This window comes from Bacillus cereus group sp. N12, assembly GCF_016483575.1.
Lineage (GTDB): Bacteria > Bacillota > Bacilli > Bacillales > Bacillaceae_G > Bacillus_A > Bacillus_A toyonensis.
The window spans coordinates 1-45,894 of the sequence record NZ_JAEHBO010000041.1 but is presented as its reverse complement, the minus strand read 5'-3'; the positions used below and the strand labels follow the sequence as shown (position 1 = coordinate 45,894).

Below are 45,894 nucleotides of genomic sequence, written 5' to 3'. Positions count from 1 at the left end.
ATATTTCTATATTATGAGAGGGATTATAATAGTGATGTGCAGTACATACAGTAGAATCAGTAATTTTACAGAGACGCTCCCTATATCACCTTTCAAATAATAAAAGTAGAATAATAGGGAAATATCCAATTGTAGAAATAGGGATATTTCTATATTATGAGAGGGATTATAATAGTGATGTGCAGTACATACAGTAGAATCAGTAATTTTACAGAGACGCCCCATATACCATCCTTTCAAATAATAAAAGTAGAATAATAGGGAAATATCCAATTATAGAAATAGGGATATTTCTATATTATAAAGAGGGTTATATCGGTGATATTAGGACTACTCCATTTTGATACCCCCATCCCTAAAGGGGAAAGATGACTTATGTCAGTGGAATTCGTGCTACCAAAAACAGGTCTATTTCTAGATGTCTAAAAAACAAAATAAGATTGTGATACCGTACGAATTTCGTATTTACCGTAGGAACCACGGGATTAGCCTACTAGGATAACCGAAGGATACTTTGGTGTTCGTAGGCCCCCCCACTTCAAACAACCCATACGGCTGTTAAGTGGAGGGTAGTTCAATTCAACAGAATTTAGGTCATATAAATATAAAAAGACCTTAGGATTATACCTAAAGGTCTTCTTTACTAGTTAGAAATCAAGCTCTTCGTTATCTTCTTCAGAAATCCCACCAAGTACTACCCTAGCGTTAATAATTTTGCCTTCTTGCAATATGGGCTCCTCTGTTTTTAAATCTTCCTGTTTTTGTGCGGGAACAAATCCATTAGTAAGTAAAATATCCAGTTTATTTTCAACTGTATCTAAAAGAGTTAATCTCTGTTCTACATTATCTAATTTCTGTAGTAGTTGCTCATAACGTTTTTCATTTTGTACCAGTTCAACAACAAATGCTGTTAATTGTCTACCATTAGCTTTTTCATTAAGGATCCTATATACATCTTCAGGCATATTATCAGCATGTAATGCCATTTTTCTATTTTTAGCCATTATCAGCACGTCCCTTTATTTTAAGCTAACTGTCCCTTCATTTCATCAATTACTTTTAATTCTAATGCAGCTAGATTAATTGTGCGTGAAGTTGGAGGAAATACTTCTTTTTCGCGATTTTGAATAATATCGTTCAAGAAGAAGTGATTATTTTTAGCAGCCATTTCAGACATATGATTCAATAAAGCGAGACGGATGTAAGGTTCTAAAACGGGTGCTTCGCCTCCAATGTAAATGAATTTCAATACTGTATTCGTACTAGATGGGATGAATACATCAAGAATTTTAGCTACTAAAATTCTTGCATATTCTTTCAGTGCCTCTACAATTTCATTTGTAAAATCATATTCTTCACCAGTATTTTCATTCGATAGTACATACTTCTGTACTTTATAATTATTAACTATAAATTTCTCTAATGTTCTTATATCCTTAAAGTATTGAATCAATTTTTCTTTTCTAAAGCGTTCTAGGTATCCTAAGAATGGCTCAATATCGATAACTTGGAAAGAATCTCTGTGCTTAGGTGTAGTAAGCCCTTTACCTAATCGCACAGCATCTGTAGACCCGCCACCAATGTCAGTTAAAACTACTTCATAGTCATCGAATCTCTCAGATTCATATCGCTTTTCAATACTAATTACATTTGTATTCTGATCTTTTGAAACCATTTTATATTTTAAAGAATGTCTAGCAACTTCTGATTCATTTCTACATTTTGCTGAATTGACTGTAATAGTTAGTTCTTTCTCCATTCCTGGTGTTAACACTTTAACTTTATGTTCGCCGATAAATCTTTCTTCCATTTTTTTATGGGCAATGCTAAATTTTTCTTCGCGTTTTAAAAGCCAAATTGGAAGCATCATACTCATGTGTTCAATTTCAACTGCATTATCTTCTTGTCCAGCGTTCAGAGCATGATAATATGCAATTGCTCCTAAAAAGCTTACGTATGGGATAGGACTCTTAATTTTATCGTGCATCTTATTTACATGTGAGTTTGCCAACTGGTTATCTTCAGCTAATTGCCCAACTAAATAGAAAGATTCCTCACCTTCGATTTCAGTGGAAATTAGTAATCTATCTAGTAAATCTTCTGGTCTAGAAATACGATCAACAAGTAAATCCTCAGCTTGTTTCTTTGAAATTTTAACTACATTCGTTGCAAGTTCAATATAATAACCATCAACCATGAAATTATTAAAACTATTTCCGAAATCAGCTACTTTTCTTCCAATTTTCATTTTTAATTCCCCCTCTATACATTAAATACGACTTAAGTGCTACTTTTGATTATGATTTAGCACATTTAATCAAAAATAAGAACACTTTAAATAATAAATACGACTTGAATCATACTTATTATTTAATTAACCTATACACTTAAAAAATTCAAAATAAACAAGGAAATACCTTCTTTCAAACGAATTAAACACATAACAGTTAGACACCGACATGTCGAACATAAATGATGATGAATAAAAGTAAAACAACAACATGACCGACATAAATGATGGTCAACAACAATGTAATGACAACACGACCGACATGGATGATAATCGATAACAATACAATGACAACATGACCGACATAGGTGATGGTCAACAACAGTGTAATGACAACATGTCGGACATTGATAACAACAAATGACGATGAGGGGAGGACGATGGAATGGATAGGGAAGAACCTTATAAGAAAACATATTCCCTTGCAGATATAGCAAGGATGCTTGGGAAGCCACGGACAACCCTTCAGGCCTGGCGGGATCAATTCAAACCATACTTACCAACCGTCGCTGGGACGAAGGGGCGAACGCTGAGATATGAACTGGAAGCATTAGAGCTTTTTAAATTAATTGCTAATATGAAAGATGCACAAGAACCACCAGAAATAATAGAACAGATGTTAAAGCAAAATGTAGATTATATTGTAGTAGAAGAGAATGATGCAGACGACGAAATAACGAAACCAATTATTCAGACAATGTATGAGGGTATGAAAGAGGTTTCTATATATTTTCAAGAACAAAAAGCTATGAACATGGAACTTTTAAAACGCATAGACAATTTAGAACAAACTAATCAAACACTAACGAACAAGATTGATGAACAGCAAAAGACTATTGATAGAAAAATAAACAATAGAGATCAGCAGTTATTAGAAGTGGTTCGTGAAATACAAGAAACTAAGAAGTTAGTCGCATCTACTCAACAAGAAAAATCATGGTTCTCTAAATTATTTAAAAAATAACTTAAATAATACGTGAAAAGTAGGGAAGCTTGTATGTTATTACAAGTTTCCCTACTTTTTATAAATTTGATATGTCCCCTTTAATAATCATAATATTGTGTATTCAAAATAAAGTCTGGTTATTTATAACAAAGATTAATAATTTGTAAAAAATTTTGATATAAAAAGATAAATAGTATTGCAAAGAATTCGAACTGAGGAGGAATATTTTTATCCCTCTCAAATATCTCAAACTATTGATATGGATGTATTAATGATAAAATAATTATTTACAGAATATTATATTTATTATTGAAACATCTCTTTTTTTTAGATTAATATTTTGTTTATCTGCTATTATTTTATTATGAGAATATTCCCTTTATTATATTATGGGGTGATGGGAGGATTATATGAACATACAACTAAAGGGGAATGAACAGTTGACGGAGTTATTAAATGAGTGGTATTTACAAATTCGTGCAAGAAATAGAGAGAATTCTATACGTCTAAAAAAAGAAATTGAGCAACAATTTCATAATCTTACAGGTGATCAAAATTTACTTTTTTATTATTCACTTTTAGATTTCCGTTTTAACTACTTACTTAACAACCTGAATATTTCGAAGAAAAGTTTTGATAAAATTGAAGCTTTTCAAACTCCACTCGATTCTGACGACTTTCTAGCATACTACTATCACTTTTTTAAAGCAATTCATTCAAAATCAGTTGGACTTTACAATTTGGCTGAAGAACACTATAACGAAGCGGAAAAGTTGTTGATTTATATTCCAGACGAATTAGAGAAGGCTGAGTTTTATTATAATTTAGCTGTTTTTCATTACCATATATATCAATCACTTTTAGCTAACAAGTACGTTACAATTGCTAAAGATATATTTTTAAAGAATACAGATTGTGAAATCAAAATTGCTTATTGTGATAATTTGTCAGGATTAGCATGCACACACTTAAAAGAATATAAATTAGCAGAAGAGTACTTTATTTCAGCTATAGATCAATTTAGTAAATTTGGTAACGACCGTGATGTCTTAATTGGTCGACAAAATATTGGTTTTATGTATGCTGAACAAAAACAATCTGTCTTAGCTATTAGGTATTTATCGGAAGTAAATGAAAAAATGGTTGATAATTATAAAGCGCTTATTGTAGAAGCCAAGCAACGAATGAATTTAAACGAAACAGATATCGCACTAGAACTAATTGAAAAAGGATTAGAAATTTCAAATAAGCTCGAACTCACTGAATATCAATATCGTTTTAACATTACAAAAGAATTATGTACTGATAATCCAACAGTGCATCTAGAGAAAGAAATATTAGCAGGAATGGATTACTTTAAAAGCGAAAACTTATGGGAGTATGTGCAAGAATATAGTGAATTATTAGCTGTTAAATTTCATGCTGAAAAGAAATTCGAAAAAGCAAGCATGTATTTCTATTTAAGTTATGAAGCAAAGGAACAGGTTTTTGAAAAGGAGGCATTGAAATAACATGAAAAAATTGAAAATCATCTTAATGAGTATTATGGCAGTAGGATTTCTTACACTTGGACTAAACTCTCAAAGTACTGATAATTCAACTTTAGAGAAATACTCAGTGTATCTAATGGCTGATGGAAATACTGGCTGAAAATTGATTATATAAAAAGGGGGGATAACCACGAAAATCCATGGTTATCCCCCCTTTTTATATTAACCGAAGAGATATGCTACAAATCCAATAGCAGCTATAATACTTCCAATATTAATAAACAAACTATTATCCCAAATAACAAATAAGCAAGATAATAAAAACTGATTGCTACAAATACTTTGATTACTAAGATCCCTAAAACTTGTAATATAAATGTTTTTAAAACATTCAATACACTTAAAATCATTCCTTTTTGTCTTTATGCATATTATGTCTTATGCTTTTTCTCATACAACTACTGTATTGTAGATTATACTTAGAGCATTTATATCCATATTTCTTTCTATAGGTTTACTTACTGTCTCTTCTTCAATCTTTTCTTCCGGTTTATTTTCTTCTTTTGCCACTCTATTGGATATTTCATTTTCTTTAGAGGATTTATGGTAATTTTTAAATTATAATGATTTACATTATTTTCAGAACTTCTAACATTTTTTTCTTCTTTATTTTGTGATGCTACAATAAGTTGTTTATAGAATTTCTCTAACATGCGTTAACAGTAACGAATCACGTTCATTATATCCGTTCTCTAAGATATCCTTTTCAACAAAAGCAAGACTATCTTTTGTAGCTTTGACAAAAGAGTGGTTTTCTTGTTCTAAAGATAAACACCATTTTCTCAGCGTACTGGTTCCTATCTCTAATCGTTCTTGCAACTGTTCTACCTCCTTAGTCTTTATATGGAACGCTTCCACATTAATTGTTAAAATTCCTATACTTTAAAGTCATTTTTTTATAAAAAGATTCCCCATGCCTCGTTATAAATTGCCATATAAAATATAAAGAAACTTAATTTCTACAAATATTGATAAGGATAAAATATTGAATTTACAATATAGCTATTGATATTGTAGTTGTTTAGGGAACCATTATGTCTATTTCAAGTTCTTGTTTATATATTAGACAAGATATGTAGGTTCTCCCTAAAAAGAGACAGAATTTCCTTTTTAAATTTAAGCTTGATTTAAGTTCATCTTAGTTATTAATTCTTGTTTTAAAAAATTAAATTCAATAAAAACATTAGAATTCATTTTTGAATTGTGACTCTTACTCTGACAAGCATTTCAAGATTTCTTCTTGGTAAAATTCAAAGTTAAACTGAGAGTAAATGATAGAATTTTCGGTTTATACAGAGTGTAAATTTTATAGATAAATAGATAAGAAAAATATTAAAATGTTAAGGTAATGAGAAGATTTTTAGAAGATGTTTATGTGAAAAAACGATAATTTAAGAAAGTATATATCAAGACATAGCAAATAGCCTTGCTTGTATATAATTTTTTGAGCAAGGCTATTTGCTATGTTTTTAAATTTACAAATTAGCGTTGATTTGTATTCAATTTTCGCAGGATCGGATCAAACTTTGGGTCATCAATCCAATTGTAAAAATTGAATTTTGTTTCATATTTTTCTTCACATTCAACGTTAGCGTTACGTTTGTTTCTTTGTTTAGTTTTTTCAGTATACATTTTCATAAAATGAGCAGGGTTGCTCGTTTCAGCATTATTATACTTGAACCATTTGATGCATTCTTCAAAATCCCATCGTTGATAGGTATCGATATTTCTTGGCATTCTTAAAGCAATTGTATAAGCATTCTTTTCTGTTAAATATGTGACAGGTTGGCTCATAATATATTGGTATGCTTTTTTCTGATCTTCACTTAAATATGCATCTATATCCTGAAATCTATCAGTAGTATTTTTTGTATAAGTATTCGTTATTGCTAGTTCTTCAAAATTTAAAATATCTATGCCATTAGATGAAATATTCTGATCTTCATGTTCGGATACAGCAGTGATCTTGAAGATTTTCTTCTTTAAAATTTTAGTGAAAGTAGAGCATACATCAATTGTTAGAGCCCACTTTACCTTGAAATATTCTATAATTTTCAAGTAATTGTTATGTATGGTTAAAATGTAAATCGAAGGGGCAATTTTACCATGTCTTCGTACTTTGATTTGTTGACATACTTCCAAATCTTGTAACCAATTAAACACATAGTTAATAATTGGTTTTGAAATACCTGATTTTTTTCTGATATGTTCTTGCTTTACTTGGGAATAGCCTTCTTGTACTAAATACGATAAAACAGTTTCTAATGCTTCATATTTTCGGTTGGTAAGATAATCTTTTGTAGTAACACCTTCATATTCTAGGACAATATTATCAATATAAGTAATAACTTTCCTGATTGCTTGATTAATAGCCCCAGGTGTTTTGGATAAGTGTTTGATTTGGGGACTTAACTCGGATTTTGCTCGACTGAGCAAAAAGTTTTGAAGTAACACAAAAAAACCTCCTATTTTTTCCACCACAAATATACAGAAAAATAGGAGGTTTTTATTCACATTATAATTTTCACATGCTATAATAAATATGTAGAAATTATAAAAGATAAACCCCCTACTTAAATCGGGTTTTTAATTAGTTCAGCGGCCAAACTGATATGCTAATTAAAAACGAGGTGTGGTAGGGTTTATTTTTTATTTAATATTTATAACTATAATAAGGTTATATCTCTTTATATGTTCTATTGTATAACTATTATTATGAGTTATCAATTGTTAATGTTAGAATTAGTGAATGTAAATAAAAAAAGCCTCTAGTTATTTGAACTAGAGGCTTTAATTTCGTATTGAATGTATTTTCTGAAATTGTCATACTCTTCTTGTAGCTTATTATATTTATAGCTAATAAATTCTGTATACTCATGAAGTTGCGTTTCTAATTGTTCTTTTTTGTTTACTGGTAATGTAAGTAGATCATTATAAAGATCACTTTTTATAAAAGGTACTTCTGAAATTTGTTTATCTTCTAATTCCTCTATATGGGTATCCTTATGTTTTTTGCTTTCTTCTAATACCAATATATTATCTTGAATATCCTGAGTGTTGCCAATCAGATAATCAGTACTTACTCCGAAAAGGTTTGCTATAACTATTAGAACGCTATATGGGGGTTCAGCACCTTTATTTTCCCAGTTGCTGACCGTAGTTTGAGCAAAACTTGTTCCGGTGATCTTTCCTATTTCTTCTCCCAATTGTTTCATGCTCCAATTAGCCTCTAATCTCAGTGTTTTCACACGTGCACCAAAAATACTCATTCTTATATTGTTCCTCCCTCTTAATTTCAAGATATGTTGTACATTTATTTGCAAGAAATACATCTGTTATAACTCCGAAGAAGGTTATTTAACTTTTAAAGTGATGAAAATAATAAAAAAACTCAAAATAACACTAAAAAATAGTTGATTTAACTTCAAAAGTGATATATCATATTTGTAAATATAACCGAAAGGAGGTTAGGTGATGACATTAACATGCGAGAGAAAGACTCGGAATTATTCTTTAGAGTCCCTATCTCAGGTTTTAAATATTAGTCCTCAAGTGCTTCACTCTATTGAGAAAGGCAAGGCAGGATTGAATGCAGAACGAGCGGAAAAAATTGCTCATTTTTTTGACAAACCTATAGAATATTTTTTTGTACCAACATATTACAGAGTTCGTAATTAACTCAAAAATAGTTATATTGTTTTAATAAAAATATAAATAACTATATACGATTAATTATAGTGAAAAAATCTAGTAATTCAAATACAATTTTGTTCCTTGAAAACTGCATGTATGAGGGAGTTGTTAGTCATGTTGAAACGATCGTATCAAACGTTACTCATTGCTATGAGTATGCTTCTAGTTGTTCTGAATTTTGTATTTCCACTGACGAAAGCGAGTGCTGAAGTCATTAATCGTGATAGATATGAAATGTAGTGAAAGGAGTCAATGTCGGTAAAACGAAGAATTTAGGGAAACTTGGGGAAGACGTTATGCAGCGCAAAAGTGCTTGGCTTGCTGAAGAACTGATGCAAGCTGTTTCGATCGCTCAAACTGTCATTAAACCAATAAAACATCATGATTATTGGATAGAATCCGCTACCAAATTATTAGCGGGCAGTATCTTGTATTTAGATCGAAAACATAAAAACTTGTATTACCTAGATGTGAAAAAAGTAATTGAGTTTACGGAAAAAATATATGAAAGTGAAGCAAATTTGGTAAAAGTAGTAGATTCGCTAAAGAATGAGCACCCAGCGTATCCAATATTTCATGAGCTAGGTTTATATTCAAAAGAAACCAGGGATACGATAATAATCAATTTGTTATACATTCTTGAAAAACATTAACGAGAGAAGCAAGGGGAACAAAAAAGAGTATTTTTGGTTTCAGTAATCGCCAGTAGAAACAAGTGAAATAGGAAGGAGAGCAATCATGTTAGGGATAGCTAAGAAGTACGCAAAGGTAATTAGAACGTTGAAAGAAATGGATGAAGGGGAAAAGGTTGCAGGTGTGATAAAGGCTCGTTTTGGGGCTTATAAAACGGTCATAGAAGGTGTAAAAGAAAACGCCAATGATTTTATTTTCATTTTTGATCCGAAAGGCATCTTTTATGAAGATACCCATCAAGAAAAACGAAAACAGGGGTATCACATCATCAAACATGATTTATTAACTGGTTATGAAACGCTACAAATGGATTTGAAACAAAACTCTGTTGTGTACATCAGTGTAGAAACGGAAGCAAGTACGTATCAAGATAGAGGAGAAGCATTATCAAAATTTCTTCAGTATCTAACACAATGCAAGAATATAAGACCGATTCACCTGGTATTTCATCAATATGATTTGTACCCAATCCCTCATATGGAGCAGTTTTTGAAAGAAAGCGCAACATACCACATTCAGCATTCAATCGTAGTTGAATCTCAATCCGCATTACAGCACATATACGGAAAAGAGGCAGCACAACGCATTATCACTTCGTACAACACAACAATCCTAGCATGATCTAAAGCACTCGTTCACTATTTCATCCTATCTAGATGGCTAGAAAACTAGACGAGGGAGAAGCGCTTTTCTCCCTTCTCTATCAAAAATAGGAGGCGTTCATATGGGAAAAGAAAAAAGACTCACATTTTATGATATTGCGGCATCACAAGCTCATAGTGTTAAAACTTTTGATGGAAAAACATACGAACTGAAAGGCACCATCGCAATTGAAAATAGCACAGGAAGCATTGAAAAAGTGGCTCAAATTTATTATCAAATGCGCTCGGTTAGAGATGAACATCAAAACTTAATTGCTAAAAGAAAAAATAAACATGCTGAATTAGTAGCTGTAAAACAAAAGTGTAAATAAAAAAAGCGATTTTGAAGTGTGCTGAGAACATAGCACAAAGTAAGTTGTTCTTTGACAATTTAGATATATATTGTGTATCTCTTCCTTTCAGTAATGATGTAGAAAGGTGAAATATACAATATATATGCGTGCCTCCCCTCAAAAGGTCACTAGAGGGGTTAGGTATATGATTATCGTTAGGTGAGTAAGAACGTAAAACTCATCTGTGACCACTGGGAAATGCATTGTATCAAAAATCTGTTTGCGCTAGTGATCGCGAGGAATATCCCATTTTGACATTCTGAAGAAGCGATGAACCACACAAACAGTAGATACATAAGGTTCTACGTTCATGCCAAAATACGTAGTGCGGTATTGGGCCTATAGAAGCTAGGTCGGGGTTAGTTTCTATACGCATGCCAATACAGGGTTCGTCATTCCAGCCATAAATGATATTTCCATTTTCTATCCCACTTTCCTTTAAATGTTATAAAATAAAGACAGATGTTGAAGTTAAAATGTGTCTCATCACACTTCAAAATCGCTTATAAAAATATGACATAGGGAGGAATATGCGTGAGTCGTAAAGGGTGGATCATTTCCGCAGTTGTTGGACTGTTAATTGCAATTGGTATTGGTTCAACATTTGTCTTTAGCTCGGGAAAAGGGGAAGTAATGGAACTTAGTCCGTTAGAAATGAAGAAGTTCATGAGTGAGGATGGCACAGGTTTTGTTATGTTGAACAATGATAAAAAAACAAGAGAAGATATACTCTTTAATGTTGGAAAATTAGCAAAACAAAACAACGTCCAGGTGAAAGAATTATTTGGAGGTAGAGAAGATGTACCAAGAACAAGTAATCAGCACGACTTTGGTTTGTCACAAAAACGTGATACCCTTGCCTACTATGAAAAAGGAGAGTTGAAGAAAGCGATTAAGTTTGAAAAAATTAAACCATCTGAATTTGAAAAAGAAGTAGGGTTCTTTATTCAAAATTGCAAAGAACAATATCAGAAGTAATCACATAATCATTGAAAGGTGGTGATATAGTGGCGATTACACAGAGAGAATTAAAAAAAGAAAAAGATATGGTAGCAAACCTATTAAGAGCCAATGGTCAGGATTATAACCATTGGCTTCATTTACATCATCAGAAATACATTGAAGAAAATCAAGATTTAGTAATGAAAGCTTTACAAGCTTATAAGGCAATAGCAACAGAAGTAAAAGAAGTGAAAGAAGACAGCAAGGCGAATGAATTAAGTCAGCTTAGTAACGTATAAGCATTTAAAAATGAAAAGGGAGTGAATGTATATGTCAATGTTGGAAACATTATCTCAAATGTTAGTGTTAGGTGATGCAATGGATGGTCTAATTAATACGGGTAATTCTTTTATTGCATGGATGCAAAGAGGGGCAATGGTTAGTACAGCGATTGTATTTTGCTGGGGCGCTTATCTATTAATTTGGGGCGGTGAACGAGGAAGACATAAATGTATTTGGTGGTTTCTTGGTGGGGCAGCCGGACTCGTTATTGTAATGGGATGCCAATACTTAGCAGAAAGCGTAAATAGCAATGTAAAATTTGGTCAAATCTTATTCCCGTTTCTCTGGATGAAATAGTGAAAAAATATAAATAAGGCAATGAGGAGGCTATGCAAAGGGTATGGCTTTTTTTGTTGCCTTTTTTCATGAAATTTAAAGTAAATGGAAGAAAGGAGAAGCCATGTTTGTCATTTTTAAGAGTAGCAATGGAACAGAAATTCAGTCGGGTAAGCAATATTCGTTTCATGAAGCTTATATCTTAACGAAGCGATTAGAACGAGTTTATAGAGAGGCAGGGAGGCAAGAACATATTGACTTCGATTTGTTAGATGGTCATTCCAATGAAATTTATAACGGTACGTTATCACTTGGTTCGAGATATGCAGATCATATTTTTGATCACATTTCTAAAAAAATGAATGTAATGCAATTAGATCCGGAACAAGAGGAACAAAAGAAGGAACTGTTAGAAACATTAGAAAGAGAAATCAATGATTCTCCTTTTCATGAAGAATATGAATATCGAGAAGAATCACCAGAAAGGAAGGAAGAACCCTCTTCTGGTCCATCGAATGAAATAGAGCCACAAGTAAAGCCTGGAAAGGAAAATAGAAAAGGATTTAAGATTATTGCGAGTGTTATAGGGAGCATGGTGTTAATTGGAGCGGGTGCCATATTTGCCTTTAAGTTATTCTCTTCCGATCCAGTTTCGAGTGCAAATGCTGGTTCTGAACAATATGTAGTAAAAGGATTACAACAGGCAGCCATTCAACAGTATGGAGAAGCCGTTAAATACTTCGATAAGGTCAATTACACAGAATTAGATAAAGATAGTCAGAAGGCAGTTTTATTTACTTATTTATTAAATGGAAAGGCAAATAAGGCATTACAATATGAGCCGAAATTTGCAGAAAGTGTGGTTGCTTATCTTATTGGGATAGACAACATGAATAAAATCAATGAAATTGATGTCAAAAATGATGTAATCGACTTTGAAAAAGCAGCACTTAATAAGAAATATGAGGAGATAATTAAGCTTAAAGGGAAAGTCAATATGGACGGTAGACGTGAAAAACTCATTGTTGAAGCTTTTGTAAATCTAAAAAAATATGAAGATTGTTATTCTTTTGCCAAAACGCAAGGAAATAAAAACGTAATGAAAGAGGTCAAAGAATTAGAGAAACGGGATATTCAACAATCTACGATAAGTGAAGAAGAAAAGAAAGCTAAGATTGAAAAAATTGATAAAGATATACAGAACATCTAAGGGGGAAAGAATAACATGCCTTTAAATTATGAGAATCTGTACAAAAAAATGGGAATTGTTTTTCTTGGTGGTTCATTGATATTAAGTACAACAGGGTGCAGTTGGTTTGGGAGTAAGGAATCATCAAAAAGTAAAACAGCTATTACAAAAAAGGTAGATAAGAATAAACCGGATGAAAAGAAAGAAGATCTGAACAAACATGATTTTGAAGCAATTACAGAGAATGCAATTCAAAGTAAGGATAATGAAGTTGCTTATGTACTAGAAGAGCTGGATAAATCAAAAATTAATTTTAAAGAAAAATCTATTGTAAGTAATCTTCAAAATGGGGATGAAACCACTTCTCGTGTTCTAGCACTCTTTGATAAGGAAACAACAGATAAAACACTTCAAGATACAACAAAAGATAATGTGATTGCAGCTATTACCGATAATAAGCCACAAGTCAGCGTGAATGGAGATCATTTTGCATTTGGCGATCAAAATATTGATTCTTCAGTAGCGAGTATAGGAGATATTCTTCCACCAGAGAAGAAACCAGATGCAATTGTGAACCCACCAATTATAACGGAGGGTGAGAATGGTAATACGGAAAATACAGGGACAGAAAAACCAAAGCCACCTATAGAGCCGGAAAAACCAACAAATCCAGAGAAACCAACAGAACCAGAGAAACCAACAGATCCAGAGAAACCAACAGATCCAGAGAAACCAACAGAACCAGAGAAGCCAACAAATCCAGAGAAACCAACAGAACCAGAGAAGCCGACAGAACCGGAGAAACCAACAGAACCAGAGAAGCCAACAGAACCAGAGAAACCAACAGAACCAGAGAAACCAACAGAACCAGAGAAGCCAACAGAACCAGAGAAACCAACAGATCCAGAGAAACCAACAGATCCAGAAAAACCAACAGATCCAGAAAAACCAACAAATCCAGAGAAACCAACGAATCAAGAAAAGCCAGTTCTGAAACAAAATGAAAAGATGGTAGCGAGTAAATAAAGAAAAAAATCAACTGATATTTTCAAAAAGGTACTCAAAAAAAGAGTACCTTTTTAATTTGAAAGGGGTCATATAGATGTTTGTTAATAGTGCAAATTTAGTACAAATTTCAAGTCTAGATAATAGTTTAATGGTGGTGGGTCGAGTAGGGACAGGGAAAACGAGGGAATTGAAGAAAATGGCTTTAAGTTTATCAAGAGTTTTAGTGTTAGATCCAATGAGAGAGTACGAAGACGAAGAATTTGAGAAGAAAACGGGTCATGTGACTCTACAACACTTAGAATGTGAATCGAATGAAGGGTATGGGAATTTTAAAATTACAGAAGATGTGATAAATAAAGCTAAACAATTTGAATATGTAATTGTAGATGAAACCAATTATTTACGTCAGGCAGATTTTATATACTTTCTTCAACAGATGAAGGATTCCGACATAAAAGTAATAGCAAGTTTTCAAAACATGCCATCAGATGCCCAAATTACTAAGAAATTTGGATATATCATATCTTTAGATGTAACGAATGATTTCAATAAGATAACAAAGTATGAAAAATATAATTATGATTCGGGATTTGGCTTAAAGAAGTAATACGTGTGGCTAGATTGAATAGAGGTGATGCTTTGATATGTATAGTGAAAAGATATCAATCAAATATAAATTAGCTGAAAAAGAAGTACTCATTCCATTGAGTGCTTTTTTGTTTGTTGGAATGTTATTGATCGCTAATTTTTTACTCAACTTATCCTTAGAGCTGATAGAAACAACTTTTAGTGATTTATTACATCCCAAACCGTTTCATATGGAGATAGGATTTCTTTTTCGGATGCCAATTGCAGAACATCCAATTTACTACTTGCTTGTTTTCCTTGTAGTGATTGGAACTATAGCGAGAACAGTGTACAAATTGAAATCTTCCTTTAAAAACCTAAATAATCATCAGAAAGGGTCTAGTCGTTTTACAACAGTTGAAGAGTTGAAAAAGCAATACCGAGCTGTACCAGATCGAGAAGAATCATTTAAAGGTGGCGGTGGTGTTGTTATCTCACGATTAGGTGACAAGGTATTTATTGATGATAGTCCGGTAAATAATTTAATTATCGGTACAACACGCTCTGGTAAAGGGGAAACCTTTGTATTTCCTACAATTGATGTCTATTCTAGAGCGGAACATAAACCATCCCTAATTTTTAATGATCCAAAAGGTGAGCTCTTCAGTGCATCGAAAGAAACACTGGAAGAGCGAGGGTATCACATTGAAGTTTTGAACTTGTTAAAGCCACTTGATTCCATGAGTTATAACTTATTGCAGCTTGTAAAAGATGCTTATAAAGATGGGGATTATTCAACGGCACAGGCATTATGTAAAACACTCTCACACACTTTGTTTTATAAACCAGGTGTTAAAGATCCTTTTTGGCAAGATTGTGCTATGAGCCTATGCAACGCTATGGTTTTAGCTATAACAGATAAATGTATTGCAGAAGGAACAGAAGAAAAAATAACGATGTATGCAGTAGCTAACATGTTATCAGAACTTGGTTCGAAAGAAATAATAATAGATCCAGAGGAACCACCTAAAAATGCATTAGATTTATACTTTGAAGGCTTACCAGCGGATAGCGTTGCGAAAATGCAATATGCAACTTCTAATTTCTCAAAAGGGCAAGCAAGAGGTGGGATTTTCACTCAAACAATGAACGGACTTTCTATTTTTACATTTGATGAAATCGCTAAAATGACAGCGAAAAATAGTGTGGATTTAAAACGTGTCGGTTTTGGAAAAACGATAAAAGGAAAAGTGACACCTAGAAAACGAGTGGAAATTGTATTTTCAGATGGCTCAAAGGAGTCTATCAAAGCAGATATTACAGGACGTTTTGCATTAGATTTTAAACAATCAATACAAGTTGGAGATACCATTCAATGTAATGAAAAGGAAAATCCTCAAACGAAAACATCTATTTCTATTACAAAAATAGATGGGAAAACGGGTCATACAGAATTTAAAGTAGTAGAAGAAAATGAAGATATGGAAGTAACAAAAGTGGATTATTTCGATAAACCAGTGGCTATTTTTATGATTACACCAGATTTTGATTCTTCGAATCATGTGATTGCTTCTATTTTTGTAAGGCAGCTTTATTTTATATTGGCTAAGGGTGCATCCCTTGCTCGTGGAGGGAAATGTCACCGTGAGGTGGTTTTTTGCCTGGATGAGTTTGGTAATATGCCAAGTATTGAAGGGATGGCGAATATTATCACGGTTTGTCTTGGTAGAAATGTTCGCTTTAATCTTATCATTCAAGCATATTCACAATTAAAAAATAAGTATGGTGAGGATGCAGATACGATTGATGGAAACTGTGGGAATACCATTTACATTCTAACTAACGATCAAGAAACCGCCGAAAAAGTGTCCAAAAAACTAGGGAATCAGACGATTAACCTACCTTCTCGAAGCGGAAAAGGTCTTTCTACTGATAAAAATAAAACGGAAGGTCTAGATCAACGCCCACTGTTAACAGCAAATGAACTTATGAATTTTAAAGAAGGAGAAAGTACCGTTATTCGTGTTATAAAACGTCAGGATAATAACAGAAAACGGATCAGACCTCGCCCAATTTATAATACGGGAGAAACAGCCTTAAAATACAGATGGGAGTACTTAGGCGTAGAATTCGATACAGATAAATCTATTTTAGATATAGATATTGATTCCCTACATGATGACGTAAATCCAAATTCACTCATTGTAGATTTTTTAGGAGAAAGAAAGGAAAAACCATCAGAGCCGGAACAGGAAGATTTGCCACCAGTAGAGACACCGCAGCCAGTAGAAGAGCCAACAATGATGGGAATTGATGAAGAGATTCCGGAAGAGGCGTTTCAGCAGGAAGATAGCCCGTTTGATTCTCTCTCCATTGAAAATTGGAAGGGAAAAACGGTTAATGAATTTTTTGAATCTGATTTAGCGGTTTTGAAACTGGTTGATAAGTTCTTTATAGCACAGTTAGGCAAATCAATAAATGAGGTTGAAAATCAAGAAATGGGCGAGTTTTACAGTGAATTTCAAATGTTAGCTCACAATGACCACATTGACAAAAGTGTTTATCAAGCAGTCGAAAGTAAGATTAATCAAATCTTGCGTGATTTAGAAGAAAAAGAAAAAGTAACAAGTTAGAAAGCACTCAAATAATTGAGTGCTTTTTTGATTACAAACATAAAGGAGGAAGAGGGAATGTGTGTACCGACAATCACGGATAAAATGCAATTGATTTTAGATAGTTACTCGCCATTGGTAACAGGAGAAAATGAGGTCATTCTTGGTCTAGAAGATGCGGTTCTTTTCCTTTCAGTAGATCGGGAACAAAAAGGGAAATTGATTATTCGTATCGACAGACTAAATGAGAGAGTGAATTGGACAGCAAAAGAAGTATTAGGACAATAGCAATTATGAGAGGAGGGTAAATAGTGAAAGATGAAGAAATTTTAAAGGTTTTAGAATCGTTCTCGGATTATCTTCAAGTAGGAGACATCGTGAATTATGTATTGCGTTGGCTAGGATGGTTCCTAATTGTAGGTTTATCTTTGGTTGTAGATGCTTTAGAAGGTGTGACAGATGCCATACTGGGGATTAAAGGGTTCTTTAATTCACCAGAACTACAAAATTTTGTTGATAGGTTATATCCATTGTTTGTCGTTCTTTTAGCCATATCGTTTTTATATATTGGCTACATGTTCATTTTGAACAAACAAATGAACCGTTCTCAAATTATCATCAATATTTTTGTAACACTGAGTGTACTTTGTTTACTAAGTACTGGTATGACAAAGGTTGATAAGTTCACCGATGATGCCATAGCGGTTGTAAAATCAGAACAAAAAGGTTCCTTAAGTGATGAAATTATTAAGAAGAACATAACGGATATTGCAGTGATAGATCAAAATGGATGGAAAAAGAAAGAGGATATGAATCCGAAAAATCATATTCCAGAAAAAAATATTAGACAGATAGACATTACAGAAAAAATAGATTCGGATTTTGAGTTTGCAAAGGATAAGGAGTTATCTGAAGGTGGGCAAGATATCCTCAAAAATAAAAGGGTAATGGATGGGATGGGGGTCGCATCTTTAGCAGAATTAAAAGATGGATGGTTTGATTTCTTCCCAGAAAAGTATTATCGCTGGCATTGGAATTTCTGGAATATATTCTTTACTTTACTGATAACAGGATTAACTTTGTTATTGGTAAGTATTAAGTTAGCTAGGTTATTTTATGAATTGGCATTTAACTACTTGTTGGTGAACATAATAGCACCAGCCGATGTTGCGAATGGTCAAAAGTTAAAAGCTGTATTATCTAATATCCTCAATATATTTATAGCAACGATTATGATATTCCTATCTTTGAAGCTATATATAATGGGAACAGCGTTTCTCCATGACAAATTAAATGGTGTACCGTATCTGATTGCATTAGCCGCATTTAGTATGGCAGTTCTAGATGGTCCGGCAGTCGTAGAAAGGTTATTCGGTATAGATATTGGATTAAAGAGTAGTTGGGGCATGTTAGCAGGTGGTATAGCTGGTGGTTTCGCACTTAGTAAAGGAATTGGCGCTCTTGCAAATTCAAAACCAATGAAGGGTCTCGGAAATATGATTGGAAAAGGAGCGAAAGGTGCAGCAGAAGGAACTGGTGTTGCAGCGGCTAAAACCGCAAGTGCGGCAGCGATGGCAACAGGTGGAATGGCTGGTCTCATAAGTGGCTTAAAAAATGGAAATGAATCTGAAAATAAAGATTCATTGCAAGATCAAATGAAAAAAGCTGGTGAGAAGAAAGCAAATGGAAATGATGTAGCAAATAAGGAAAAAGAAAAAGGTAACTTAAATAAGGAAAAAGATAAAAATAATGGTGGTACGCCATCTATTCAAGAAGACATGAAAAAAGGAGGGAACGAAAACCCAGGGGTAGCGAATGGGCAAGAATCAGGTACTACAAGCCTTCAAGATGAAATGAAAGAAGCTGGAAAAGCAAATGGAACAAGCGCAGGAAATCAAACACCAGGAGGCGTAAGACAAGGAGCAAGTGAAGGAAGCCAAACAGCAGGAACAGTAAGACAAGGAGCAAGTGAAGGAGGTCAAACAGCAGGAACAGTAAGGCAAGGAGCAAGTGAAGGAGGTCAAACAGCAGGAACAGTAAGACAAGGAGCTAGCGAAGGAAATCAAACAGCAGGAACAGTAAGACAAGGAGCAAGTGAAGGAAATCAAACGCCAGGAACAGTAAGACAAGGAACAGGTGAAGGAGGTCAAACAGCAGGAACAGTAAGACAAGGAACAAGTGAAGGAAGTCAAACGGCAGGAACAGTAAGACAAGGAGCAAGTGAAGGAGGTCAAACACCAGGACTAGTACCAAGCGGAAGTAGCTCGGCACCAATGGAAACATCAAGACCAGTATCAAGCGGAAGTAGCCCGGGACCAGTAGAAACACCAAGATCAGTGCCAAGTGGAAGTGGCCCGGCATCAGTGGAAACACCAAGATCAGTACCAAGTGGAGGAAGCCCGGCACCAGTAGAAACATCAAGACCAGTACCAAGTGGAGGAAGCCCGGCACCAATGGAAACACCAAGATCAGTACCAAGTGGAGGAAGTCCGACGCCAGTAGAAACATCAAGATCAGTACCAAGTGGAGGAAGTCCGGCACCAGTAGAAGCATCAAGACCAGTACCAAGTGGAGGAAGCCCGGCACCAATGGAAGCGCCAAAATCAGCACCAAGCGGAGGAAGCCCGGCATCAGCCGACATCGTAACGGTGACACATAGTAGCCCAATTATTCCTTATGAAAGTGATAAAGAAGTGGCAGCAAGTAGAAGTCGGGAAACACGGACATTGGGACAATATACAACTGATAAAGTTAAAAATACAACATCATCCGTGAAACAAAAGGTAAGAGGAGTACAAGAACGCATTCATAATTCTGAAACGGTACAGAATACAAAGCGTTTTTATCAGATGGGGCAAAACACGGGTAAAAGTTGGAGAGATATTGTAAACAAAAATAAAAATAATACAGATAAAAAATAAGCGTACGATTACGCTTATTTTTTATTGTCGAAAAGGAGGGAATCCCGATGAGAAGCTATCGGATTCCAAAGGAAATCAGTACAGAATTACGGATTAATAAAGTGCTTTATTTAATAGATTTCTTTTTATTAATTGGCTTATTAGTTGTAACGATGATTCTTAGGAATTTTGTACATGATTCCTTTCAATTACCATTTGTTATTTTCATGGCGGTTATTGCAATTATCATGATTTGGCGTCCAAGTACGAATCCTCAAAAACGAATGTATGAAGTATTGATTATTACATTGCTAAGAAGAAAAGGTGCATATTGCGCCATTGATAACGATCAATAAGGGAGGGATCACATATGGCGTTATTCAGCGAAAAAGATGTAGAGAAAGAAGAGCCAAAACAACTAGAAAGACCAAAGAAAAATACATTTCGATTTAACGAAAAAAATGTAAAAGAATCAATTTCTGAACCAAAAGAAATTGTGAAGGTGGTACCCGACAAAAAGAAAGAAGAAAAAACAAAGGTAGAACCAAAAGTAAAAAAACAGAAGAAAGAAAAGCCAAAGAAAGACGTTTCGAAAAAGAAAAATCCAAAACTGTTAGGTTTTTTATCTAGAAAAAAGAAAGAAGCGCCACCAAAGGTAAAGAAAAGTATTGCGGAAATTATGCAAATTGTAGACATGACACAGGATGGCATATTTGAACTAAAAAATGAGGAGTTTTTAGAAATTCTTCAAGTGGAAGGTGACGATATGTTCTCTAAGAATAGCGACGAGCAAGCATTTGTTATTTTCTCACATGCTTATTTTTATCAAGCCTACAAACAGTCCATTAAACTCGTTTTTTTAAACTTCCCATGTCAAACAACTGAACAACAACGTTATATAGAGAAGAAAATTAAAGAATGTACCAGTCCTTTGTATGAGCGGATTTTAAATCAGAAGTTAAAAGAACTGCAGTTTTTAGAATGGGGCAGAACAAATCGGGAAGCCTTCTTATTCATTTACGGAGAAACGGAATTGATCGTAAAAGAACGTGTAGATGCAGCAAAGCGATATATCAAACGCTCTACCGAACTATTAGATGTGGATGAAGAGAAAAAGTTAGAGCTTATGTTTAAATTGTTTAATCAAAATGCAAAATTAGGAACGAAAAATATATGGTAGTAAGGGGGAAATAATATGTTTGCGTTCAAAAGTAAAAAATCCAAAAAGGAAAAACAAGAGGAACTAAAAAAGAAGAAAGGTTATAACCCTTATTTAGTGGCTAGAGTTCAGCCACAAGGGGGAATTAGTTTTAAAGAAAGTTATTTTCAAACAGGTGATGGATTAGGTACTTGTGTTCATGTTTTTGACTTTCCAACAGAGGTAAATGATTTTTGGTTAGAGCAAATTATGAATATGCCAAATGTGATCACAACATTAGATGTCATGAGTGATGACCGAAAAGAAGTTGTTGAATCAATTAATAAATCCATGAGTGAACAAAGTGTGCGACATGATACAGCAAAGGATAATATAGATCGAATTGATGCGAAAAATGAATTTTTAGAGCTGGAAGCTCTCTATACGGATTTGAAACAAGGTGAGGTCATGAAACGTATTCACATTCGTATTTATGTTTCCGCTAGAACAATAGATGAGCTAGAAAAACAAGTAAAAGAGATCCTGGAAACATTAGAATCTTATAACTTTCGAGGAGCTGTCTTTTTAAATGAACAAGAGTATGAATGGGATGCACTCGTAACGAGCTTTGATACACAAAAAAATTATGTGAACCGAAGAAAAGGGAAAGAAATTCCGGCAGTCAGTTTGGCTGGTGGGTGTCCGTTTCATTATTCTTATTTACACGATCCATACGGTACGTATTATGGAACAACGAAAACAAAAGGCAATGTTATTTTTGATATCTTCCATAAAGACAATCAAAGAAAGAGTTATAACGGTGTAATGATTGGAAAGTCTGGTGCGGGAAAATCAACATTGTTAAAAAAGAAAACGGTGGATTATGCAAGTAAGGGTCACTTTGTTCGGGTATTTGATGTTGTAGAAGAGTTTACAGATACAGTAGAAGAGCTAGGTGGAAAGACAATTGCTTTAGACGGATCACAAGGTCAGATTAACCCACTTCAAGTATATAAGACAGCAGAAAGTGAGGAAGTTAGTTTTACCCAGCATTTATCTAAACTGACAATTATATATCGGTTCATTGCACCAGAAGCAAAAGATGATGAAATTAAAGAATATGAAAATTTACTTCGTAAACTATATATTCGTATGGGATTATGGAATGACGAAAAAGGAGCAAAAAATGAAATTACAACAAGAAAATCGAAAGAATATCCGATCTTCTCTGACTTTTTAAAGTTTGTTCGCAAAGAGTTATATCAAGATGTAGCAGCTAAAAAGCATCATGATAATTTAGGAGACAGTAGACTTCATCGTTTAGAATTAATTGAATTAAATCTTACGAATTTAGTAGAAGCATATGCAGAATTATTTGATGGGCATACTACAATTGAAGATTTCAAGAAAGAACAGGTTGTATCTTTTTCTTTACGAAATATATCTAGTTTTAAACCAGAAGTATTCCAGGCACAGATCTTTAATGTGTTAAATCTCCTTTGGAATGAAATGATTTCAAATGGTGCGCCTCAATTAAAAGCCTTTAACAAAAAGCAACTTGCTTTTGAAGATGTAACTCGTTATTTCATTATTATTGACGAGGCGCATCATATCATAAACACGAAAAAAGAAAGCGCTCATGCGCTACAATTTTTAACGAAACTTAGCCGAGAAGATCGAAAATATTTTGCAGGGCTTTTATATGCAAGTCATACGATTCGAGATTTTGTACCGGAAGGATCTTCACAAGAAATGATTGATGAAATTAAAAAGCTTTTTGAACTTACACAGTACAAATTTATTATGCAGCAGGATAATAACAGTTTAGATATGTTACGAAAAGTATTTGCAGGACAGTTAAGTGAAAGTGAAATTGCAGCGATTCCACATTTACCAACAGGGGATGTCATTTTAAGTATTGGGGCTGTAAAAAACATTCACTTCCATGTAGAAGTAACAGATGAAGAATTGATGTTATTCGGGGGAGGTGCTTAATACCATGCATCTAGTTTTAAAGGTTATACCAAAGAAATGGCTCATCACTTTAGCACTACTTGTGATGGGTCTTTTTTCTTTTCTCTTACTTGGAATTATGAGTATTTTTATTGCGGCAATGGGGAGCGATAGTGGAACAGACGCAGGTGATATTACGTATACAGGTGAAGGGCAAGTCATGAATGTTTCGCCTGAAGTTCTAAAATGGGAACCTACGATTCGGAAGCATGCGAAAGCCTTTGGGGTGGAATCGTTTGTCGCTTTAATGCTTGCTCAAATGATGCAAGAAAGCGGAGGGCGTGGCAGCGATCCAATGCAGAGTTCCGAAGGCGCATTTAATACGAAGTATTGTAAATCACCAAATTGTATTACAGATCCAGATTACAGTATTTGGGCAGGTGTACAGGAGTTTAAACATGCGATAGAAAGAGCCGGAGTAACGAGTCCAGGGGACATGGATCATATCAAAACCGCCCTTCAAGCATATAATTTCGGGACAGGATTTTTCGATTTTATTGGTGCAAATGGTGGCAAGTATACGAAAGAATTAGCAATTAAATTTTCACAACAACAGTATCAAAAAGTAAAACATACTGGCATGTATCGTTGCCTTAGACCAGAAGCCGTACCATATCAAGCGTGCTACGGCGATATTTTGTACGTTGACGCAGTATTAAAATATTATCAGCCGGGTTCTGTCGTTTCTGGTGGAGGAGGAAATCCAGGAAGTGGAGGCAGTAGCGGTTCAAAAGTTGCCGATGTAGGTCGCCAATGGATAGGACGTTCTACCTATGTATTTGGTGGAGGACGTAACACAAATGACATCGCAAGAGGGATTTTTGATTGTTCAAGTTTTGTACGCTGGGCATTCGAACAAGTGGGGATGTATACCAGTCCGATAGGAGCCGTAAGTACGGAAACATTAAACAAAATTGGTACAAAAGTATCAGCAAATGATATGAAACCGGGTGATGTTATTTTCTTTGATACCTACAAACATGACGGACACGTTGGCATTGTAATTGATAAAAACACTTTCATTGGATGCCAAACGAATAAAGGTGTTTCTATTGAAGATTTAAATAATCCGTATTGGAAAAAAGTCTTTTCTGGTCATGTAAGAAGGTTCTAAAAACCGAAAGAATAGGAGACTAAGAGAATGAAAGATAAACGAAAAACTTTGTTTATTGTATTTGTCATTTTAGTTGTAGGTGTGACAGCTTTTAATATCTATTTGAGTAAAAAATCAATGAGTGATGGTAAAGAAAAACAGCTAAAACTTTCAAATGAATTACTAACAAAACAAAATGAAGACTTAAAAAAACGACTGGATAAGGTACTTCCTTCCGCACAAGAACAACAGAGAAGGGCGTATTTATCGACAGCCGAATCGTTTATTCAATTATCATTTCATCGAGAAAAAGAAGGCTACAGTGAGCGAAAAGAAAAAGCAAAATCCATTATGAGTGAAGAACTATTACAACAATTTTATCCAACTGATAAATACGAATTAGGAGATACGTATAAAACGAAACCAATAGAAATGAAGTTTTATTTACAAGAAAATGAACCCGATAAAGAGGAGGTAAATGTGTTAGCTGAATTTATAAATGTCACGACAGATCCAACGCAAAACCGAGAAGAAAAAGTAAACAATGTGTTACGAATCATCATGAAAAAAGAAAATGAAATATGGCGAGTTACAAGTGTAGAAGAGTTAAATATGAAAGTTTTATAACGAAAAAAGTGGGGTGAGAGTGTGATAGGAGCGATTGGTAAGAAGAGTGAAAGAATCAATCTAAGAAAAAATAAGTCGTGGATCTACTTAACAATTATCAGCTTTCTATTTTTGGGTTTTTTCGCTTTCTTGACATCAAAAATTTACATGCCAAACGATGAAAAACTATTCCATACAGAGACAAATAAAGTAATTAAGTTGTCGGGTATGGGGAAATTGATTGTAGAGAAAAGGGAATACAATCCACACAAAAACTTTATACAAATTTACTTTCGATTAGAAGGATATGAGGAAACAGGATATACATTTAAAGCACAGCAAAAAGCAAATCCAGGTGTTCAATTACCTGTCAAAGTATTGTACGAGGAGAACGGAAAATACGTTGTAGAAGTAAAAGACTTATCTCCGAATTGGGGAGCGCTAGCTTTCGATATTTACAATAAAAATGGTGAGAAAGAACAAATGGATATTCGTAAATTCACACAAGATGTTAACGAATCTGAAGAAGAAAATGCAGCAACAAAAAGTCCGAATAAATTAGTTCAGACGATTTTTACCGATCAAAGAAAAACAAAAGCGAATGACGAATTGATAGCTGAAGATAAAAAAACATATGAGCTAGATTTTATAGAAAGAGACAAAAAGGATATTGAAACAAAGATAAAAAATTATGGGAAAGCAATCAAACTGGAAGAAGAAAATGCGAAGACAGTTTATGAAAAAGTAAAAGAATTACAAGATGAAATGAAGTATCAAACCGAAGCGGAAAAAACAGAAACGCAATCCAAAATAGCATCCTTAGAATCAAAAATAAAATCATCAGAAAAGAACGTTGAATTGTTTAAAGGAGAACAAAAAATCGCACGAGATAAAATCAAAAAGTTAGAGCAAAAGGCACATGAGATTAATAAAAAGTGAAAAAAGTCATGTCGTCACTGAGTACTCACCAGTGGAATTTGAGTACTCAGTGAGTGCTCATCTGGTGGTTTTTGTATCGTCAGCGAGTACTCATCAGTTGGATTTGTGTCATCAGTGAGTACTCACCTAGAGGATTTTCTTGCCCCCATCGTTTTGCTAGGCTCCGCCTAGCCCCACACCCTCGGTGGGGGCAAAAACCCCTTATGCTCTTCTCACTATTTATTGATCTCTACCCAGAATTGCAGAAAGGAGCGGAAATTGTGAATCTAAAAATAAGAGATATAGATCCAGTTGCCTTAAAGAAAATAGATGAAATAGCAAAGAGGAAAGGAGTATCTCGGCAAAAATTTTTGAAAGCTCAAATTGAAATGCTGGCATTTTTTCAGCAACAAAATAAGAGGGAAATGGAATTAGAAAATCTTATCGAAAAGAACATCCATATGATGAGTGCTTGTTATAGCGAAATGGAAAAAATGAATGAGTTTATTCAAATGATGATGCAGGATGTTGAAAATGAGTAATGCCGTTCCTGTTCAGTCTTCCATCACACCAGGTGTTGTTTTGAAAACGAAATTTGTGTTACCAAGTTCAGATGCTTTTCAGAACTATATTGATTATGTAGATCGGGAGGAAGCGAAAAGTGAAGTGAAGCTGAATCCAAAAATGTTTGAAACGTATCAAGACTATATGGGGAATTCAGAAAAGACATCGGCACTATTTACAGAACACGCAAATCGTTTAACAGAAAGTGAGAAAAAGTCCTTAAAGGAAATGTTTAAAACCGCTCATGAGAATGGAAGTATCATGTGGCAAGATGTCATTTCTTTTCATAATCCCTGGTTAGAGAAACAAGGGATTTATGATGAGAAAACAAAAACATTGGATGAAAAAAAGTTAATGGATGTAACACGGCTTGCAATGAAGGAAATGCAAAAAAGAGAGGGGATAGAAAAAAGTTCAATCTGGTCAGCAGCTATTCATTTTAACACGGACAATATTCATATTCATGTAGCAACTGTTGAACCATTTCCAACGAGAGAACGTGGTAAAAGAAAACCAAAAACGTTAGATGCGATGAAGGGAAAAGTCGTAAACAATTTGTTAGATCGTAAGCAGGAACAAAAACAAATTAATGATCTGATTCGAAACAATATGGTGGGAAGGAAAAAAGAGGATTCCGTTTTTGATTGGCGCAATCAACATCTTAAGCCGTTATTTTTACAAATCTATAAACAGCTACCAAGTGACAAAAGACAGTGGCAATATAGCTACAATACGATGCAACCATTAAAGCCGGAAATTGACAAATTAAGCAGTCGATATATTCAACATCATCATAAAAAAGATTACGATCAATTTCTCCAAAAGCTAGATAAAGAAGTGCAAGTTTTTAAAGAAGCATATGGGGAAGGAAAGTATGATAAGAAGCAATATGAAAATTACAAGACGAATAAAATAAATGACTTGTATAAAAGAATGGGGAACGCCTTTTTACAAGAAATGAAGGCATATGATAAGGAACAAAAGAGAATCCATCACATGAAGAAATCAAAGCCGTTTCAAAAATTTCAACAGAATGTATCTATTCAGTATTCTATGAGAAAAGTGGAACGTGCTTTTAAAAGTGAATATGAAAGCTGGAAGAACCAAAAGTATTATGAGCGTATGCAAAAAGAAAGTGCATACCAAAATGAGAGGGGTTATTAAATGAGTACAATTAGAAGACAGGTAACGATGGATCAAGAGACAGAGGATTATATAAAGGATTACATGGAGGAACACGGAATTCGATACACAGGGGAAGCAATGGGGAGAATTTGCAAGGAGCATGAAGCGGCAAAAAATACAGAATGGTCGTTAAATTATGTAACAGAAGTGGTATCAAAAAACTTACATGATGTGTTAAAAAGTGAGCTAACAAAAATTCGTCTTGGTGCCAATAGCGCGGATAGAAATACACAAGTTTTAATCGAATTAATGAATGGATACTTTTTTGCTAATGACCTGGATTTAGAAAGCATTATTACAACGGATAAAATAGAAGTCGGTGGCGTGAAAATTGCAAAAGAAGTCGTAGCGGAACGCATCAGTAATGCAAGACAAAAACGTTTAGATCATGAGGCAGCAAAGAACAATGTAACGTAAGCTACATTGTTTCTTTTTATAAAAAAACAGGAGGTTAGTAGGATGTTATTATTTCATGAAGATATCGTATTAGGAGTCATTAAAGAGATTGGAGAAGGTGAACTTGTTTTACTTGTAAAAGAGGAAGATCTAACAATCAAAATTACACGAGAACAAGAGGAAGAACTTGCAGTCCATGTCATGAATCAAGAAAATATGTTAGTTCCGGTTAATGTGAAAACTCATGAGCTTTTCTTTGATACAGCTGAGAGATGGATCGATGAAAAATTGTATAGCAGGAACACCAGATTAAATCATTTTTTGTTACTCAATTGAGAAAACGGAAAGTGATTTTTTTATATCTAGAAAAGAAAGGGGGGAAAAGTAAAAGCCCTCTTTCTTTTTAGAATGAAAAGAGTGACTGTATGTATGTTCCTTGTAGTATGGTTTTGTTGAATTTTACATTCTTGTCCACATTAAAGGGGAAACCGAATCAACATAAAATTAAAGTATTTCTCAACCTGAAATTGTATTAAATTTTAAAATTCTTTGTTATTATCAAGTGGCAATATCTGGTTTTAAATAATTTGATTAAAGGGGAGTGGGTAAATCAATGACATTTAAAGTAGGTATGAAGTACATGTTTAAAAATAAAAATAGTAGAAAATATCTAGACATATCAGGAAATCAAACAGGTAATAATGCTAATGTTCAACAATATGAATATCTTGCAGATGCACCTTCTGAAAGATTTTTTCTTCATCCATTAGATAACAATTATTATGCAATGATTAATCTAAACAGCGGTAAAGTTATAGATATATCAGGAAATCAAACAGGTAATAATGCTAATATTCAACAATATGAGTGGCTTGGAGATGCACCTTCTGAATACTGGTACTTCCATCGTGAAGCTGATGGGCATTATGTTATTGAATCAAAACATAGTGGCAAAGTTTTAGATATAGAAGGAAATCAAACAGGTAATAATGCTAACGTTCAACAATATGAGTTTCTTACAGATGCACCTTCTGAAAGATTTGCAGTTGAAGAAGCAGGAAGTGTCTCACTCCCATCGATAAATACGCAACCATTATCACCTGTACCACAATATGAAACAATAAATGACCAACTTCCCGAAGAAACAGAACGTGTGGTAACAGCATTTACAGTAGTTCCGGCTATTGCAGTAAAAGATCCACATTATGGTGGAGATACAGCTAAACAAATAAAAGAAAACCCTTATTATATGGTTGTGAAAAAACAATGGTGGAAAAAACAAGAATCTTATGTTTTAGCTCCTGGTGAAACATATAAATACACAACAAAAACAGGTATAAAAGTAACGGATCAAGAAACAGCTACAAAGACAGTAAGTTTGAGTATTGGCGCTGATATGGGTTTTAGTTTTAAAGGATTTTCAGTAGGAATGTCTTCTCAATACTCAACACAATTACAGACTTCTATAAGTCATACAACTGAACAATTAAAAGAGGAAACATGGGATCACGAGATAAAGAATCCATCTTCAAATAGGATGGCGTACTCTAGATATATACTCACTACAGAATATACTGTGCAAAGGAAAAGTGGCACAATCGTAAATTCTCCTTGGACGATGACTGATAAGACAAGAACGCATGCAGTTACTTATCCGAATGCTGAACAAAAAGCATTGAATGAAAATACAAAACAACTATCCAAAACTCAAAGTGTGAACTAAAAAAATATTTACAAAAAACACCTGATTTCTATACGTTGAATCAGGTGTTTTTTATTCCGAAATAAAGGTTGGGAGTGCTTTCAAATAGCACTCTCTTTCTTTTTTAGTAAAAAGGAGGAGATGCCATTAATGTATGGCTGTTTGCAAGCTGTATGTTCCTTGTAGCTGTCTTTTTGAACACATTGTTATTATTCGTTCACCGAATGATGAAAAAGCGGAGAAATAAGAAATGGAAGCGTGAAACTGAAATTGCAGATTAATAGGAGGTAGTACGTATGGGGAAAACATTGTTTATTGCTGAAAAATCGAAGGTAGCTGTTGAATTATTAAAATCAACTAGATTTAAAAACTCACAAAGATATCCAGGGAGCAAGCCATATTATGGCTACTATGAAAATGAAAATTACATTATTAGTTGGTGCCGTGGGCACTTATTAGAACTAAAATATCCGGAGGAAATGGATGAAAAATACAAAGAATTTAATTTTGATCACTTGCCTATTATTTTAGAGCCGACATATAAAGAGAAATCGGATAGTCTCGAACAAATTCAAATATTGGTTAAGCTATTGAACCGTCCTGATGTAGATCACGTGGTAAATTCATGTGATGCAGACAAAGAGGGTGAGCTTATCTACCGAGAAATAGTTGAACATGCAGGTGTGAACAAGCGAGAATCCCGCCTTTTTATCTCTTCTTATGAAGCCGCAGAGTTAGAGGGAGCATTGAACCGATTAGAACCAGGGAAAGACTATGAAGCACTTGCTCAATCCGCTAAAGCGAGGCAATACCTGGATTACATTCTAGGAATTAATGTTACGAGGGGTTGTACATCCAAACTAGCAAGAAATCAATTTTTATTGGTTTCTGGTCGTGTTCAAATGTGTATCTTGAATGAAATCCGTCAAAGGGAAATCGCTATCCAAAATTATAAAGAACAAACCTATTACAATTTAAAGCTACTAACCGAAAATGGTTTATCACCGGTGATGAAAACAGAAGATCAATTGATAGATCCATCGCCACTACAAAAGCTTGGAGATAGCTTGAAAGAAACAAATGTAATCGTAACGGAATTTAAAGAAAGTACGAGAAAAAAGAAACCAAAATTATTATATAACTTAACGGATATTTACAAAGATGCTCACGCCAAGCTGAAGATAAATGCAGAAATAGCAAAAAAATATATACAGAGTTTGTATGAAGAAGGCTTTATTACTTATCCTCGTTCTTCATCCAGGCATTTACCTACAGAACAAGTGGAACGAGTGAAGGAAGTAATGGCTGCATTAGAAAAAAGCTCCTATGCAAATCTCGTACAACAAGTAATCCCATCTTCTATTACAAAAAAACACACTACATTTAATGATGAATTAGTCAGTAGTCACTTTGCCATCATCCCAACAACAAAATTATATGTCGGGACCAACCGAGATCCATTAGAAAAACAGTTATATGACTTAATTGTAAAACGATTTATCGGGAACTTTATGAAGCCGGCAATCTACCTGGTAAGAGAAGTACATTTTATAGATCAAGAGGGCAACACATACAGTACAAAAGAAAAGATCCTACAAGAGAAAGGGTTTCTAAGTGTGTTTCAAGAGGATATAGAAGAGGGTTCAGTTGAAGCATTTCAGATACCTATGTTACGAGAAGGAGATTCTTTCAGAATCGTTCAGTATGACTTGATTGAGTCTCGAACAAAGAAACCAGCCTTTCATACGGAAAGTTCCATTTTGACCTTTATGGAGACGGCAGGGCGTAAATTAGATGATGAACATTTGAAAGAACTTATGAAAGGAAAACGGATTGGGACAGTCGCAACGGAAGAAACGTTTATTCCGAAACTGTTAGAGCGAAGCTATATTGATGTTACCAACAGTCAGATTCGAACCACTAATATTGGTCGTGCGTTTATAGATGCTTTTCCGGTAGATGAAATCAAAAATCCAGCTTATACGGCTGAAATGGAAGGGATGATCTACATGATCGAAAAGAAAGAAATGAAATATGAGGAATTTGTAGAGAAAACAAATACGTTTGTAAAAGACACGGTGGCACAATTAGGTGCAATGGATGATAAGGTGTCGGATAGCATTATTAATACCTGGAATCAGCAAATTGAAGTGTGCAAATGCCCTTGTAGAAAAGGAAAAATCCTTCATAAAGGCAATTTCTATGGTTGCAGTAATTATCCAGAATGTGAAATCTCCTTACCGAAAAAAATTAAAGAAAAAGCGATTCCCGAAGCGCAAGCGAAAAAGCTTTTTGAGGATAAAAAAACAGATCTTTTAAAAGGATTTAAGTCCAATGAGAAGGAGTTTTCCGCTTATTTAGTGTTACATGAAGGAAAAGTTAAATTTCAGTTCCCAACGCAAGAGGAGCTGTCATTTGGTAAATGTCCAAAATGTAAACAAGGGGATATGCTTCATCGTAAAACATTTTATGGATGCACTGAGCATAAAAATGGATGTGATTTTATGTTACCAGCCAAGATGAAAGGGAAAGCAATCCCTGGTAATCAGGTGAAAAAGTTAATTCAGTATAAAACAACGGATTTTATCAACGGCTTTCAAGGAGAAAAGGGAGAATTTACAGCAGCTATCTATATGGAAGCGGACGGAAGTTTGAAATTCCGTTTTCCAACGACTGAAGATCGTACGATTGGTAAATGTCCATTATGTAAGGGTAGAGTCCTTGTAGGGAAAAGTAACTACTTATGTGAGAAATACAAAAAAGGCTGTGACTTCATAATCTTTGGTACATTCTCTGGTAAGAACCTAAGTAGTAACCACGTGAAAAAGTTATTAGAAAAGAATGTAACAGATCAGATTAAAGGGTTTATCTCGAACAAAAACGGGAAGAAATTTGACGCTCGTTTATCATACAGCGTACAGGAGAAGCGATTAAAATTCTTATTCGGCAAATAAAGTTACTCAACTAAAGGGCCAGATTGTTGAACAACAGTAATACAGGAAACTGGTTATATATGTTGAAATTTATAATAGATTGTGGAGATTTCTACTTAAAGTTAGTATGCAGGATAATTAAAAAACATTTCCTTAAAAGGGGGAGTGTTTATTACTTTGGAACATAAAGAAGTGAATATTGAATATGAAAAAACAAATGACAAACTTGCTCTGGATAAGTAGAGTACTGCACAAGTTTTCCAAAGGCAATGATCTGTTTCTTCACTACAAAAAATCAGTAATATAAGAGAAGGAAGTGAAAGATTTGAATAAACAAAAAGCGGTAGAAATAGCAAGGAAGTATGGTTTGGCAGTTAAAGAAGAATCCATTATATTCAACGAGTCCGGTTTAGATTTTCTGGTTGCTTATGCAGAAGACGATAAAGGCGAAGGATGGGTGCTAAGGTTTCCGAGACGGGACGATGTGATGCCGAGGACGATAGTGGAGAAGAAAGCACTGGATCTTGTAAAAAAATATGTCAATTTTCAGGTGCCAGTCTGGTCGTTTTATAAAGACGATCTAATAGCTTATAAAAAGTTAACCGGAGTGCCAGCAGGCACGATTGATCCGGAGATCCAAAACTATTTGTGGGAGATGGATTATGAAAATGTACCTAAACAATTTCATCAGACATTAGCCAAAGCGTTGGCTTCGCTACACACAGTTCCGAAAGCAGAAGCCCTTAAAGTAGGCCTGGTTGTCCAGACAGCAGAAGAGGCAAGAAAATCAATGATTGAGCGTATGGAAAAGGTTAAAGCGAAGTTTGGCGTAGGCGAATCCTTATGGAACCGCTGGCAGGCCTGGGTAAAAAATGAGGAATTGTGGCCTCAGAGAACAGGTCTGATTCATGGAGATGTTCATGCTGGCCACACGATGATTGATAAAGATGCTAACGTAACCGGTTTTATCGACTGGACCGAAGCAAAAGTAACGGATGTATCAAATGATTTTGTTTTCCAGTACCGGGCATTCGGGGAGGAAGCCCTGGAGAAACTGATCAACTATTACCAGCAAGCAGGCGGGATTTACTGGCCTGCCATGAAAGAGCACGTCATTGAACTTAATGCTGCATACCCTGTTGCGATAGCTGAGTTTGTGATTATCTCAGGCTTAGAAGAATATGAGAAGATGGCGAAAGAAACATTAGAAGTGAATGACCGCTAGCATTATGAAAAAAATAAAAATAAAGTTCTTCTTTGTGAGATACAACCGCTGTATAAATAATTCATAAGCCAAGACGCATGAGTTTTCACAACGAAAATCTTATTAGTTTTTTTATTGTTGTTTCAGAGTCCGTTAGAAAAAAACTTGATGATTCAATTGAATATAGAAAAAGCGTGTTTTGATCAAATTATTTTTCAAAACACGCTTTTTCTATTTGTTCTGTTATCAAGGTCTATTAAGTTAATTTAATCAAACTTTATTCAAAAGCTACAGAATGCGTGTAAAAGAGGACTAGGAAACGGAATAGTCCTCTTTTTTATTTCATTTTATAGAGTAAAGGGGGGATTCCGTAATGGCATATGTCAGTGCGGAGGATGCGATGAAAGCAAGAAAAGTTGACTTGATTTCCTATCTGGAAGCAAAAGGAGAAACATTTAAGAAAGAAGGTAACTATTATCGTCATACGGAGCATGACAGTCTCATCATTAAAGGCAATCAATACGCCTGGAATAGTCGAGGGGAAAAAGGTTATGGAGCGATTAGCTTTGCGATGATGTACTATGACATGACATTCCCACAAGCCGTGATGGACATTCAGAAGGGGGACTACAAAGAGTTTGATCGTTCAAAAGCTGAAGAGGAGCGCAAAAAAGAGCAGCAACCTTTTAGTTATCCAAAACACCTGGAAGTAAATAAGCAAACAGAGATAAAAGAATATCTAATTCACGAACGGAAAATAGATCCTCGCTTAGTGAATTGGCTAATTAAAAAGGATCTCATCGCCCAAGATAAGAAAAATAATGTGGTGTTCAAATGGAGGGAAGAAGGAGGCAAAGGGCAAGTCATTGGAATGAACCGTCAAGGTACGGTCAAAATGGAGAATAAAAGGGGTAGTTTTAAGCAAATTGTCCCGAATTATGAAAAAATCAATGCCGGTTTTACGGTTGATGTAGGTAAACCGGATAAGATTTATTTTTATGAAGATCCAATCGACATGTTATCTCATTGGAGTATAAAACAAAATAATATCCAAAACGCTCGCCTGGTTTCTATGCATGGATTGAAGTCCAAAACAGTGATTCAATCTTTAATGGATGCGAAAAAAGAAGGGCACGATATTAGAGAGGTTATCATGGCAGTTGATAATGATAAGGCTGGGAAAGACTTCATTCAGACAATGAAATGCTTTGTCGATCTTAAAGAGGATATTCCAACGAATGAAAAAGATTGGAACGATGTCCGGAAGAAACAAGTGAATGAGCAACAGGCAAAAGAAACAGCCCAACCAAAGAAAATGAAACCAATTAAAGAGGTGGAGCGAAGTGTCTAATCTACCAGAAATGCCAAACATATTACAAATTTTGATGTATGGTTTTATCCTTTATGTTCTTTTTCGTATTTGTAAATTCATGTACCGGAAAATCCAGGAGCGAAGAATATTAAAGCGAATGGCTAAGTCTGGTATTCGCTATATAGACAAAATGGACGGACATCAATTTGAAGTATACCTAAAAGCTCTCTTTCGAGAGTTGGGTTATTCTCCAACAGTCACAAAGCAGTCAAATGATTTCGGAGCGGATCTGGTATTGAAGGGGAAAAATCGTATTGTCATCCAGGCGAAACGCTACGGGATGAAAAATAGAGTCGGCATCAGTGCTGTACAAGAGATATATGCAGCACAGGCCTATTACAAAGCACACGAGGGCTGGGTTGTAACGAACAGTGTGTATACAAGACAGGCGAAAGAGTTAGCAGAGGCATGCCATGTGAAACTTATAGATCGTGTAGAACTTCAAAAATTGATTAATAAAATCAATTCCGAATATTCGGCTGAAGATGTGTATCAAGGGGTAAAACCTGCAGAACGGAAATGTCCCACATGTAAACATGATTTAGTCATTCGAAATTCGAATAAAACAGGTAATAAGTTTTTTGGCTGTTCACAATATCCCACATGTACACATACAGAACCAATTCATACATGAGCTGTGATGAAAATCCGGCTCTTTTTTTATTTGTATAAAGAATACATGAAAAAAATCAGTTTAACTAAAAAATGACCCTTCAGATTTGCTTGTATGGAGTTTTGAAGGAGGTGTTAATATAATAAGTCGTATTTGTTGTAAAAACGCATGTAAAGGGAGTAAGGGGATTTACATGCGTTTTTAGTTTTTTAGGGAAAATAAAAAGGGTAGCTATTATTTACGACTTAACCCTTTGTCTACAATCTGACGTATTGCTTCGTTTCGATTCTTCAGCTTATTATCATGCCAATAATTTTCTATTTGTTGTACTTGTTCTTTTGTAAAAGTAACTAAAATTTGAGTGCACTTGTCTTTATTAACAGCCATATTTTTTAAAATTTTCTCTTAGGGGTCTGATCAACAGAACTTACCCGTACATACCCTATTGGGATCGTTTCTTAGCTGATGACATAAGAATTCACAATATATCTCTATAAGCACCTAAATATTTCTCAATAAAATAAAAAACTTTTTTTGATTTTAATGTAAAATTTTAGTTTATTTCTTATATGATAAATGTGCCGTTATAGACGGTGCTTTTAACATCTATCTTCAATGTAAGCAGTTGAGATATAGATGTTAAATAGCAGTAATGATAAATTCATAGAAAGGAAGGTTACATGGAAGAGAATGACGACTTTTTACATTCCTTTGAAGAAGGAGAAATACAGGCAAATCCTATCATTCCAGCAAAGCTATTGAACAAAGTAAAATCTAAATTCAAATTAAGAAAAGTCAATGATCAAGTTACCGACAGAGCTTTGTATGATAAGGACGTTTCAACTAGCTCTATTGCACATATTTTTTTAGGCGGTATATCAAAAGCAGGATATACAAAAGATCAGCCAGTAGGCATGCATGTCATTACTCATGGTTCTGATTTAGACGCAGTTGAACCAGATCAATCGCCTAACGAAAAATCTGAGAAGACTAGAGCGGTACGGCCAGTAAGCCCTAATGATGAGGGGTATGCACCACCAGGAAGAAATGGGGTTTATAAAGCCAAGGTTTGGTTGAGAGAGACAAGATGGAATAAATGGAAAGAGAAAGAAAGTACCATGTTTCCAGCGGATTGGGATGCAGAAAAAGTAATTGATGTAATCAACAGAAGCTATGATGTTGCTAAAAAAATAGATACTTCCAATGGAACAGAGACCTGGGAAGGGCGCGATCCCATTACTGGAGCCATGATTGTGATGAAATGTATTCCAAATACCGGAGAGATTGTTACATCCTATCCTAAATATGAAAGAACTTAAACTTTATGTGTAATATCGATAGATTAAATAATTTTATAGGGGGTAATTCAGAATGAGAAACATTAAATACATTAGTACAGTAACTAAACAACAATCTGCCCAATTAAGTGCTACTATGACGGATGAGAAACAACATGTAAGAAAACACCATGGATTGATGGGGTATTTTTATGGTGAAAAAGATTTTAAAAACTTGCTATTAATAAGAGGAAATAGCTTAGTCAATGAAGATATTCATTCAGATAACATAAAAAAATCACGTTTTACATCGAGTAATTTCATTCACTCCGTTCGTTGGCAAGGTTTTATCCAACCAAAAGACGATGGAATTTACTTTTTTTCATCAGGAAAGCATAATCAAGTCATGATTCAAGTTGATAGTACAATTGCAGTGGATTTACTTGGAAGAGAACAAGGAGTTAAGCTTCAAAAAGATATTCTATATAAAATTATTGTGGAATATCAGGTAAATCCAGAGGAAAAAAGTACTTTCACTCTTCTTTGGGGAACAGAAGAAAAGAAAACTGTTGTCCCATATGAGGTATTACATGCACCTAGTCTAGCACAAAAAGATATACCCACTGTAACTAGTAGCTTGCATAAAGCAAAATTCGCTGTAGCTGATTTTATCCGTGAGGAAACGGACACAGATGGTGATAATATTCCGGATAGTTGGGAATACGAAGGTTATACAGTAGTAGATGGGGATTTTGGAATAAAAGATTTGGTTAAATGGGATGATGATGTGCATGCTCCTCCTCTTGTGAAATATAAAACTTCACCTAGAAAATGGAGTACGAGTGACGATCCATATAGTGATTATGAAAAGGTTACAGGAATACAAATGGATACTCGTGTTACAAGAGAAGCGCACCATCCATTGGTAGCAGCTTATCCAGAAGTGCATATGGATATGGAAAAATACCTAATCATCCCAAATACAAACTTTCAATCTGGAGAAGGTGGATCATCTTCTAAACAAGTAACACGTGGAAGTTCTAGTACTGTGTCTAACACGGAATCTTGGGGTGTGACAGTGGAAGCTAGTGCTAGTCTTTTGGATTTCGGTGGATCAGTAAGCACAAGTTATGAATCTTCTACGACAACATCTGTAACCAAAGATGAATCGGTTTCTGATTCCACATCACAAGATTGGAATGAAGTTCTAGGTATCAATACTGCAGAAGCAGGAAAGATTCTACCTAATGTACGATATGTTAATAGTGGAACAGCACCTGTATTTAATGTAAGGCCTCAATTTACTCTACACTTCCCTAGAACTTCAAATGGTGACGCAATATCATTAATTAGCTCATTAGTAGGTGAAACTCATAAAGGATTAGAAGTACTTCCAGGTAGTACCTATCCATCAACGACAAGACCGCCTCTAGCTTTTGATAAACCTACACATTTTGGAGAGTCCCTCATGTTGGATCAGGGGAATGTACAACGTCTTCAAAATAACGATCAACTAAAAATGGACACAATAGGTATTGATTCAAAAGTCGTATTGATTGATTCACAAGGTCAAGATTATACAAGTAGTCAAGATTGGACAAATGTTATATCTAAAATAAAAGCTAATACTGCAGAAATTGTTAATAACCCTGTCACAGGGGAATTTATTAGGCGTAATATTGCAGCACCTGGTACTACACCTGTTGAACAAACGGTACCAGAAGTTACATTCAAAGAAGCACTAATAATAGGTTATAGTGCTGTTGAAAGAAATGGCAAGCTATATATTAATAATATGGAAATATCACCAAGTATGACAAGTATAGTTGTAGACCAATCAACAGAAAGAGAGATGAAACAACAAAATGTTACATCTATATTTGATATAAAACTAAAAGCTGGTATGCACATTGAAATGCAATTCAAACTGGGTATTCATGGAATTCCTCGATGGGGATTTGATGGAGACAAAATATATAGCGTTAGATTCCCTATGATTCCAATTCCAGAAGTCCGTTATCAATTAGAAGTAGATGGTAGGTTAACAGAGATACGATCAGATGCCACATATGATAGCAATGGAAAAAGAAGTGTCGAGTTTAGTCCATTCAATCTTCATGGAATTCCATCATCCAGTAACATAAAGATATATGCTGTTGATGAAAAGAATGATAATATCAAGGCTGTAGTAGCACAATACACTCCTAATTAATATTTAAAAGATAAGAACATTTTTATTCATACATTTTTATAGAACTAAAGCATCTAATATAAATTAGATGCTTTTTCAATTATTAATCCATATTATTTAATAGGAGTCACTATACATGCTTATCAAGCTAAGTCTGGATTTTAACAATTTACAACCTAAGATAGAAAATCTTATTTCAAAAGTCTTAACATTGTAAATTCGCATTTTCGGGACGCAACCCTAAATGGATTAAATTTTAAAATTCATAAATACTAATTATATTCGAATTATGAGGAAGCTGTTCAATATTACTATATAAGAACAACTGATAATACAATTATTGATTTGTGTATCTCTGATTTTCCAGAAATCTTCGCTGTCCATGAAGGATTTAGCGGTAAACAAATTAAGAAGATTTACAACTGGAACTTATAAGCTATATAAATAGCGAATTTAATTATTGGAGGAATGAAAAATGAAAAATGGTGTATCTGAGTGGAAAGCATTGAAAGAAGAGACAAAGTTAAAGCTATTGCGCTATGCGATGTTAGAAAGTAAGTATAAGTATGCAAAATAAAAGCTCTTCATTTGCAAAAAGCAAACAAAGAGCAAAGTCATGAGTGACCGTCGAGGAAAGAAATTGGCAGGTTTCTTTCCTCTATATTTTAACATATAAAAAGTTGTAGAGAAAAGGGGCATGTAGAATGGAAGAAGGGCGTATTTCCTTTCAGCAAGGGTTTAAAGAATTTCTTATTATGATGGTCTGTTTTTGGTGCATTATGTTTCTCATGTATGGTGAAAGCCTGTTACAATAGAATGGAATCGAAAGTCTAAATACCCTTAGGTAGCTCTCATAGGTGTACGATCTATGGGGGCTTTTGTAACAAGAAGCATAAGATGGCCGTTTTGGTCAACTTATGCTTCTAATAGGGGTACAGCCGAGATACGTGTAAAAATAGGTCATAGACTTACTTTCATTTCCATCTATGACCTATTTTATTTATAGAGGTATCGCTTCTTCTATTGGATGAGGAATCTTTTGTAAGTCAATTACATAATCACCGAATCGTTTTATATGTCTAGTGATATAAGGGTACCGCCAGCGAAACGGAAATAAACCACGCTAAGAATTTTTAAGTCGTTTTAGCACTAATTTAAATTAGTGTTGTATGCGAAATTGGATAACAATGTCTAAAACTTTATTATTCGAATCCTATACTAAGCTTTCTTCCCCCTCATTTTATGACAAAGAGACATGATAAGCCAAATAGCAGTTGGAAGTGCGATTGCTCCAATAATCATAGACGCTAACATGTTAACTGCACTGCCAGAGGCGTATAACAATATAAAAATAGCTATTAAGAAGAGAAGGGCTCGTATAGTTTTCAAAAGATTAGCTAAGCCTTTTTTTTCTTGTACCTTCCATTTGTTACTATATGTTGTGATTACAGTCCAAACTATTGGAAGTGCAGTGGCAGTGGAAATAACTGCTATTGTCAACAGTATGGATTGTAATGTACCAGAGCTTATCATTGCTCCAAACCATACGAGTACTGTTATTAAAACGAACGGAATGGCAAAATAATTCATAGAACGGGCTAAATTCCCATACTTTTCTACGGATGTGTCACGGTCACTATAAATTGGTTTTGTATTAGGTTGTGCTCGAAATAAATGAATGTTTCCTTGTGAGGCAATATGCGACCATCCAGAGAATGAAAAAAAGTCCAAGTATTCCTCTGCTTCACCCTCTTTTAATGAACGATAATCTACACTGTAGATATAATCTGAGCATTCTCCTTTTTCAAGCGTATACCCCATAAACTTAAAATCACTAACATGCCAACCCTTTAAAGAAAATCGGTGTAATTTTTCCATGTCCTTTTCCTCAGAAAAAGCTAACCCACCTGACGTAATATACTTTGTTTTTCTCATTCTTTAACCTCCTTCAATCCCGTTTCTGCTAATTGAATCATCAGTTTTCTTACCTTCACATCTTCTTCTAATACTTCTCTGCCCTTGTCAGTAAGCAGATATGTTTTACGCCTTGAATCCGAACCATCATTCAAATAAATCCATTCTTGTTTTAATAACTTTTTTATAATCGTGTACATGGAAGCAGGACCTATAGTAATTGCCCCTTTTGTTGTTTCTTCAATTAAGCTCATAATTGAGTAACCATGCCTTGGTTTCGTTAAAGCAGCCATAATATAAAACACTGAATCCGTTAATTGCTCAGTTTTTTTCAACCCATCACCTTCTATATCTCTTTAATATGTATCACAAAATGATATATCCAAAAATAATATATCATTTTGTGATACAATTGTCTAGAATTCTCTATGATTTTTGAACCAATTATCATACACCCTAATTATACAATTGAAACGAAGTGTTTTCAGTAGCTAACTAATGGATAATTAGGGTTAACCCATAATAGACAATTTACTTAATAAAAATAGACGAAGCAACAGAAACAATATTTATAAGCTCAATAAATTTCATTTGGAAATAAAAGTAAGTCTATGACCTATTTTTACACGTATCTCGGCTGTACCCCTAATAGTTTACGGCCACCTTATGCTTCCAACTGCGGTCAACTTATTGGTAAAATGACAGCTTTTATAATAAGGAAATATAAAATTTCACGTACCGTAATGTTTAATAAAAAATAAAACAGATAATCAATAGTCTACATTTATTTTTTTGCCTAAATAATCCGCTTAATGGATACTGCATTGTTTGGGATGTTGCAGAATCTTAATAATAAGGATTCTTTTTTATTATATTTAAGCAAAAGAGAACTCTTAAATTAAAATTAGAATAGTAGAAGGCCTTCGAAAGAGTGCTTTATCTATTTCTGAATAAAACACTGATTTGAATTATATTTCTCAATAAAAAAGATATACAAATGGGATAAAATTGAATCTATGAGATATATTAGGGGTTCACTTTACGTTTAGACACAAGTTGACCTTTACGATGTATGTTAAGAGCTATATTCTCCAAAAAACTATATGAAAGGAGTATCAAAGCTGCAAATTATAATCTACGCTACTTTTAAAAAATGTTTTTAGTAATGATTTTATTTATATAACTAGGAGGGGAAACATGAAATTAATATCAAAAATAGTAATGAGTACGTTAATAGTATTGAGTACATTTGCATTCAACTTAGGTGGAGAATTTGATAAGAGTTTTCTTTCTACCCCAAAAGCATATGGGGATGTAATCAAGGCACTTCCACAAAATGCGTCAAAGATAGAGTTAGATTATGCTCCTAAGTATGACTACGACACAGACGGGTGTTATGCGACTGCAGCAATTTCTCCAGATGGCACGACTAACCCTGGCCTAAGTTTGGGCGGTTCCCCGGAAAGTGTCTGTAGAGATGTTAACCGACTGGAAAATTCAAACACTTATTCTCGGGCCAAATCAAATAATGGTTGGACTGCCATTATGTATGCGAGTTACTTTGAGAAAGATCAACAAACTTCGGGCCCTGTTGCGCTTGGACATCGACATGACTGGGAACACACAATAGTTTGGGTTAAAGATAGTCAGGTTCAATATGTAACTTATTCAGCACATGGTAATTGGTACACTAACCCTCGCTCAAACGTTAGATTCGATGGAAACCACCCGAAAATTGTATACCATAAGGACGGCGGCTTGACACATGCTTTTCGCCTGGCTAATAGCAATGACGAGCCGCCAGAAAACTATTATCACCAGTGGCTCCAACTACCAATGGTTGGTTGGAATGGCTATCCAAGCCTAGCTATTCGAGAAAAACTAATGACTACGAACTTTGGATCTGCAACACTTGAAATCAAAGATGGAAATTTTGAAAGATCCCTTGCTAGTGCAAAGCCACCCATTAACTTTGACCCTTACGCACCGGAACTAGAAGATGGTGGTACTTATCAAATAGTTTCTACTTTAAATAATAGTAGTGTCGTTGACTTAAATCAAGCAGATGGAAATGTTCTATTATGGCAAAATGGCAACGCTAATAATCAAAAATGGAAGCTAGTATATGATTCAAATAAATTAGCATATCAAATTAAAAATATAGCAAATCAAAATTTAGTATTAGCTTGGAATGATCTTAATGGTTCCAATAATGTGGTTGCTACATCTAATCAAAATAAGGAAGAGCAATATTGGATACCAACAGAAGCAGGAAATGGATATTATTATGTAAGGAATAAGAAGGATACAAACAAAGTGTTAGATGTAAGTGGCTATGGTACTGCAAATGGAACAAATGTTACAGTATATAATTTCCATGGTGGTAATAATCAAATATTCAAATTGTCTAATGTAACAGGGAATTTAGCAAGAGAAGTGGAGTCACTCTATAAGGCACAGCCTGGTCAAAGCAGTAGATCAAGTAATAATTTTTCACTTGATCATCTTGCAGCAGGTACCAAAGTACGAGTTGTTTTAGAAGGAGCAGGTGCTACCTCTTTGTCATTTGGCATTGCAAAAGATATACGTAACGGTTCAGACCGTGGGATTTGGTCAAATGTTAGGGATGGTTCTATTCTAACAATTCCTTCCGGAGATGATAGAAATAATTTGTATATCGCAGGCCCTCCTAGCGGATATACTTCTAACGGTACATTTAAAGTGAAATTCTACGCTCTTCCAAACTAAAAAATATTATAACGTTTCTATTCCTTTTATATTAATCTAATTAGAAAATGAGTATGCATACTTCAAAAGTTTTTTTCGGCTTGCTCGATTGGATTAACTATATTAATAGAAAATATAGTGTTCTGTTGCAAAATTTTGTTAAGAGATAAAAAGGTGGGATTAAGTACAGCTGAAAAACCGAAGTCTGAGCCATGACTTCGGTTTTTTTATATAGGTCTAGTGATGGGGTAGCTGTTCTGGCCCACAGCAACATTTCCTAATAGGGGGCACCATATCAAAAAAAGAAAATTGTACGTTTAGAGATAATTTAGGAATATCCTCAAAAATCAGCACTCAACATGTAGCAACGATCATAAAAATGAATCCTTGAAATAAGGGGGGGAATTAGAGTTAGAAGGTTTCTCAATAATAAAAATAGATGAATATGGTAAAATATTCATGAATAAATCACTCAAAAGTAAAATGGTGATTCCAGTCAGCCTAAAGTACTCATATGAGTACTTTTTTGCTCTATTTATGTTGATTCAAAGCAAAGGGGTTTGCAATATATGTAGTAGTATTATTTTTTCTTACTGAATATGTTTAAAAGAATTCATAGTATGAAAAATTGAAGATACTGGGGGAATTAATTATGGCGATATTAGAACAAACTTTTTCTGACTTTTTGTGGGCATCAAATGAACCATTTTTGAAGGTTACCTTTGTCGCATTTTGGGATAAAAATAACCCCGAAGAATATAAAAAGGTAGAACCCATATTAGAAGAACTTTCTGAAGAGGTAAAAGATATTACATTTGCAAATATAAGTTTTGAAAGACAAGAGGAGATTGGAAAGGTTACATTACTTAGAGACATTGATGTCCGAGCAGAAATGTACAGATCAAAAGGTTGGTATACTGAAGAACAGGATCATGTGAAAAATGAACCGCTTATATTTAGGATTTATTTTAATAGAAGAATAATAAATGAAAAAATCGGTGCTTGCTCTAAAGAGGAGTTATTGGAGTTTTTAGGTGAAGCTCCAAGGGATGAAAATAAGATAATAGAACTTACAACACAAAATTTCGAAGAAAAAATAATACAAACAAAAGGCTCTGTATTGGTCGCATTCATAGATGAAAATTTACCAGCAGTAGGTAAGGTGTTGGAACCAATATTAGAAAAATTATCCGAAGAAATACAAGGTATTAGTATAGCAAAATTTGAATTTAATCGCGATGACACTGATGCTGATGATTTTCAAGAGAAATATATATACTATACAGATGAATTTATGCTCTTCAGAAATGGAAAATACAAAGCTGGTCAAAGTTATTGCACCAAAGCAGAAATACCTGAATTTCTTGAAGGAAATAGCTTAGATGCTCTTCATGTTCTAATAGATATTAAATTTATTAATGAAGGAGACGAAAGCTTTAATGATGCCGGTATGCCAAGACCTTATGGAGAGATTTATATAGAAAAAAATAAGGAACTGGGTATTTATGAAAATATATTAGTATGGCAAGAAAAATACAATAGAAAAAACACGTCATTACTTTCTCATAGATTTAGAAACGTTATGGTATGTACAAATTCTGAAATAAATTCTTTAACTTTTTATGGTGATGTGAAAGAATACGATGAATACAGTGCCGATGATATTTTAGCTTATCCTAATAAGAAAGTAACAGGTTCGCCAAATCAGACTATTAAGCTTCCAGGAGAAGATGATAAAAGTTATGTAACAATTACGTATACGATAAAAGAGGGCGTTTGGTGGTAAATTACAAATTTATAATGATAAGAAATTTTCTTATTGTTATTGATTTGGTATTTTTTATTGCAGAATCCTTATGATAAGGATTCTTTTTTTATATCAAAAATCACAAATAAAAAAAAGATAAGATCAGCGAACATGATCCTATCTTTAGCACAAGGAGTAAACAAAAGGATAACCATCATATTTTTATTATAATTTATTTTTTGTTAATTTTGAATATTAGAACCATAATTAACAAGTATATCTATATTGAGAAATTTATT

Annotated in this window: 44 protein-coding genes and 1 pseudogene; 37 read left to right on the top strand and 8 right to left on the bottom strand. The window is 34.3% G+C overall.

Annotated elements, in window-relative coordinates; translation table 11 throughout:
* Positions 1-647 precede the first annotated feature (647 nt).
* Positions 648-1,004, bottom strand: a complete 357-nt coding sequence (locus JDS92_RS18350) for a hypothetical protein (protein ID WP_199632287.1) — start codon at positions 1,002-1,004, stop codon at positions 648-650.
* 20 nt (positions 1,005-1,024) lie between these two features.
* Positions 1,025-2,248, bottom strand: coding sequence for a ParM/StbA family protein (locus JDS92_RS18345; protein ID WP_199632286.1), 1,224 nt, complete (start codon positions 2,246-2,248; stop codon positions 1,025-1,027).
* Between the two features lie 427 nt (positions 2,249-2,675).
* On the opposite strand from JDS92_RS18345, the gene JDS92_RS18340 reads away from it, so the two are divergent.
* The 3 genes from JDS92_RS18340 (at position 2,676) to JDS92_RS18330 (ending at position 4,886) form a co-directional block, all read left to right on the top strand.
* On the top strand, positions 2,676-3,254 hold the full coding sequence (locus JDS92_RS18340; RefSeq protein WP_199632285.1) for a DUF3967 domain-containing protein: 579 nt from the start codon (positions 2,676-2,678) through the stop codon (positions 3,252-3,254).
* A 392-nt stretch (positions 3,255-3,646) separates the two neighbouring features.
* Entirely contained in the window at positions 3,647-4,747 is a 1,101-nt protein-coding gene (locus JDS92_RS18335; protein ID WP_199632284.1) for a response regulator aspartate phosphatase, read from the top strand.
* A gap of 1 nt (position 4,748) precedes the next feature.
* Complete coding sequence (locus tag JDS92_RS18330) at positions 4,749-4,886, top strand: Phr family secreted Rap phosphatase inhibitor (RefSeq protein ID WP_199632282.1); 138 nt, start codon at positions 4,749-4,751, stop codon at positions 4,884-4,886.
* A 533-nt stretch (positions 4,887-5,419) separates the two neighbouring features.
* Here the strand turns inward: JDS92_RS18330 and JDS92_RS18325 are convergent.
* From JDS92_RS18325 to JDS92_RS18315, 3 genes are all read right to left on the bottom strand, one after another.
* Positions 5,420-5,605 carry a hypothetical protein gene (locus JDS92_RS18325; RefSeq protein ID WP_242476011.1) on the bottom strand — a complete coding sequence of 62 codons (186 nt, stop codon included), beginning with the start codon at positions 5,603-5,605 and terminating at the stop codon, positions 5,420-5,422.
* Between the two features lie 663 nt (positions 5,606-6,268).
* Positions 6,269-7,240, bottom strand: a complete 972-nt coding sequence (locus JDS92_RS18320; RefSeq protein WP_199632280.1) for a Replicase RepFR55 — start codon at positions 7,238-7,240, stop codon at positions 6,269-6,271.
* 314 nt (positions 7,241-7,554) lie between these two features.
* Positions 7,555-8,055, bottom strand: a complete 501-nt coding sequence (locus JDS92_RS18315; RefSeq protein ID WP_199632279.1) for a helix-turn-helix domain-containing protein — start codon at positions 8,053-8,055, stop codon at positions 7,555-7,557.
* Between the two features lie 205 nt (positions 8,056-8,260).
* Here JDS92_RS18315 and JDS92_RS18310 point away from each other — a divergent pair, with 205 nt between their 5' ends.
* From JDS92_RS18310 to JDS92_RS18175, 29 genes are all read left to right on the top strand, one after another.
* A complete protein-coding gene (locus JDS92_RS18310) occupies positions 8,261-8,464 on the top strand; it encodes a helix-turn-helix domain-containing protein (protein ID WP_137076896.1) in 204 nt (67 codons plus the stop codon).
* A 129-nt stretch (positions 8,465-8,593) separates the two neighbouring features.
* A complete protein-coding gene (locus JDS92_RS31260; RefSeq protein WP_274606217.1) occupies positions 8,594-8,719 on the top strand; it encodes a hypothetical protein in 126 nt (41 codons plus the stop codon).
* 56 nt (positions 8,720-8,775) lie between these two features.
* Positions 8,776-9,132 carry a type IV secretory system conjugative DNA transfer family protein gene (locus JDS92_RS18305; RefSeq protein WP_206773022.1) on the top strand — a complete coding sequence of 119 codons (357 nt, stop codon included), beginning with the start codon at positions 8,776-8,778 and terminating at the stop codon, positions 9,130-9,132.
* A gap of 85 nt (positions 9,133-9,217) precedes the next feature.
* Complete coding sequence (locus JDS92_RS18300) at positions 9,218-9,793, top strand: TraM recognition domain-containing protein (RefSeq protein WP_199632275.1); 576 nt, start codon at positions 9,218-9,220, stop codon at positions 9,791-9,793.
* Between the two features lie 103 nt (positions 9,794-9,896).
* Complete coding sequence (locus tag JDS92_RS18295; protein ID WP_098163169.1) at positions 9,897-10,145, top strand: hypothetical protein; 249 nt, start codon at positions 9,897-9,899, stop codon at positions 10,143-10,145.
* Positions 10,146-10,700: 555 nt separating this feature from the next.
* A complete protein-coding gene (locus JDS92_RS18290) occupies positions 10,701-11,144 on the top strand; it encodes a hypothetical protein (RefSeq protein WP_000087507.1) in 444 nt (147 codons plus the stop codon).
* Positions 11,145-11,173: 29 nt separating this feature from the next.
* Complete coding sequence (locus JDS92_RS18285) at positions 11,174-11,407, top strand: hypothetical protein (RefSeq protein ID WP_199632273.1); 234 nt, start codon at positions 11,174-11,176, stop codon at positions 11,405-11,407.
* 31 nt (positions 11,408-11,438) lie between these two features.
* A complete protein-coding gene (locus JDS92_RS18280; protein WP_000062188.1) occupies positions 11,439-11,747 on the top strand; it encodes a hypothetical protein in 309 nt (102 codons plus the stop codon).
* Positions 11,748-11,850: 103 nt separating this feature from the next.
* The gene (locus tag JDS92_RS18275; RefSeq protein ID WP_199632271.1) at positions 11,851-12,936 is read left to right on the top strand and encodes a hypothetical protein; all 1,086 of its coding nucleotides are present in this window, start codon (positions 11,851-11,853) and stop codon (positions 12,934-12,936) included.
* Positions 12,937-12,951: 15 nt separating this feature from the next.
* The gene (locus JDS92_RS30965) at positions 12,952-13,941 is read left to right on the top strand and encodes a hypothetical protein (RefSeq protein ID WP_242476010.1); all 990 of its coding nucleotides are present in this window, start codon (positions 12,952-12,954) and stop codon (positions 13,939-13,941) included.
* 76 nt (positions 13,942-14,017) lie between these two features.
* On the top strand, positions 14,018-14,530 hold the full coding sequence (locus JDS92_RS18265) for a DEAD/DEAH box helicase family protein (RefSeq protein ID WP_199632269.1): 513 nt from the start codon (positions 14,018-14,020) through the stop codon (positions 14,528-14,530).
* 37 nt (positions 14,531-14,567) lie between these two features.
* The gene (locus tag JDS92_RS18260; protein ID WP_199632267.1) at positions 14,568-17,123 is read left to right on the top strand and encodes a VirD4-like conjugal transfer protein, CD1115 family; all 2,556 of its coding nucleotides are present in this window, start codon (positions 14,568-14,570) and stop codon (positions 17,121-17,123) included.
* 57 nt (positions 17,124-17,180) lie between these two features.
* The gene (locus JDS92_RS18255) at positions 17,181-17,390 is read left to right on the top strand and encodes a hypothetical protein (RefSeq protein ID WP_199632265.1); all 210 of its coding nucleotides are present in this window, start codon (positions 17,181-17,183) and stop codon (positions 17,388-17,390) included.
* Between the two features lie 23 nt (positions 17,391-17,413).
* Entirely contained in the window at positions 17,414-20,023 is a 2,610-nt protein-coding gene (locus tag JDS92_RS30960) for a pLS20_p028 family conjugation system transmembrane protein (RefSeq protein ID WP_199632263.1), read from the top strand.
* 47 nt (positions 20,024-20,070) lie between these two features.
* Positions 20,071-20,358 carry a DUF5592 family protein gene (locus JDS92_RS18245; protein ID WP_001258275.1) on the top strand — a complete coding sequence of 96 codons (288 nt, stop codon included), beginning with the start codon at positions 20,071-20,073 and terminating at the stop codon, positions 20,356-20,358.
* A 14-nt stretch (positions 20,359-20,372) separates the two neighbouring features.
* Positions 20,373-21,182 (top strand): hypothetical protein, encoded by an 810-nt coding sequence (locus tag JDS92_RS18240; protein ID WP_199632262.1) that lies wholly within the window; start codon positions 20,373-20,375, stop codon positions 21,180-21,182.
* A gap of 15 nt (positions 21,183-21,197) precedes the next feature.
* Entirely contained in the window at positions 21,198-23,135 is a 1,938-nt protein-coding gene (locus tag JDS92_RS18235; protein WP_098230597.1) for a VirB4 family type IV secretion system protein, read from the top strand.
* 4 nt (positions 23,136-23,139) lie between these two features.
* The gene (locus JDS92_RS18230; RefSeq protein WP_199632260.1) at positions 23,140-24,267 is read left to right on the top strand and encodes a bifunctional lytic transglycosylase/C40 family peptidase; all 1,128 of its coding nucleotides are present in this window, start codon (positions 23,140-23,142) and stop codon (positions 24,265-24,267) included.
* Positions 24,268-24,294: 27 nt separating this feature from the next.
* On the top strand, positions 24,295-24,873 hold the full coding sequence (locus JDS92_RS18225; RefSeq protein WP_199632259.1) for a MerR family transcriptional regulator: 579 nt from the start codon (positions 24,295-24,297) through the stop codon (positions 24,871-24,873).
* 21 nt (positions 24,874-24,894) lie between these two features.
* Positions 24,895-25,791, top strand: coding sequence for a hypothetical protein (locus JDS92_RS18220; RefSeq protein WP_199632258.1), 897 nt, complete (start codon positions 24,895-24,897; stop codon positions 25,789-25,791).
* Between the two features lie 260 nt (positions 25,792-26,051).
* Positions 26,052-26,312 carry a hypothetical protein gene (locus tag JDS92_RS18215; protein WP_199632257.1) on the top strand — a complete coding sequence of 87 codons (261 nt, stop codon included), beginning with the start codon at positions 26,052-26,054 and terminating at the stop codon, positions 26,310-26,312.
* The gene (mobP2, locus tag JDS92_RS18210; RefSeq protein WP_199632256.1) at positions 26,305-27,498 is read left to right on the top strand and encodes a MobP2 family relaxase; all 1,194 of its coding nucleotides are present in this window, start codon (positions 26,305-26,307) and stop codon (positions 27,496-27,498) included. The genes JDS92_RS18215 and mobP2 overlap by 8 nt, the downstream gene beginning before the upstream one ends.
* Positions 27,499-27,936 carry a hypothetical protein gene (locus JDS92_RS18205; RefSeq protein ID WP_199632255.1) on the top strand — a complete coding sequence of 146 codons (438 nt, stop codon included), beginning with the start codon at positions 27,499-27,501 and terminating at the stop codon, positions 27,934-27,936.
* 42 nt (positions 27,937-27,978) lie between these two features.
* Positions 27,979-28,251, top strand: coding sequence for a hypothetical protein (locus JDS92_RS18200; protein ID WP_199632254.1), 273 nt, complete (start codon positions 27,979-27,981; stop codon positions 28,249-28,251).
* Between the two features lie 277 nt (positions 28,252-28,528).
* Positions 28,529-29,638, top strand: coding sequence for an RICIN domain-containing protein (locus tag JDS92_RS18195; protein ID WP_199632253.1), 1,110 nt, complete (start codon positions 28,529-28,531; stop codon positions 29,636-29,638).
* Between the two features lie 275 nt (positions 29,639-29,913).
* Entirely contained in the window at positions 29,914-32,571 is a 2,658-nt protein-coding gene (locus JDS92_RS18190; protein ID WP_199632252.1) for a type IA DNA topoisomerase, read from the top strand.
* A gap of 304 nt (positions 32,572-32,875) precedes the next feature.
* Entirely contained in the window at positions 32,876-33,775 is a 900-nt protein-coding gene (mphM, locus tag JDS92_RS18185; protein WP_199632251.1) for a macrolide 2'-phosphotransferase MphM, read from the top strand.
* A 352-nt stretch (positions 33,776-34,127) separates the two neighbouring features.
* Positions 34,128-35,105, top strand: a complete 978-nt coding sequence (locus JDS92_RS18180; protein WP_199632250.1) for a DUF3991 and TOPRIM domain-containing protein — start codon at positions 34,128-34,130, stop codon at positions 35,103-35,105.
* A complete protein-coding gene (locus tag JDS92_RS18175) occupies positions 35,098-35,760 on the top strand; it encodes a restriction endonuclease (protein ID WP_199632249.1) in 663 nt (220 codons plus the stop codon). The genes JDS92_RS18180 and JDS92_RS18175 overlap by 8 nt, the downstream gene beginning before the upstream one ends.
* Before the next feature lie 213 nt (positions 35,761-35,973).
* On the opposite strand, the gene JDS92_RS30955 is transcribed toward JDS92_RS18175, so the two are convergent.
* The gene (locus JDS92_RS30955; protein WP_242476009.1) at positions 35,974-36,126 is read right to left on the bottom strand and encodes a ribbon-helix-helix domain-containing protein; all 153 of its coding nucleotides are present in this window, start codon (positions 36,124-36,126) and stop codon (positions 35,974-35,976) included.
* A 293-nt stretch (positions 36,127-36,419) separates the two neighbouring features.
* Between JDS92_RS30955 and JDS92_RS18170 the strand changes: the two genes are divergently transcribed.
* The 3 genes and pseudogenes from JDS92_RS18170 to JDS92_RS18160 form a co-directional block, all read left to right on the top strand.
* Positions 36,420-37,058: an EndoU domain-containing protein gene (locus JDS92_RS18170; protein WP_199632248.1), complete on the top strand. Its 639-nt coding sequence runs from the start codon at positions 36,420-36,422 to the stop codon at positions 37,056-37,058.
* Between the two features lie 52 nt (positions 37,059-37,110).
* Positions 37,111-39,228: a binary toxin-like calcium binding domain-containing protein gene (locus JDS92_RS18165; RefSeq protein WP_199632247.1), complete on the top strand. Its 2,118-nt coding sequence runs from the start codon at positions 37,111-37,113 to the stop codon at positions 39,226-39,228.
* 222 nt (positions 39,229-39,450) lie between these two features.
* Positions 39,451-39,642, top strand: a pseudogene (locus JDS92_RS18160) (hypothetical protein); the annotation flags it as partial.
* Positions 39,643-40,425: 783 nt separating this feature from the next.
* On the opposite strand, the gene JDS92_RS18155 reads toward JDS92_RS18160, so the two are convergent.
* Together JDS92_RS18155 and JDS92_RS18150 are read right to left on the bottom strand one after the other, a co-directional pair.
* Entirely contained in the window at positions 40,426-41,142 is a 717-nt protein-coding gene (locus JDS92_RS18155; RefSeq protein WP_097832714.1) for a DUF2812 domain-containing protein, read from the bottom strand.
* Entirely contained in the window at positions 41,139-41,456 is a 318-nt protein-coding gene (locus JDS92_RS18150) for a PadR family transcriptional regulator (protein ID WP_097897350.1), read from the bottom strand. Before JDS92_RS18150 ends, JDS92_RS18155 begins: the two co-directional genes overlap by 4 nt.
* A gap of 862 nt (positions 41,457-42,318) precedes the next feature.
* On the opposite strand from JDS92_RS18150, the gene JDS92_RS18145 reads away from it, so the two are divergent.
* Positions 42,319-43,869, top strand: coding sequence for an NPP1 family protein (locus tag JDS92_RS18145; protein ID WP_199632246.1), 1,551 nt, complete (start codon positions 42,319-42,321; stop codon positions 43,867-43,869).
* Between the two features lie 631 nt (positions 43,870-44,500).
* Positions 44,501-45,634 carry a thioredoxin family protein gene (locus JDS92_RS18140; protein ID WP_199632245.1) on the top strand — a complete coding sequence of 378 codons (1,134 nt, stop codon included), beginning with the start codon at positions 44,501-44,503 and terminating at the stop codon, positions 45,632-45,634.
* The last annotated feature ends 260 nt before the right edge of the window (positions 45,635-45,894 follow it).

Excerpts from the sequence above, each read along its gene's own strand:
- JDS92_RS18350 (WP_199632287.1), bottom strand. The coding sequence starts at position 1,004 with ATGGCTAAAAATAGAAAAATGGCATTACATGCTGATAATATGCCTGAA.
- JDS92_RS18345 (WP_199632286.1), bottom strand. The coding sequence starts at position 2,248 with ATGAAAATTGGAAGAAAAGTAGCTGATTTCGGAAATAGTTTTAATAAT.
- JDS92_RS18340 (WP_199632285.1), top strand. The coding sequence starts at position 2,676 with ATGGATAGGGAAGAACCTTATAAGAAAACATATTCCCTTGCAGATATA.
- JDS92_RS18335 (WP_199632284.1), top strand. The coding sequence starts at position 3,647 with ATGAACATACAACTAAAGGGGAATGAACAGTTGACGGAGTTATTAAAT.
- JDS92_RS18330 (WP_199632282.1), top strand. The coding sequence starts at position 4,749 with ATGAAAAAATTGAAAATCATCTTAATGAGTATTATGGCAGTAGGATTT.
- JDS92_RS18315 (WP_199632279.1), bottom strand. The coding sequence starts at position 8,055 with ATGAGTATTTTTGGTGCACGTGTGAAAACACTGAGATTAGAGGCTAAT.
- JDS92_RS18310 (WP_137076896.1), top strand. The coding sequence starts at position 8,261 with ATGACATTAACATGCGAGAGAAAGACTCGGAATTATTCTTTAGAGTCC.
- JDS92_RS31260 (WP_274606217.1), top strand. The coding sequence starts at position 8,594 with ATGTTGAAACGATCGTATCAAACGTTACTCATTGCTATGAGTATGCTT.
- JDS92_RS18305 (WP_206773022.1), top strand. The coding sequence starts at position 8,776 with ATGCAGCGCAAAAGTGCTTGGCTTGCTGAAGAACTGATGCAAGCTGTT.
- JDS92_RS18300 (WP_199632275.1), top strand. The coding sequence starts at position 9,218 with ATGTTAGGGATAGCTAAGAAGTACGCAAAGGTAATTAGAACGTTGAAA.
- JDS92_RS18295 (WP_098163169.1), top strand. The coding sequence starts at position 9,897 with ATGGGAAAAGAAAAAAGACTCACATTTTATGATATTGCGGCATCACAA.
- JDS92_RS18280 (WP_000062188.1), top strand. The coding sequence starts at position 11,439 with ATGTCAATGTTGGAAACATTATCTCAAATGTTAGTGTTAGGTGATGCA.
- JDS92_RS18275 (WP_199632271.1), top strand. The coding sequence starts at position 11,851 with ATGTTTGTCATTTTTAAGAGTAGCAATGGAACAGAAATTCAGTCGGGT.
- JDS92_RS30965 (WP_242476010.1), top strand. The coding sequence starts at position 12,952 with ATGCCTTTAAATTATGAGAATCTGTACAAAAAAATGGGAATTGTTTTT.
- JDS92_RS18265 (WP_199632269.1), top strand. The coding sequence starts at position 14,018 with ATGTTTGTTAATAGTGCAAATTTAGTACAAATTTCAAGTCTAGATAAT.
- JDS92_RS18260 (WP_199632267.1), top strand. The coding sequence starts at position 14,568 with ATGTATAGTGAAAAGATATCAATCAAATATAAATTAGCTGAAAAAGAA.
- JDS92_RS18255 (WP_199632265.1), top strand. The coding sequence starts at position 17,181 with ATGTGTGTACCGACAATCACGGATAAAATGCAATTGATTTTAGATAGT.
- JDS92_RS18245 (WP_001258275.1), top strand. The coding sequence starts at position 20,071 with ATGAGAAGCTATCGGATTCCAAAGGAAATCAGTACAGAATTACGGATT.
- JDS92_RS18240 (WP_199632262.1), top strand. The coding sequence starts at position 20,373 with ATGGCGTTATTCAGCGAAAAAGATGTAGAGAAAGAAGAGCCAAAACAA.
- JDS92_RS18235 (WP_098230597.1), top strand. The coding sequence starts at position 21,198 with ATGTTTGCGTTCAAAAGTAAAAAATCCAAAAAGGAAAAACAAGAGGAA.
- JDS92_RS18230 (WP_199632260.1), top strand. The coding sequence starts at position 23,140 with ATGCATCTAGTTTTAAAGGTTATACCAAAGAAATGGCTCATCACTTTA.
- JDS92_RS18225 (WP_199632259.1), top strand. The coding sequence starts at position 24,295 with ATGAAAGATAAACGAAAAACTTTGTTTATTGTATTTGTCATTTTAGTT.
- mobP2 (WP_199632256.1), top strand. The coding sequence starts at position 26,305 with ATGAGTAATGCCGTTCCTGTTCAGTCTTCCATCACACCAGGTGTTGTT.
- JDS92_RS18205 (WP_199632255.1), top strand. The coding sequence starts at position 27,499 with ATGAGTACAATTAGAAGACAGGTAACGATGGATCAAGAGACAGAGGAT.
- JDS92_RS18200 (WP_199632254.1), top strand. The coding sequence starts at position 27,979 with ATGTTATTATTTCATGAAGATATCGTATTAGGAGTCATTAAAGAGATT.
- JDS92_RS18195 (WP_199632253.1), top strand. The coding sequence starts at position 28,529 with ATGACATTTAAAGTAGGTATGAAGTACATGTTTAAAAATAAAAATAGT.
- JDS92_RS18190 (WP_199632252.1), top strand. The coding sequence starts at position 29,914 with ATGGGGAAAACATTGTTTATTGCTGAAAAATCGAAGGTAGCTGTTGAA.
- JDS92_RS18180 (WP_199632250.1), top strand. The coding sequence starts at position 34,128 with ATGGCATATGTCAGTGCGGAGGATGCGATGAAAGCAAGAAAAGTTGAC.
- JDS92_RS30955 (WP_242476009.1), bottom strand. The coding sequence starts at position 36,126 with ATGGCTGTTAATAAAGACAAGTGCACTCAAATTTTAGTTACTTTTACA.
- JDS92_RS18170 (WP_199632248.1), top strand. The coding sequence starts at position 36,420 with ATGGAAGAGAATGACGACTTTTTACATTCCTTTGAAGAAGGAGAAATA.
- JDS92_RS18165 (WP_199632247.1), top strand. The coding sequence starts at position 37,111 with ATGAGAAACATTAAATACATTAGTACAGTAACTAAACAACAATCTGCC.
- JDS92_RS18155 (WP_097832714.1), bottom strand. The coding sequence starts at position 41,142 with ATGAGAAAAACAAAGTATATTACGTCAGGTGGGTTAGCTTTTTCTGAG.
- JDS92_RS18145 (WP_199632246.1), top strand. The coding sequence starts at position 42,319 with ATGAAATTAATATCAAAAATAGTAATGAGTACGTTAATAGTATTGAGT.
- JDS92_RS18140 (WP_199632245.1), top strand. The coding sequence starts at position 44,501 with ATGGCGATATTAGAACAAACTTTTTCTGACTTTTTGTGGGCATCAAAT.